This is a genomic window from Flavobacterium sp. K77 (assembly GCF_021608205.1).
GTDB classification, from domain to species: Bacteria; Bacteroidota; Bacteroidia; order Flavobacteriales; family Flavobacteriaceae; genus Flavobacterium; species Flavobacterium turcicum.
The window spans coordinates 115,344-173,014 of record NZ_JAKIHO010000001.1 but is presented as its reverse complement, the minus strand read 5'-3'; the positions used below and the strand labels follow the sequence as shown (position 1 = coordinate 173,014).

51 protein-coding genes and 1 tRNA gene (2 of these 52 cut by a window edge) are annotated in these 57,671 nt (G+C 35.4%); 12 read left to right on the top strand and 40 right to left on the bottom strand.

All coding sequences use genetic code 11. From position 1 onward, the window contains the following. On the bottom strand, positions 1-935 hold the 5' portion of the coding sequence (locus L1S34_RS00795; protein ID WP_236362155.1) for an NADH:flavin oxidoreductase/NADH oxidase. 133 nt of this gene lie to the left of the window's left edge; the window shows 935 of its 1,068 coding nt (coding positions 1-935); it begins with the start codon at positions 933-935; its stop codon lies off the left edge, out of view. 192 nt (positions 936-1,127) lie between these two features. On the opposite strand from L1S34_RS00795, the gene rseP reads away from it, so the two are divergent. Both rseP and L1S34_RS00785 read left to right on the top strand, forming a co-directional pair. Next, positions 1,128-2,471, top strand: coding sequence for an RIP metalloprotease RseP (gene rseP / locus L1S34_RS00790; RefSeq protein WP_236362153.1), 1,344 nt, complete (start codon positions 1,128-1,130; stop codon positions 2,469-2,471). 138 nt (positions 2,472-2,609) lie between these two features. Beyond that, positions 2,610-2,683: transfer RNA gene (locus L1S34_RS00785), tRNA-Asn, on the top strand. Positions 2,684-2,949: 266 nt separating this feature from the next. Here L1S34_RS00785 and L1S34_RS00780 read toward each other — a convergent pair. The 3 genes from L1S34_RS00780 to L1S34_RS00770 are packed head-to-tail and all read right to left on the bottom strand — an operon-like array spanning position 2,950 to position 7,035. Further along, positions 2,950-3,810 (bottom strand): HIT family protein, encoded by an 861-nt coding sequence (locus tag L1S34_RS00780; protein ID WP_236362151.1) that lies wholly within the window; start codon positions 3,808-3,810, stop codon positions 2,950-2,952. Further along, positions 3,803-4,867: an HNH endonuclease domain-containing protein gene (locus L1S34_RS00775; RefSeq protein ID WP_236362149.1), complete on the bottom strand. Its 1,065-nt coding sequence runs from the start codon at positions 4,865-4,867 to the stop codon at positions 3,803-3,805. The genes L1S34_RS00780 and L1S34_RS00775 overlap by 8 nt, the downstream gene beginning before the upstream one ends. Before the next feature lie 29 nt (positions 4,868-4,896). Beyond that, positions 4,897-7,035, bottom strand: coding sequence for an ATP-dependent helicase (locus L1S34_RS00770; RefSeq protein WP_236362147.1), 2,139 nt, complete (start codon positions 7,033-7,035; stop codon positions 4,897-4,899). A 550-nt stretch (positions 7,036-7,585) separates the two neighbouring features. On the opposite strand from L1S34_RS00770, the gene L1S34_RS00765 reads away from it, so the two are divergent. Both L1S34_RS00765 and L1S34_RS00760 read left to right on the top strand, forming a co-directional pair. After that, on the top strand, positions 7,586-7,975 hold the full coding sequence (locus tag L1S34_RS00765; RefSeq protein WP_236362145.1) for a Dabb family protein: 390 nt from the start codon (positions 7,586-7,588) through the stop codon (positions 7,973-7,975). Between the two features lie 262 nt (positions 7,976-8,237). Beyond that, complete coding sequence (locus tag L1S34_RS00760; RefSeq protein ID WP_236362144.1) at positions 8,238-11,459, top strand: WD40/YVTN/BNR-like repeat-containing protein; 3,222 nt, start codon at positions 8,238-8,240, stop codon at positions 11,457-11,459. Positions 11,460-11,565: 106 nt separating this feature from the next. Here L1S34_RS00760 and L1S34_RS00755 read toward each other — a convergent pair whose 3' ends face one another. Continuing rightward, complete coding sequence (locus L1S34_RS00755; protein ID WP_166132679.1) at positions 11,566-11,979, bottom strand: DUF2452 domain-containing protein; 414 nt, start codon at positions 11,977-11,979, stop codon at positions 11,566-11,568. A gap of 208 nt (positions 11,980-12,187) precedes the next feature. Here L1S34_RS00755 and L1S34_RS00750 point away from each other — a divergent pair, with 208 nt between their 5' ends. From L1S34_RS00750 to L1S34_RS00740, 3 genes are all read left to right on the top strand, one after another. Further along, on the top strand, positions 12,188-14,518 hold the full coding sequence (locus tag L1S34_RS00750; RefSeq protein ID WP_236362142.1) for a glycoside hydrolase family 3 protein: 2,331 nt from the start codon (positions 12,188-12,190) through the stop codon (positions 14,516-14,518). A 384-nt stretch (positions 14,519-14,902) separates the two neighbouring features. Beyond that, a complete protein-coding gene (locus L1S34_RS00745; RefSeq protein WP_236362140.1) occupies positions 14,903-16,027 on the top strand; it encodes a PQQ-dependent sugar dehydrogenase in 1,125 nt (374 codons plus the stop codon). A 3-nt stretch (positions 16,028-16,030) separates the two neighbouring features. Beyond that, positions 16,031-16,471 (top strand): c-type cytochrome, encoded by a 441-nt coding sequence (locus tag L1S34_RS00740; protein WP_236362139.1) that lies wholly within the window; start codon positions 16,031-16,033, stop codon positions 16,469-16,471. Positions 16,472-16,491: 20 nt separating this feature from the next. Here the strand turns inward: L1S34_RS00740 and L1S34_RS00735 are convergent, their stop codons facing one another. Then, entirely contained in the window at positions 16,492-18,555 is a 2,064-nt protein-coding gene (locus L1S34_RS00735) for a TonB-dependent receptor family protein (RefSeq protein WP_236362137.1), read from the bottom strand. Positions 18,556-18,744: 189 nt separating this feature from the next. Here L1S34_RS00735 and L1S34_RS00730 point away from each other — a divergent pair, with 189 nt between their 5' ends. Further along, positions 18,745-19,752, top strand: coding sequence for a hypothetical protein (locus tag L1S34_RS00730; protein WP_236362136.1), 1,008 nt, complete (start codon positions 18,745-18,747; stop codon positions 19,750-19,752). 103 nt (positions 19,753-19,855) lie between these two features. Here the strand turns inward: L1S34_RS00730 and L1S34_RS00725 are convergent, their stop codons facing one another. The 24 genes from L1S34_RS00725 to L1S34_RS00610 form a co-directional block, all read right to left on the bottom strand. Then, positions 19,856-21,073: a murein hydrolase activator EnvC family protein gene (locus L1S34_RS00725; RefSeq protein WP_236362133.1), complete on the bottom strand. Its 1,218-nt coding sequence runs from the start codon at positions 21,071-21,073 to the stop codon at positions 19,856-19,858. Between the two features lie 59 nt (positions 21,074-21,132). Beyond that, on the bottom strand, positions 21,133-21,867 hold the full coding sequence (locus L1S34_RS00720; RefSeq protein ID WP_370637555.1) for a DUF4292 domain-containing protein: 735 nt from the start codon (positions 21,865-21,867) through the stop codon (positions 21,133-21,135). A 62-nt stretch (positions 21,868-21,929) separates the two neighbouring features. Next, positions 21,930-23,285 (bottom strand): tetratricopeptide repeat protein, encoded by a 1,356-nt coding sequence (locus tag L1S34_RS00715; protein ID WP_236362129.1) that lies wholly within the window; start codon positions 23,283-23,285, stop codon positions 21,930-21,932. Positions 23,286-23,377: 92 nt separating this feature from the next. Then, entirely contained in the window at positions 23,378-24,388 is a 1,011-nt protein-coding gene (locus L1S34_RS00710) for a sugar phosphate nucleotidyltransferase (RefSeq protein WP_236362120.1), read from the bottom strand. A gap of 273 nt (positions 24,389-24,661) precedes the next feature. Further along, positions 24,662-25,096 (bottom strand): dUTP diphosphatase, encoded by a 435-nt coding sequence (gene dut / locus L1S34_RS00705; RefSeq protein ID WP_236362115.1) that lies wholly within the window; start codon positions 25,094-25,096, stop codon positions 24,662-24,664. Between the two features lie 219 nt (positions 25,097-25,315). Beyond that, positions 25,316-26,782, bottom strand: coding sequence for a lipopolysaccharide biosynthesis protein (locus tag L1S34_RS00700; protein ID WP_236362112.1), 1,467 nt, complete (start codon positions 26,780-26,782; stop codon positions 25,316-25,318). 124 nt (positions 26,783-26,906) lie between these two features. Beyond that, positions 26,907-27,350: a GNAT family N-acetyltransferase gene (locus L1S34_RS00695; RefSeq protein WP_236362110.1), complete on the bottom strand. Its 444-nt coding sequence runs from the start codon at positions 27,348-27,350 to the stop codon at positions 26,907-26,909. Between the two features lie 272 nt (positions 27,351-27,622). After that, positions 27,623-28,483, bottom strand: a complete 861-nt coding sequence (gene atpG, locus L1S34_RS00690) for an ATP synthase F1 subunit gamma (RefSeq protein WP_236362100.1) — start codon at positions 28,481-28,483, stop codon at positions 27,623-27,625. A 70-nt stretch (positions 28,484-28,553) separates the two neighbouring features. Beyond that, complete coding sequence (gene atpA / locus L1S34_RS00685) at positions 28,554-30,131, bottom strand: F0F1 ATP synthase subunit alpha (protein WP_236362098.1); 1,578 nt, start codon at positions 30,129-30,131, stop codon at positions 28,554-28,556. A gap of 37 nt (positions 30,132-30,168) precedes the next feature. Further along, a complete protein-coding gene (gene atpH, locus L1S34_RS00680) occupies positions 30,169-30,702 on the bottom strand; it encodes an ATP synthase F1 subunit delta (RefSeq protein ID WP_210791104.1) in 534 nt (177 codons plus the stop codon). Between the two features lie 2 nt (positions 30,703-30,704). Beyond that, a complete protein-coding gene (locus L1S34_RS00675; RefSeq protein WP_166132663.1) occupies positions 30,705-31,196 on the bottom strand; it encodes a F0F1 ATP synthase subunit B in 492 nt (163 codons plus the stop codon). Between the two features lie 77 nt (positions 31,197-31,273). Further along, positions 31,274-31,474 carry an ATP synthase F0 subunit C gene (atpE, locus tag L1S34_RS00670; RefSeq protein ID WP_026708812.1) on the bottom strand — a complete coding sequence of 67 codons (201 nt, stop codon included), beginning with the start codon at positions 31,472-31,474 and terminating at the stop codon, positions 31,274-31,276. A gap of 41 nt (positions 31,475-31,515) precedes the next feature. After that, positions 31,516-32,667 (bottom strand): F0F1 ATP synthase subunit A, encoded by a 1,152-nt coding sequence (atpB, locus tag L1S34_RS00665; protein ID WP_236362085.1) that lies wholly within the window; start codon positions 32,665-32,667, stop codon positions 31,516-31,518. 130 nt (positions 32,668-32,797) lie between these two features. After that, positions 32,798-33,181, bottom strand: a complete 384-nt coding sequence (locus L1S34_RS00660) for a DUF6168 family protein (RefSeq protein ID WP_236362068.1) — start codon at positions 33,179-33,181, stop codon at positions 32,798-32,800. Then, the gene (locus tag L1S34_RS00655; RefSeq protein ID WP_236362050.1) at positions 33,174-33,404 is read right to left on the bottom strand and encodes an AtpZ/AtpI family protein; all 231 of its coding nucleotides are present in this window, start codon (positions 33,402-33,404) and stop codon (positions 33,174-33,176) included. The genes L1S34_RS00660 and L1S34_RS00655 overlap by 8 nt, the downstream gene beginning before the upstream one ends. Next, positions 33,382-33,777 (bottom strand): bactofilin family protein, encoded by a 396-nt coding sequence (locus L1S34_RS00650; protein ID WP_236362031.1) that lies wholly within the window; start codon positions 33,775-33,777, stop codon positions 33,382-33,384. The genes L1S34_RS00655 and L1S34_RS00650 overlap by 23 nt, the downstream gene beginning before the upstream one ends. Before the next feature lie 2 nt (positions 33,778-33,779). Continuing rightward, positions 33,780-36,407: a type IX secretion system periplasmic lipoprotein PorW/SprE gene (gene porW, locus L1S34_RS00645; protein WP_370637554.1), complete on the bottom strand. Its 2,628-nt coding sequence runs from the start codon at positions 36,405-36,407 to the stop codon at positions 33,780-33,782. 309 nt (positions 36,408-36,716) lie between these two features. Further along, a complete protein-coding gene (locus L1S34_RS00640; RefSeq protein WP_236362028.1) occupies positions 36,717-37,412 on the bottom strand; it encodes an ABC transporter ATP-binding protein in 696 nt (231 codons plus the stop codon). A 95-nt stretch (positions 37,413-37,507) separates the two neighbouring features. Beyond that, on the bottom strand, positions 37,508-38,977 hold the full coding sequence (locus tag L1S34_RS00635; protein WP_236362025.1) for a DUF5687 family protein: 1,470 nt from the start codon (positions 38,975-38,977) through the stop codon (positions 37,508-37,510). 216 nt (positions 38,978-39,193) lie between these two features. Beyond that, complete coding sequence (locus L1S34_RS00630; RefSeq protein WP_236362022.1) at positions 39,194-39,865, bottom strand: hypothetical protein; 672 nt, start codon at positions 39,863-39,865, stop codon at positions 39,194-39,196. A gap of 10 nt (positions 39,866-39,875) precedes the next feature. After that, a complete protein-coding gene (locus L1S34_RS00625; RefSeq protein WP_236361999.1) occupies positions 39,876-40,550 on the bottom strand; it encodes a hypothetical protein in 675 nt (224 codons plus the stop codon). 10 nt (positions 40,551-40,560) lie between these two features. Then, positions 40,561-41,241, bottom strand: coding sequence for a hypothetical protein (locus tag L1S34_RS00620; RefSeq protein ID WP_236361982.1), 681 nt, complete (start codon positions 41,239-41,241; stop codon positions 40,561-40,563). A gap of 111 nt (positions 41,242-41,352) precedes the next feature. Then, positions 41,353-42,006 (bottom strand): hypothetical protein, encoded by a 654-nt coding sequence (locus L1S34_RS00615; RefSeq protein WP_236361980.1) that lies wholly within the window; start codon positions 42,004-42,006, stop codon positions 41,353-41,355. 10 nt (positions 42,007-42,016) lie between these two features. After that, positions 42,017-42,358 carry a PadR family transcriptional regulator gene (locus tag L1S34_RS00610; RefSeq protein WP_086453071.1) on the bottom strand — a complete coding sequence of 114 codons (342 nt, stop codon included), beginning with the start codon at positions 42,356-42,358 and terminating at the stop codon, positions 42,017-42,019. 131 nt (positions 42,359-42,489) lie between these two features. Between L1S34_RS00610 and L1S34_RS00605 the strand changes: the two genes are divergently transcribed. Further along, on the top strand, positions 42,490-43,542 hold the full coding sequence (locus L1S34_RS00605; protein ID WP_236361977.1) for a ferredoxin--NADP reductase: 1,053 nt from the start codon (positions 42,490-42,492) through the stop codon (positions 43,540-43,542). A gap of 88 nt (positions 43,543-43,630) precedes the next feature. On the opposite strand, the gene L1S34_RS00600 is transcribed toward L1S34_RS00605, so the two are convergent. The 4 genes from L1S34_RS00600 to L1S34_RS00585 form a co-directional block, all read right to left on the bottom strand. Continuing rightward, positions 43,631-44,392, bottom strand: a complete 762-nt coding sequence (locus L1S34_RS00600; RefSeq protein WP_236361944.1) for a GLPGLI family protein — start codon at positions 44,390-44,392, stop codon at positions 43,631-43,633. Between the two features lie 46 nt (positions 44,393-44,438). Further along, on the bottom strand, positions 44,439-47,222 hold the full coding sequence (locus tag L1S34_RS00595; RefSeq protein WP_236361941.1) for an outer membrane beta-barrel family protein: 2,784 nt from the start codon (positions 47,220-47,222) through the stop codon (positions 44,439-44,441). A gap of 244 nt (positions 47,223-47,466) precedes the next feature. Beyond that, a complete protein-coding gene (locus L1S34_RS00590) occupies positions 47,467-48,474 on the bottom strand; it encodes a glycosyltransferase family 9 protein (RefSeq protein WP_236363174.1) in 1,008 nt (335 codons plus the stop codon). Positions 48,475-48,674: 200 nt separating this feature from the next. Then, positions 48,675-49,280 (bottom strand): DUF4254 domain-containing protein, encoded by a 606-nt coding sequence (locus L1S34_RS00585; protein ID WP_236361939.1) that lies wholly within the window; start codon positions 49,278-49,280, stop codon positions 48,675-48,677. Positions 49,281-49,366: 86 nt separating this feature from the next. Between L1S34_RS00585 and upp the strand changes: the two genes are divergently transcribed. Beyond that, positions 49,367-50,020: a uracil phosphoribosyltransferase gene (gene upp / locus L1S34_RS00580; RefSeq protein WP_236361893.1), complete on the top strand. Its 654-nt coding sequence runs from the start codon at positions 49,367-49,369 to the stop codon at positions 50,018-50,020. Here upp and L1S34_RS00575 read toward each other — a convergent pair. Then, complete coding sequence (locus L1S34_RS00575; protein ID WP_236361890.1) at positions 50,015-50,944, bottom strand: DUF6427 family protein; 930 nt, start codon at positions 50,942-50,944, stop codon at positions 50,015-50,017. The genes upp and L1S34_RS00575 overlap by 6 nt on opposite strands. A gap of 141 nt (positions 50,945-51,085) precedes the next feature. Here L1S34_RS00575 and L1S34_RS00570 point away from each other — a divergent pair, with 141 nt between their 5' ends. Then, positions 51,086-51,316, top strand: coding sequence for a DUF6341 family protein (locus L1S34_RS00570; protein ID WP_166132648.1), 231 nt, complete (start codon positions 51,086-51,088; stop codon positions 51,314-51,316). 43 nt (positions 51,317-51,359) lie between these two features. Here L1S34_RS00570 and purD read toward each other — a convergent pair whose 3' ends face one another. Beyond that, positions 51,360-52,634: a phosphoribosylamine--glycine ligase gene (gene purD / locus L1S34_RS00565; protein WP_236361873.1), complete on the bottom strand. Its 1,275-nt coding sequence runs from the start codon at positions 52,632-52,634 to the stop codon at positions 51,360-51,362. A 132-nt stretch (positions 52,635-52,766) separates the two neighbouring features. Between purD and L1S34_RS00560 the strand changes: the two genes are divergently transcribed. Further along, positions 52,767-54,077: a phenylacetate--CoA ligase family protein gene (locus L1S34_RS00560; protein WP_236361854.1), complete on the top strand. Its 1,311-nt coding sequence runs from the start codon at positions 52,767-52,769 to the stop codon at positions 54,075-54,077. Here L1S34_RS00560 and L1S34_RS00555 read toward each other — a convergent pair whose 3' ends face one another. The 4 genes from L1S34_RS00555 to L1S34_RS00540 form a co-directional block, all read right to left on the bottom strand. Further along, positions 54,078-54,842, bottom strand: coding sequence for a glycosyltransferase family 2 protein (locus L1S34_RS00555; protein WP_236361839.1), 765 nt, complete (start codon positions 54,840-54,842; stop codon positions 54,078-54,080). 1 nt (position 54,843) lies between these two features. Further along, on the bottom strand, positions 54,844-56,196 hold the full coding sequence (locus L1S34_RS00550; RefSeq protein WP_236361836.1) for an exopolysaccharide biosynthesis polyprenyl glycosylphosphotransferase: 1,353 nt from the start codon (positions 56,194-56,196) through the stop codon (positions 54,844-54,846). A gap of 180 nt (positions 56,197-56,376) precedes the next feature. Then, positions 56,377-57,360: a UDP-glucuronic acid decarboxylase family protein gene (locus tag L1S34_RS00545; protein WP_236361789.1), complete on the bottom strand. Its 984-nt coding sequence runs from the start codon at positions 57,358-57,360 to the stop codon at positions 56,377-56,379. Positions 57,361-57,647: 287 nt separating this feature from the next. Continuing rightward, on the bottom strand, positions 57,648-57,671 hold the 3' portion of the coding sequence (locus tag L1S34_RS00540; RefSeq protein WP_236361786.1) for an NAD-dependent epimerase/dehydratase family protein. Its footprint extends 948 nt past the window's final position; only the last 24 of its 972 coding nucleotides appear in the window; its start codon lies off the right edge, out of view — the gene reads right to left on this strand; its stop codon occupies positions 57,648-57,650.

The following is a 57,671-nucleotide window of genomic DNA, read 5'->3' as shown; positions in this document are numbered from 1 at the left end:
ACAATTTCCTCCGCTTGAGCTGCCTCGGTGATTAAACCAACGGCTCCTGTTAAAATGCCTACTTCCTTTTTTATGCTTTCCGCAAAAGGAACTTGGTAATTCGGACCAACAGGAATTTGCTGTTGCGTTACCGCTCCGCCAGAAGAAGCGTCAATCAAATCGACTCCTTTTTCTTTTAAAATTTTTGATAAAGCAATCGACTCTTGTAAATTCCAACCACCTTCAGCCCAATCAGTAGCTGAAATTCGAACGAACAAAGGTAAATTCTCCGGCCATTCCGCTTGCACTGCTGCTACTATTTCGAGTGTGAATCGGATTCGATTTTCGAAACTACCACCGTAAGCATCTGTTCTCGTATTAGACAAAGGCGATAAAAATTGATGCATCAAATAACCGTGAGCAGCATGAATTTCCATTACCTGAAAACCCGCTTGAACCGCTCTCTTAGTAGCCGACTTGAAATCTGCAATTACTTTTTGAATCCCATCTAAATCAAGTGCTACAGGCTCAGGATCCGTATCGTAGAACGGAATTGCACTTGGCGCCACGGTATTCCAACCACCCTTTTCGATAGCTACTTTTCGACCACCGTTCCATGGCGAAGCAGCACTGGCTTTACGTCCGGCATGAGCTAACTGAATGCCAGGAACTGAATTTTGACTGATAATAAAACGGTTGATTTGCTGCATTTTCTCGATTTGCTCGTCTTTCCAAAGTCCTAAATCTTCTGGCGAAATGCGTCCTTCTGGCGATACCGAAGTAGCTTCTTGAATAATCAAAGCTGCGCCACCACTGGCACGGCTTCCTAAATGTACCAAATGCCAATCGTTTGCAAAGCCATCTACGGCAGAATATTGGCACATCGGTGAAATAGCCAAACGGTTTTTTAAGGTGATACTTTTTATTGTTAATGGAGAAAATAATGCTGATGTCATGCTGAATTAAATTTAAAATGAAAGAAACACTGTAATAAGGTTCCAAAAAAGTAAAGTTAAGGCTCTATTACCAAAGTAAGAATTGAATTTTTGATAATTAACAAACTTTTAAAAAGCGATGGTACAAATATTGTAAAATATACAAACAGAAAACCTTACTTTTGTGAGTTATAAAAGAACTAAAAAATTAAAATGGACATAGTTATCAAGCTTTCTCAATTTTTATTGAGCCTATCATTACTGATTGTACTTCACGAATTAGGACATTTCATTCCTGCCAAATTATTTAAAACCAGAGTCGAAAAATTCTACTTGTTTTTTGATGTAAAATATTCTCTTTTGAAAAAGAAAATTGGCGAAACCGAATACGGAATCGGGTGGTTGCCACTAGGCGGTTATGTGAAAATTTCGGGGATGATTGATGAAAGCATGGACAAAGAACAAATGGCTTTGCCTCCACAACCTTGGGAATTTAGATCGAAACCAGCTTGGCAACGTTTAATCATCATGTTGGGTGGTGTTACGGTCAATTTTATTTTGGCTTTCATTATATATATAGGAATGGCGTATGTGTATGGCGACATTTATATTGCTAACAAAGACTTGAAGGATGGAATGCTGGTAGAAAATACGATCCTACAAAAAATTGGTTTCCGCACCGGAGATCAAATAAAAGCTGTTGATGGAGAAACTATCGAGAAATTTGATAAAGAATTAACCCTAAAAGTACTTACTGCAAAAGAAGTCGTTTTACACCGCAATGGTGCTGATACTACTGTAAAACTTCCTATTGATTTTGTAGATCAACTTGACAAAGTTGAAAAAGGAGTTTTATTAGATATCAGAATGCCATTTGTTGTTGGTGCAATTTCAGAGGGATCAAAAAACACCAATTTACAACCAAAAGATATTGTTCTTGCTATTAACGGTACGCCTACTAAATATTTTGATCAAGCCAAAACCGTTCTTGAAAACAACAAAAATAAAACTGTAACCGCTACAATACTTCGTGAAGAGAAGGAATTAAAATTACCGGTTGTAATATCGGCTGATGGAAAACTTGGTATTGGAATTGGTCGTTTGGGTATGGAATCGCTAGAAAAACTAGGCTACTATAAAGTAAGTAAGCAACAATTTAGTTTTGCCGAATCTATCCCGGTAGGAATCACCAAAGGAAAAGACCAGCTAGTTGGCTATGGTAAACAATTAAAAATGATTTTTAGTCCAAGCACCGGCGCGTACAAGCAAGTAGGCGGATTCAAAGCTATTTTTGATATTTTTCCTAAAACTTGGAGCTGGGAAGTATTCTGGAATATCACCGCTTTATTGTCAATAATGCTCGGAGTAATGAACCTTTTGCCAATTCCGGCACTTGATGGAGGTCATGTGATGTTTTTATTATACGAAATTGTTTCAGGCAAAAAACCTAGCGATAAATTCCTAGAGAATGCACAAATGGTTGGTTTTGTTTTACTTATCACACTCTTACTATTTGCTAACGGAAACGACATTTACAAAGCGATCATCGGCAAGTAAAAAAAATGAAAAAAAGTTTGAAATTTATTTGCAGAAACCAAATGATAGCCTATCTTTGCAACCGCTTAGACAAACAAACAGAGTTGTTCAAAAGCAAATAAAAAAGACGTTCTTTAAAAAAAATAAAAATATACAGTTTCCTCCTTAGCTCAGTTGGTTAGAGCATCTGACTGTTAATCAGAGGGTCCTTGGTTCGAGCCCAAGAGGGGGAGCTTTTTTAAAAAGACTATCAGCAATGATAGTCTTTTTTTTTGGTTTAAACTTTTTCGAACCTTGGTTCGAGTCCGCCACGGCGGAGGAGCTTTTAGAAAATAATAGAATTTCTTTTTAATTTTCAATTAGAAAGTTACTTGGGGATATTGACCTTTTATTTTGAGTTAAAAGGGAGTACTCTGTCTTGAAAAGGTAAGTCTTTTTAAAACCCCGATCAAATGTCGGACTCAAACTAAGAGATGAAGGGAAAAAATAATTTTATAAGCTAATAATCCTTTTTACTTGGAATCACTCCACGAATTCCACCTCTCGGATTTTCAACATCATTTTTATATCGTGGAATAATGTGTATATGACAATGCGATATCGTTTGTCCAGCATCCTCATTTATATTTATACCAATATTAAACCCATCTGGTCGAAATTTTTCTTGAAGTATGTTTTTTAATTTATTCACGACAATCCAACAGGCGGTTTGTTCTTTTAAAGTCAAATCAAAATAATTTGAGACTAATCTTTTAGGGACAATTAAAGCATGGCCTTCTGAAACTGGAAACTTATCATAAAATGAAAAAACTGTTGCTGTTTCAACAATTAATTCTCGTGTATCTGCTCCAATCAAAAAAGGGCTTAAATCTACGTTTCCTTTGTTTAAAACAGTATAATGTTGGTACTCGTATATTTCGCAGTTTTCGTTCTTATAAATAGACAAATAACCTAATCTGATTAAACATTGATAAGTTTCTTTTTTATGGATTTTGTGAATTCTAAAACCTTCGTGTTGAATATCTCTACGAACAGCAAAAAAGGCTTTTCCGTTTGGCTTTAAGAGACTCGACACATTCATTAAAACCTCAGCTTGCTCTTCAGGAAGTAAAACATTTAGAACATAAAAGCACAAGATTGTATCATATTTTTCGGTTGGACTTGTTGGAAAATAAAAGGGATCGTATCCGGTAATATCAAAACCTTCATTTTTCAATAATTCTACATCTTTACCAATACCACAGCCAAAATCTAAAACTTTACCCTTAATCTTTTTTTGATTTAGTAAAATCCTAGCAGGATAAGAAAGTGATGTTCTTTCAATTGCTGTTAAGTGACTATTTGGGTTTTGGCTACTCATTCATAAATAAAAATCCGTTATTACTAGCAATGGTAATCAATGGTTGAATGGTATTTGAAAATTTATCTTTTTCAAAAGCATCAATACTGGGAAAAATTGTCAGAAACTCATCCATATATTTACTACTTAAACTATACTGCTTATTGATTTCAAAAGCTAACTTTTGTAATTCATAAAATTTGTGGAAATGCTTATCAAACAACGGAAGTTTATCGCTTTTTGAAGAATTGAATTTTTTTTCAATTGGCAACAAATTCCAAATTAGATCGTGTGAAACAAAAGCATGAGGAACGAAATGATCTAAAGCATAATTCTTTTCATCGAAATATAATTTAGTATCGGTAAAAATACAATTTATGTGCCCTAACTCTTTGAAAACAGGTTTCCAATATTGATTGGTTTGTTTAGCTAAACTATTTCTAATTGCAGGTTTAATTAATTTATTAGGAATGTCAGGTACATTTGGATTTCTGACTTGAAGAAACAAAGTCAAATTCCAATAACAGAAATCTTTAATGATTTTTGCGTTGCTTCGCAAATAATCAATCCAAATCGGATTAATGCTGATAAAGTTCTTGTGTAAAGCATACAAACTATCATTCAAAAAAGATTGCGAATCCGCATAAATTCGCTTGTAATGAGCAGTATCCGTCTCTCCCGCTAATTTAGGAAACCAAGGCGTCAAAAACCAATGAGGTACGTTTTTATCAAAATGCATTAATTCTTTAATGGTGACTTTGTTTTCAGATGTTTCTAAACGTTGATTTAGGCTTTGTTTTTTCTCATCAATAGTGAGTAATGCTTCTGCCTTTAAAATCCTTTCTACTGCCATTTGAATGTTGTCTTGTTTTCCATACGACACATGAAAGTAATTTATCGTATACCAAGAATTGCTTATCATTCTTGCAAAAATTTTTCTTTTTTCAAGTTTCAAATGACCATCTTCAACTAATTCAATAATGGCAAGCAACCAATAAAATTTATAAGTAGCAGAAGTGCTTCTGAAAACAGAAACCAATTTATTGACTGGTAAATTATTTGAAGTAGGAAGGTTCATCAAGCTTAGATTATTAATAATTTATTCCGTTAAAGTTTTTTTCCACAATTTCGACAAAACTTGTCTGACATATTAATAGTTGCTCTACAATCGCTACAATTAATAATTTGTGAATCTATGTTTTTAATTATAGGCTTATTAACATTGTAGAAATGTTGAGGAATTTCATCGACAAATGACGACTCGTTTCCTAATTCTGTAATCAGAAATAATTCGTCTTTGGCTCTTGTTATTGCAACATAAAACAATCGTCTTTCTTCTTCAAGTAAAACATCATATTTTATATCCTTAACAACTCTAAAAATAGCATCATCTAACCAAATGTCTGGGAATCCTCCGTTTCCTTCAGTTAAACCAATTATAAAAACTGCTTTAGCTTCAAGCCCTTTTGACGCGTGAATGGTTTTAGATGAAACAAAAAGTCTATTTTCTTTCAGTGCAGCCAAATACGGGCTAAACATTTTTGATCTTCTATACAAAACTAGAATATCATCTTTACCCAGACCACCTTGATACAATTGTCTTACTTTATCAACTAAAAATTCTACGCCATCATCTTCTGTACTTTTGGCTCTATATATTTGAATTTTACTCGGCATTTCATTAAATGCTCTAACATCTTTGCTGATTTGGTTTTTATTATGTTTTATAACTTCATTGCTTGCACCAACAATTGTTTGCGTACTTCTATAATTCACATCTAATTTATGTACCTCACAATCTTTATAATGCATTTCAAAATTGACAATGTAATCCACATTTGAACCTCTAAAACCATAAATACTTTGCCAATCATCTCCAACACAAAATAATTGATTGTCAGGTTTTAATAACAAGTCTAAAAATTTTACTTGCAAACCATTCACGTCTTGAAATTCATCAACCATTAAATACTTATATTTACTTCTATAAAGTTCTCTAACATCTTGATTTTCTTTTAGTAATTTAACGGCTAAAATTATCAAATCATCAAAATCTACGTAAGACTTATTGGTGCAATATTTTTTATATTCTTCAATAATTGGAATAGCTAGTTCATAAAAAACTCTAATTCTTTCATGATCACTTTCACCTGATTTTTCTAGCAAATGTGAAGGCTCAATACCTTCGCCTTTCATCATAGATTGTAAACGCATGACGGTTTTTAAAAACTCATCTATTTTATGATGGTAACGATGAAACTCTTCTTCATAACTTATAGAAACATCTTCTGTTATGTTTTCAGTAATTTTACCTTTAATAATTCTCTCCATGGTTAAATTGAAAAGAATTGAATTATTCATTATAGCCTCATAAGTAATAGCACAATTTTTACCACCTTCAATAAATTGCCTTTCTTTATCCTCCATTTTATAGCTCTTGTCGGTAACGTGCTCTAGATAAAGATTAGCTTGAGGAATAAAAAAATCTGGTTTAAAATTAAAGTCTTTGAAGTTGCTTACTTTTTCATAAACATATTTTATATTATGTCTATACAACCAATCAGCAATATCACGCTCCGATTTTGACTTTACAATTTCACCTTTTAAGGTAGTATAAGTTTTTTGCCCTTCATTAGTGTAAACCTTTATTTCTTTATCAATAGAAACCTTTTCAACATAATAATCTAGTATATAACGTTTTAATTTCAAGATATAATCACGATCTCGACACGCTAGAACTAATATTTTACTAATAATATCTTTCGGCTTTTCATTAGCAAGAATATCCTTTGCTTTCAAATCGACTTCATCGGTAGTATTGTCCGTAATTAGTTTGAATTTATTATCAAAAACTGGATTGCCATTATCACGAAGAATTTTATAACATAAGGAGTGAAATGTTCTAATTGTTAAATTCGAAATCCACGGTTGTTCAAGAACTCTTTTTCTTCTTTCAACCTCTTTTTGTTGAACAGTTGTGTATTTATTTTGAATGTAGGATTCGTAAGTATTTGTTTGATCACTTGCAATAATCAATCTATCAATCATTTCATTAGCAGCATTTTTTGTAAATGTAATTGCTAGAATGGACGAAGATTTTACTTCTTTTTCAGTAACTAAATAAAGAAGTTTAGAAATAACTGTTTTTGTTTTACCAGAGCCTGCACCCGCTAGAACTAATACTCTCCTAGCTTCTGAAAGTACCGAAGCTTTTTGTTTTGGATTTAAATTGTCAATTATTTTCATTTATGTGCGCTAATATCATACTGAAATTGTACGATAATATTATTTATTTATTTTAAACAGGTAGTTTTTACTGCCTATAATTCTATTTGGATTAACATGTATTTTCGAGAGACTAACCTCATTCTGCAAAATTAAACTTATATGAAGTAATGTATCAATCCAGTCAAATTTGAACATTAATCAAAGTGATGATTTTAGTTACTTTGTTTTTACTCAATTGTATAAAAAAGCAACTATTTTCATCATCAAAAAATATTGTACGTTATTTTTATTAACTGAAAAACTAATTTTTAAAGATAAGAAAATTATTAAAAAACATACAAATCAGTATTAGATTAATAATCCAAATAGGAAAATCATAAATTTAATAACACAAGTCCGCTACTACGTAAGAACTTTTTAGATAGACTATCAGCAATGAAACGTCTTTTTTCTTAGTGCAGTTTACAGAATTATTTGCCTAAATTTTCATACTATCATTTGAACCAGAACAATTTATATTTATATTCCCAATATTTTTCTTATTTTCCCGTACTAAAATTACAGCAATATGTTACGACGAAAATTTATTGGAGCTACTACAGCAATTGGTTTGGCAAGTTTGATGGGATTAAAAACCAAGACAACATCGCAATCTGTGCTGCACCAAGTTTACTTTTGGTTGAAAAATCCAGATTCTGAAGCTGATAAAAAACAACTTATCACAGGCTTAAAAACACTAGAATCAATACCAACAGTGCGACAAATTTACATAGGCACCTTAGCATCAACGGAAAAACGCGAAGTAGTTGATACCTCTTGGCAAGTATCAGAATTGTTGTTTTTTGAAAATGAATCCGACCAAAAAATATATCAGGACCATCCCATTCACTTAGAATTCGTAAAAAAATACCAACACCTTTGGGAAAAAGTCCGCGTTTTTGATAGCATTACACAGTAGCTTTTTCAGAAATAATCGCAACAATAAGTCGTTAATAATCTTCAATTTACGAACAATAACTAGTTGAAAAAGAACGGAATTCCAAAAGCACCTCATCTGCAAACAGTTCACAACCAAACCATTTGATTATTCACTATATTTGAACAGTAGTCAAAATACAAAACCACTTTGATCATGGCTTTTAATTGTAACAACAGTTGAAAATAAAGTTCTAAATTGTGTTTTGATTTCAAAACTATAAACTAACTAAAAACCAAACCATATGAATCGAACGCATTGTAAAAAAGTCTTTTATGGCCTTATCATTGCAGCAGCATTAGTGAGTAACGCACCAAGCGGATTCGCTCAAAAAAAGAATGTAAAAAACAAAAACACGGCAGCCATTGCTACAGATAGTGTTTTTAACGCGCTCAAATGGCGCAACATCGGGCCGTTTAGAGCCGGTAGATCCTTGGCTGTTGCGGGTCACGGCAGTCAACCGCTCACCTACTACTTTGGGGCTACCGGTGGCGGTGTCTGGAAAACCATTGACGGCGGAAACGAATGGTTTCCTATCTCTGACAGTGTCTTTAAATCGTCTTCGGTTGGTGCTATTACCGTGGCGCCTTCTGATGCTAATGTGATTTATGTAGGAATGGGCGAGGCCGATATGCGCTCTAACATTTCCTTTGGCGATGGCGTTTATAAATCAGTAAACGGCGGCAAAAGCTGGGCAAAAGCAGGACTAGATAAGGCTGATGCTATTGGTAATATTGAGGTACATCCTACTGATGCCAACATCGTTTTTGCAGCAGCAATGGGAAATCCTTTTCAGTCGAACCCGGAGCGTGGTGTGTACCGATCAAAAGATGGCGGAAAAACATGGCAATTAGTCCTTTCTAAAGATGCTAAAACCGGAGCGATGTGCGTTCGCATTGATCCTTCTAATCCACGAATTGTGTATGCTACCTTATGGGAAGCATATCGCAACGGACACTCGATGTCTTCTGGAGGAAAAGGTTCTGGACTTTACAAATCGACCGATGGTGGCGATACTTGGGTTTCTTTAAACGAAAAACCAGGAATGCCTGTTGGTTTGCTTGGGAAAATAGGAGTTGCTGTTTCGCCTGTAAACTCAAACCGTTTGTATGCTTTAATCGAAAACAACAAAGGCGGATTGTACCGCTCTGACGATGCTGGTGAACACTGGCAACTGATTAACGAAGACAAAAATCTATGGCAACGTCCATGGTATTACATGAATTTACAAACCGATCCTAAAAACGAAAATGGATTAATTGTTTTGAATGTTGATGCTTGGAAAACCAGCGATGGCGGCAAAAGTTTCAAAAAAATAAATGTGGGTCATGGTGATACACATGATGTTTGGATCAACCCGAACAATCCTGATAATTTTATCATTGGTGATGATGGTGGCGGAGAAGTTACCTATAACGGAGGCGAAACTTTTACTGCCCTAGATGTACCTACGAGCCAATTTTACCACGTTTCGGTAGACAATGAATTTCCGTATAACATCTACGGTGCACAACAAGACAATTCTTCTGTTCGTATCGCTTCAAGAACCAATGGTTATGGCATAGGTACAGAATCTTGGTATCCGGTTGCGGGTGGCGAAGCGGGTTATATCGAAGCTGATCCAACCAATTCTGACATTACTTTTGGTGGTGAATACGATGGACAATTAAGTACTTTCAACAAAAAAACAGGACAGTCAAAAGATATTTCTCCTTATCCAGAATCGAACATTGGAGCGCCATCTAATGCTAAAAAATACCGTTTTCAATGGACTTACCCGATTGTTTTTTCGCCTCACAATCCTAAGAAAATGTACGTGACCTCACAAGTGGTGCACGTTACCGAAGATCAAGGAAACTCATTTCAGATCATAAGTCCTGACTTGTCGCGTAATGATCCTAAAACTACTGGAGAAACAGGTGGTCCGATTACTTTAGACCAAACCGGTGCCGAAGCCTATGCTACTATTTTCACCTTATCAGAATCGCCTCTTGAAGAAGGAGTTATCTGGACAGGATCTGATGATGGTTTGATTCACATTACGAAAAACAATGGTGCCAAATGGGATAATATTTCATTACCAACAACGCTTTTACCTGATTTTTCATTGATTAGTATGATTCATACTTCTGAGCATCAAAAAGGGAAAGCTTACGTAGCGGCGAACAAATACATGTACGGAGATCGCAATCCGTATTTATTTAAAACGTCTGATTACGGAAAAACATGGACCAAAATAACGAACGGAATCCCGATCGACGAATATTGTCGTGTATTGCGCGAAGACCCAAACAAACCAGGATTGCTTTATGCTGGTACAGAACGCGGTATTTATGTTTCATTCAATGATGGCGATTCATGGCAAAAACTGAACTTAAACCTTCCCTTGACACCAATTCGTGATTTGCGTGTTCACAAAAGAGAGAAAGATTTAGTAGTGGCTACACACGGTCGTGCGTTCTGGGTTTTAGATGACATTACTCCATTGTACGAAATCAAAGACCAAGTAGTAAAAGCGGATAAACACTTATTCAAACCACGCCATGCCTACCGTATGTCAGGTGGTCAAAGCGATGATACTAGCACCGGAACCAATGCGCCAAATGGTGTTATTGTGCGTTACTACTTTAAAAAGAAACCTACGAACGAGATAAAACTGCAATTTACTACTCCAAAAGGAGATACCATTATCACCTACTCGTCTACAAAAAACTTGAAAGGCAAAGAAATGACACCTTCAAAAGAGTTTTATACCGATACTAAAAAAGCACAACCTGGAACAATTTCAGCACAAGCTGGTATGAATTCTTTTGTATGGAACATGAGATATCCTAATGTAACCGAAGTAGAAGGTACCAATGTAATGTGGGCTGGTTCTGGAGCTGGTGCAAAAGTAGTTCCTGGTACTTATACCGTTAAACTCTTAGAAGGAAAAACTGTAATTGGCGAAGCAGCCTTCGAAATTAAATTAGACCCAAGAGTAAATACAAGTGCAGCCGACTTGCAAGAACAATTTGATTTGCATCAAAAGGTGAACAAAAAAGTGGACGAAGCACATAAAGCGATCAATAAATTACGTAAAATTAGATCGCAAATCAATTCTTATATCTCAAGTGTAAAAGATGCTGTGCTGGTAGAAGAAATGAAAAAAATGACAAAAACTACTTTAGAAAGTCTAGATGCTATCGAAGGAACTTTAATGCAACCAAAAGCCAAAGCACCGCAAGATGTATTGGCCTACCCTATTCAATTGAATGATAAAATGGCTGGTTTGGGTTCAAACATTTCTTCATCAGAGTCAAAACCTACACGCAATGCGTATGTAGTTTACCAAGATTTAGCTCAAAAAATAGATGCTCAAATCAGTAAATTACAAGAGCTGATGGACAAAGATGTCAAGGCTTTTAACAGCTATGTGATGCAACAAAAAGTACCCGCTATTATTTTAGATGAGGATAAAAAATAAGTTGCAACGAATATAAAATTGTATAAAACCAAAAAAGGGACCGTTCATTGTGAACGGTCCCTTTCTTCTTTTAAAAATATTTGTTTTTGAAAAGTTAAAGCAATTGTTAAAAGTTGGAATAGCCATCTAAATGCATCCACTTTTTATCACTGTTAAGTTTAAAAGTGCCAATATGTTCTTTATTCCACTCGTGTGGGCCTATCAAGGATAAAAAATGAACCCCTTGCGCATCGCGATACAAATGGTAAATCTCGCCAATAACTGGCTCAAACGAAAATTTGGCACTATACACGAGTTCGTTCCATTCGTATTCTTGCATCAATTTTTCGTATTGCAACTTGAGTTCATTGAACTTATTCCCCAATTCTTTATTCACATTGTCAATTCCTCTGCTTTTCCAAGAAACTACATCATCAACACGAATAACTGGTGCACCAACACCTGTTGCGTAGGGCAAAATATTGGCATTGTATCCCGCCTCGGCAGTATAAACAACATTATCTGGTTTTTTATCTTCCATTTATTTTCAGCTTATGCAAAGAATAATTATTTTGTTTTGTTTAAATTTTATTCGGCAAAGTTAAACAAAAAATAGTTTTCTAGTAGCTAATCCTGATTACTTTGAATTCAAAAATAAAAATAGTTTCATTGTGTCTATACAACACATATTATTTTTTGTTACATTTGAAACACTTCAATTTAAGCTATTGACCTGAAAATAAACCCGTATGAAATCAAAAATTGTAATACTACCCTCTTTGCTGCTACTTGCTGTAGGCTTGCAAGCACAAACCAAATGGACCGAAACCAACAAAAATACCTATAAACTGGTAGCCAACAAAGGAGGTCAAACCTTAGGCTACTCACCACAATCAGGTATCAAAATCATTCAAGTAGATGGATTTGCGTTCAAAGACTTGAATAAAAACGGGAAATTAGATCTCTATGAAGATTGGCGCAAACCCGTAAACGAACGAGCCAAAGACCTAGCCGCACAAATGACCGTAGAACAAATCGCAGGTTTAATGTTGTACAGCAGACACCAAGCCATTCCAGCGCAAGAAGCAGGCATGTTTACAGGAACCTATAACGGAAAACCTTTCTCACAAAGTGGTGCAAAACCTTCCGCTTTATCGGATCAGCAAATTGCCTTTTTAACCAAAGACAACCTGCGACATATATTAATGACCTCGGTAGCGTCGCCAGAAATTGCAGCACAGTGGAACAACAATATTCAAACCTTAGTGGAAGGAATCGAAATGGGAATTCCAGCCAACAACAGTTCCGATCCTAGAAACGGCGCCAATAAAGATGCCGAATACAATGCGGGTTCAGGCGGAGCTATCTCTCAATGGCCAGAAGAATTAGGTCTAGCTGCCACTTTTGATGCTGCAATTACACAGCAATTTGGGAGTATTGCTGCACAAGAATACCGCGCCATGGGAATCGCAACGGCGCTTTCGCCTCAAATTGATTTGGCAACTGAACCAAGATGGAATCGATTTGTAGGTACTTTTGGCGAAGACCCAAAACTAGCCACCGACATGGCAAGAGCCTATGTAGATGGTTTTCAAACTCCACAAAAATCCATTGCAAACTACAACGGTTGGGGACATCAAAGTGTAAATGCCATGGTGAAACATTGGCCGAGTGGTGGTCCTGAAGAAGCCGGACGCGATGGACATTTTGCCTACGGAAAATTTGCAGTTTATCCGGGAAATAATTTCGAAACACACCTAAAACCATTTACCGAAGGCGCTTTTCAACTGAATGGATCTACCAAAAAAGCATCGGCGGTGATGCCTTACTACACCATATCATTTGGTCAAGATAAAAAATATAATGAGAACGTAGGAAACGGGTTTAGCAAATACATCATCACTGATTTGTTGCGAGATAAATACAGCTACGATGGTGTAGTTTGTACCGATTGGCTCATTACTGCTGATGAGGGTCCGAAACCAGATGTGTTTGCTGGAAAATCTTGGGGAGTTGAATCAATGACCGTGGCCGAAAGACATTACAAAGTGCTGATGGCTGGCGTAGATCAGTTTGGAGGAAATAACGATATCAAACCTGTTCTTGAAGCCTATCAAATGGGTGTAAAAGAGCAAGGCGAAACCTTTATGCGCAAGCGTTTTGAGCAATCAGCAGTTAGGTTGCTTTTGAATATTTTTAGAGTAGGATTATTCGAAAATGCCTATTTAGACCCGAACGAAACCAAAGCTATTGTTGGAAAACCCGAGTTTATGAAAGCGGGTTACGATGCCCAATTAAAATCCGTAGTCTTGCTTAAAAATCAAAACAAAACGCTGCCAATAGCCAAAGGAAAAACGGTCTATGTACCAAAACGCACTACACCTGCGGGAATTAACTTTTTTGGACAACCTTCGCCAGAAAAAATAGAATATCCAGTTAATTTAGAATTGATTAAAAGATACTACACTGTAACCGATGATCCAGACAAAGCTGACTTTGCAATGGTTTTTATCAAAAGTCCGATCAGCAACGGCTACAGCCGAACGGATAGAGAAGCTGGCGGAAACGGATATTTACCCATTAGTTTGCAATTGAGTGACTACACCGCCGTTGATGCAAGAGTGCAAAGTATTGCTGACGGTGATCCCGTGATTGATCCTACTATCAACAACCGTTCGTATGTGAATAAAACGAGTAAATCCAATTCGTATCCTGATTTAAATACCATTTTAGATACAAAAAAAGCCATGAAAGACAAACCAGTTTTAGTAGCTGTATCCATTTCAAATCCGATGGTTTTTAGTGATTTCGAAAAAAATGTAGATGCAATACTGGGAGATTTTGGCGTACAAGTAGAAGCTTTGTTAGATATTGTTTCTGGTAAAACAGAACCGTCTGGCTTGTTACCTTTACAAATGCCCGCCAACATGTCTACTGTTGAAAAACAACTCGAAGATGTACCCCACGATATGATTCCGTACCAAGACAACGTTGGAAATGTCTATGATTTTGGTTTCGGATTAAATTGGAAAGGTCCCATCAAAGATGCCCGAACAGCCAAATACAGTGTCAAAAAATAAAACACAATCTCTCAAAACCACCTACTCAAAAGGTGGTTTTTTTATGAAAAAACTTTAAATTTTTCATTTTTCAATTTACATATCTATCCGTTGAGTAAGGGTAGTTTCTAATTATAATTTTTCGTCAGTTCGAGTTTTTTTCGATAGAAAAAAGTATCGAGAACAAGAAAAATTTCATTAGAAACGATTCTCGATACATTTATTGTTCCGTTTTACTGCACAAAAAATACTCGAATTGACGTTTTCAATAATTAATAGAATAAATTACATAATAATTAAACGCAACGACTTGATTGTGTTAATTCGAAGTAAAAATTAAATCCAATCATCAATTTTTATTTGGCATTTAGTACCTTTAAAGACAATTTTGTTAAAACTTCCATCATGAAAAAAATAACCCTTGTTTCCCTTTCTATATTCTCCATGCTCGCACTAAATTGTGAGGCACAAACCAAACCAAATGATGTAGTTATCAAAGACGAAGTTAAAAATTACACCTTAGAAACCGTTGCTTCGGACATTGCCATTCCTTGGGGAATGACTTGGTTGCCAGACGGTGCGCTATTGGTGACAGAAAAAAGCGGCACATTGTTTCACATTAAAAACGGACAAAAAACAGCCGTTAAAAATGTTCCAAAAGTATATACTCGTGGACAAGGTGGTTTGTTGGATATCACTCTACATCCAGACTACGCGAAAAACGGTTGGATTTACATGACTTTTGCTTCCGAAGAAGGTGAAGGCACGGGAGGAAATACCAAATTGATTCGCGCTAAATTAGTTGACGGTGGTTTAACCCAAATTGAATCGTTGTACAAAGCAACTCCAAATACAACCAAGGGACAGCATTTTGGTTCCCGAATTGTTTTTGATAATGATGGTTATTTATTTTTCTCAGTAGGAGAACGTGGCGAACACTTTGTCAATCCACAAGATATTACACGTGATGGTGGAAAAATTTATCGCCTAAATGATGATGGAAGTATTCCAAAAGACAATCCTTTTGTGGGTAAATCAGGAGCTAAAGAAGCTATTTACACTTACGGAAATCGCAACCCACAAGGAATGGCAAAAAATCCAGTTACAGGCGCCATTTGGGAAACCGAACACGGACCTCAAGGTGGCGACGAAATTAATATCATTCAAAAAGGAGTGAATTACGGTTGGCCCGTAGTGACCTACGGTATCGATTATGATGGCACTACAATTAGTACTCAAAACGAAAAACCAGGCATTGAAAAACCAATTTATTACTGGCTGCCTTCTATCGCGCCAAGCGGAATGACATTTGTAACCAGCGATAAATATCCAGATTGGAAAGGACATTTGTTAGTAGGATCATTAAAATTTCAGTACCTTGAATTGGTCCAATTAAAAGGAAATGAAATTATAGGTCGTCAAAAAATTGCCACCGGAGTCGGTCGTGTACGCAATGTAGCGCAAGGTCCCGACGGTTACATTTACATGGGTGTAGAAGGAAAAGGAATTGTGAAAATTATACCTAATTAAATCATGATCAACACAAAACTATTTTTGGGATTGAGTATGGCATTGCTTGGAAGCATCGCTACAAAGAACTCTTTTGAAACAGCTACATACAGCCGCATTGATAAAAACAACAACTTTGTAACTAATCAAAATCCAGGTAAAGAAATCTATGCCGATTTTTGTATGCAATGTCACGGCGCTACAGGCAAAGGCGATGGAACTAATTTTCCGCCTTTGGATGGTTCTGATTGGCTAAAAAACAAACGTACGGCTAGTATAGCTGCGGTTAAATACGGTCAAAGCGGTCCAATTACGGTCAATGGAAAAAAATACAACAGCAGTATGCCTGCAATGGGACTTACCGATCAAGAAGTAGCTGATGTAATGAACTACATTATGACTTCGTGGAGCAACAAACAAACCAAAGCTGTAACTGTAAAAGAGGTCGCCGCTATTAAAAAGTAAAGTTTTTTAGAAATTCATTTTTAAAAGTAATAGGCTACCGAAAAACCTCCATAATAATTTATTGGATTTCCGGGATAAAAATAACGAGGCGCGGCAGTACCAAATCCTACTGCATTTGGCAAAATATTAGCAGCATATTTTTGATTTAAAGCATTGTTCACTCCAACATTTACTTCTGTTTTCAAACAATTAAACAAGGTAAATAAATAAGTCAGTTTACTATCTAACAGCGCATACCGATCACTGTATTTGGTATTACTGTCGTTCATAGGGATTTTACCAACGGTTTGTAAAGCGGTATTCCAACTTACTCCCATTTTTGTTTGCACATCAATTCCGAAATTAAATTGCGATTGCGGTGCGCCCGTGAGTTGATTTCCAGAATAATCAGCATCACCATCTACAAATTCGTTGAACTTAAAATTATTCAAAGTTCCCGAAGTATAGGTTTTAATTTGTACTTGTTCGCTATTTAAAACAGCATAACGCAACACAAACTCAAGACCAAAATGTGAGCTGCTACCCGCATTGATACCTACAAATTGATCTTCTGCAGTGCGGCGTGCGACTAACAAATTTTTGATTTGAGTAGTGTACAAAGCAACTTCGGTATATAACTTTTGACCCAACCAATTTCCTTTAAAACCAACTTCATAATTCCAACCTAATTCTGGCTTCAAATTGTTGTTAATTTGACCTTGAGGCGTTAAGGTTTCTGAAACTGATGGCACTGAAAAACCGTTGCTAATTGCTGTATAAAGATGTTTTCCTTTACTTACTTGATAGGACAATCCTACTCGTGGCGACCACACAGCGCCAAAGGAATACGGATCACCTTGATTTGTTTCGTTTTTTAATGAATATGAAGTTTCATTGAAAGCCAAACCCGTTTCTAATTGCAGTTTTGCATTTAGTTGCAACTCCATTTGAACAAAAAAAGTGCTGTAATTTCTATTTTGATTTACAGTACTGAAAGCATCTCCTTGCACACTTCCTTGACCCGGCTGCGATTGATACAAATTGCGATACAAAGTATTGTTATATTTTTCCTTGAGCAATTCAGTTCCAAAACTCAGTTCCATGGGTACTGAAAAAAGTTGGTCTTTGAAGTTGGCATGCGCTCGCAACCCTAATGTATTGGTGTTGTCTTCTAAAATATCAAAAGGTCGTGGTTCGTAAGCCACTTTGAAACTACCAAAAACACTCGTTTGTAAGGACCATTTATTTGTAAATTGATGTTGATGTGCAATTCCTAAAAGTACCTTATCGTAAGATTCAAATCCTTTTGCGGCAGCCCAAGTAGGAGCGGCTTTCTCGGGATTGTTATTAAAATCATTTTCGTTAATCGAACTCGGGATAAACGCTTTCAATCGTGTAAAGGTTCCCAAAAAAGACAATTTCCCTTTGGTTCCCAATTGCTGCTTGCCGTGCAAGTTGAATGTTTTACGGTTGTAGTCACTGTTCGCTCTAAATCCGTCTTGCTGCACATTGGCAAAACTGCTGTACCAATTGCTTTTTGCATTAGCAAACCCAACAGTATATTGTTGGTGTAGTAAACCAAAACTGCCTAAAGTGGTAGCCGCTTTTGCAAAATTTTCTCCCGCAGGTGTCTCTTTAGAAAACAGTTGAATAACACCGCCCAAACCCGATCCAAAACTCGTGGCATTGGGTCCTTTTGTGATTTCTATTTTTTCAATTGCGCTTAAATTTAAATCGTCAATTGTGGTTTCTCCTTCGCCGGTAGTTAACGGAATCCCGTCAAAATAAGCTTTGATTTTGGTAGTGCCAAATTGTGCGCGTGCACCAATACCACGAATCATAATTCGGTTGGTGTTCAACGCGCCTTGCTGCATGCTCACTCCTGGAATTGTATTCAAAACCGGAGTTAAAATCAAACCATCGCTTTTATTGATTTCAGCAGCAGTAAGTATTGCAACAGCCGCAGCAGTTTTTTGAACGCTTTTTTGAATTGGTCTGCCTTTCAAAAGAACTTCTGGTAGAGAGATAGTATCTTTTTTCGCTTGCGCAAAAGTTAAGCAGGTACATTGAACTAGAAAGAAACAAAGAATTATTTTTTTTAACAAGAGACTACTATTTAGGGGTTTAAATTGGTGCTTAAAGATAATCTTTTCTCGCACTTAGCTCCAAAGGAAAACTAAATTCATTACTTCAAAAACCGTAAATTATGTAACGGTTTCAAACTTTATTTCAACCAATAATGAATACCTTGCTGTTATAATTAATCTAACTTTATTGCTAGTAATTCCTCAATAATGAAACCCGTTTTAAATCTACTTTTTGCTTTAACATTTTCACTACTATTTTTTTCTTGTCAAAATGAAAAGGCTGCAAAAAAACCAGCCACTGCTCCTATTACAAAAAAAATTCAAACCCAAAAACCACAGCTTGACACAATAGATTACAACAAGCGCATGCTCGCTTTAAGCAACCAAGACACCACCGGAAGATGGCCTGCAGAAAGTCCGTATCCGTTGGTGGGTGCTGTTTTGCCATACCATCGCATCATAGCCTTTTATGGTAATTTATACTCTAAAAGAATGGGCGTTTTAGGCGAATATCCAAAAGACGAAATGCTTCAAAAACTACAATCAGAAGTAGCCAAATGGCAAGCCGCTGATTCAACAGTTCAAGCAATACCTGCGCTACATTATATTGCAGTTTCGGCGCAAAGCAAACCCGGAAAAGCCAACAGGTACAACATGCGCATGCCGTTTAAACAAATTGATACCTTACTAGCTTGGGCCAAACCTATTAAGGCATTGGTGTTTTTAGATGTGCAAATTGGCCACAGTACCGTGAAAGAAGAAGTAACGCAACTAGAATCGTATTTGGCCAAACCCAATGTGCATTTAGGTATTGATCCTGAATTTTCGATGAAAGAAGGTCACGAGCCTGGCAAAAAAATTGGTACACTTGACGCCTCAGATATAAACGATGCAATTGCCATTTTGGCTCGAATTGTACACGAGAAAAAGCTTTCGCCAAAGGTTTTAGTAGTACACCGATTTACACAAGGAATGGTTACCAATTACCAAAACATTAAAAAAGTTCCCGAAGTACAAATCGTGATGCATATGGATGGTTTTGGAAGCCAAATTCTAAAAAAATCAACTTACTTACGTTACATTTATAGAGAGCCTGTACAGTTTACGGGTTTCAAATTATTTTACAAAAATGATAATTGGAATAACTGGAGCATGTATACGCCAGAACAATTGGTTCAGCTTACGCCAAAGCCAATTTACATTCAGTACCAATAAATTTGAGTGAATTACTGGTTGAAAAATCACCTTTAAAAACTAAAAAAGCACTATCATTTCTTGTGAAACGATAGTGCTTTTTTATGTTAAGGCAAGTTATACATTACCTACCTGACAACCACCCCTCAGGATTGATTAAAGTTGAGTTTTGAGAAATCATAAACTTTAAAACTGTCTTTCCGGTATCGCCATTAGTTCTTACTTTCCCAATGCTTTGTTTAATGCTTACTTTATCGCCTTTACTTACTGATACTGAACTTAAGTTTTGATACACCGTAAAATAATCACCATGCAAGATGGTAACGGCTTTGTTCACTGGCGAAATTACCATTACACTTGTTACCTCACCGCCAAAAACCGCACGAGCACTTGCTCCTTTTTCGGTAGTAATTTCAACACCACTGTTGTGAATGGTAATCGTATTAAAAAGCGGGTGTGTTTGGTTTCCATACCCTAGAGAGATAAACCCTTTTTCAACAGGGTAAGGCAAACGACCTCTGTTGGCTCTAAAATTATCCGCTATTAATTTGGCCTCTGGCGTCAATTCAATTTTTGATGATGAAACTGCCGCTTTAGATACTGGTGCGCTTGGGTTTGCTTTTGCTTTTTCTAGAGCTGCTTTTCTGTTTGCTTCGGCGATGGCTTCTCTAATTAACCTATTGATTTGCCTGTCAATTGTTCTGTATTCTTGCTGGCGTTTTTTAATTTCTTGCGCAATCTTGTTTTTGTCCTTCTTAATAGAATTCACCAACTTAAGTTGCTCTTGCTTTTCTTTTTCCAGAGACAAACGTTCTTTTTCGTTCTCGGCAATCAATTTTTGTTTGGCCGTTTTTTGAACGTCTAGCTTTTGATTGAAATCGGCTAATTTGTCTGTTTTAGTTTTAATTTCTTCCCCTTGCGTTTTTCTGTAGCTTGTGTATTGCTTCATGTATTGCGCGCGTTTGTAGGCTTGCAAGAAATTTTCAGACGACAGTAAAAACATGGCTCTACTCTCACTAGACCTGCTCTTGTATGATTTCACAATCATTTTAGCATAATCTTCTTTTAAAATCTTTAGTTCTTTTTTCAGTTTATTAATCTGCACTTGATTAATATACATGTCGTTCTTAAGCAATTTGGTTTGCTTTTCGGTAGTGTTAATTAATTTTTCCTTTAGCTTAATTTTATTGCTTTGAATCGCGATAACGTTCACGACCGTTTTTTCTTTTTTCTTAACGGATTGTAAAAGTTTTTCGTTTTCGCGAATTTCTTTTTGAATTTGCTCTTTGCGTTGTTCTAATTTTTCTTGTTGTGACTCTTGACTCCAAAGTAAGGAAGTCATACAAATACAAATTAGGCTTAGGATCAATTTTGGCATGTGAAAAAAATGTTTTGGCAAATTTACTTAATTAAAATTCTTTTGTAGCCATTTGGCACACTATAAGGAAAAGAAAGTTCTTCGTTAAAAGAAATTCCGTTGTACTCCAATTTTATATCAGTAGTTCCTTTTTTTTGTTGCGTTTGAATAGCAATTTGCGTAGGCAACGTTCCTTGTGCATAATCTTGGTGTGCGCCATACTCCACTTTAATGGTACGTTCTTCAGCAGCTTGAGCCACTTCTTGTTTTTGAACTAAGTAACGTAATGCATCTAAAAAGTATGATTTTGAGGTGCTACCACTATCTTGATCTACCAGTTGGTAACTTTGCTCTTCAAGTTTAACTTGATACTTGCCTTTGTTTAAATTATCGATAGCCTTACCCAATAATAAATTTTGCACTTTTTCATAATCTAAATCAGTACCTAACCATTGGCTCAAACTACTAAAATCGCCTTCAAAATAAGTTCCATTTAATTTCTCGTAATAACTTACTGCTTTTGGTGTAATTAAGGCTTTGGCCATCGTAATACCCAGAAAACGAACACTTACCAAAATTTGTTCGTCTTTTTGTATTTTAATTTCAGCCGTTACGTTTTGTGTTAATTTTTCATCTGCGTAGCGTGCGCTCGACTTAATGTACAATGTAGAAAAATCGATTTTATTGTTGTAATGCTGCTCAATAATTTTTTTTGCAGACATTTCAGCGCTAGCAACTGCGGGAACTGCAGGAGCTTCAGGAGTTGTTCCAACCGCCATTGATTTGGACTTGCATGACAACAACGACACTGAAATTATAAAGAATAGGACACATTTTTTCATTATTTTTTTGCTTTAAGTAATTGATTGGCTTTTGCAAAATACAAGTCTTTTTTCTTGAAATCGCCCAAACCGTTATAGGCTTCTCCTAATTGGATGTTGAAATTCACTTCTAAATCCAATTGTTCTACTACATAATCCATGCCCATTTCGAGATAATCCTTTGCTTTCTTGAATTGTTTTAATTGATTGTTGGCCAGACCTGCATAATAATAAAAGGTAGCCTGTGTTGGAAAACTCTCTACCAAAGCAGTTGCTTTTTTGTCTATTTGGTCAAATTGCTGCACTTCAGTAAGTACTTGCAAGAGCAACAAATGCGTTGCGATATCGCTGTCAGCATTGGTTTTCAGCGCTCTTTCGTAAAAAGGAATCGCTTTTTGGTACAGCTTTTTGTTTTGAAAAAACAGACCTATTTCTTTTGCAACGTTGATGTTTGGATCATTATCAAAATAAGAAACCGCTTTTTCTAAATCAGCGCTGTACTGTGGATTTTTATTGACATAAATTAAAAATTCGTTTAAAATACGATGTTTAATTTTGGAGTCGATTTTGCTACTTCCCAAAACAGTATTCATAGCACTGATAGCTTTTACGGCGTCATTATTATCTAAATAATTTTTGAATAAACTCACCTGCGCCCACTCTGAATTTGGTATGGCTTTTTCTAATTTTTGAACAACTTCAAAAGCTTTTTTTTCGTCGTTATTTTTAGAGTATAAAAAAATCAAATTTAAATAATTCGATTCCTCCTTTGGATTCTTTGCAATGAGTTGTTCGAGGTTTACAATTTCCGAATTTTGATATTTCCCTACTGATAGAATTTGACTTTTGTACAATTCTCTTCTATCTGTTTTTCCAACGTTTTCGTTGAGTTCTTGTATCAAAGTTAAGGCTTTGTCATATTGATTGGTAGCCATATACAGCGACGTTAAATCCTCTTTGTACTTGGAATCGATTGGAATTAATTTGTTTAAAACCGTGATTCCCTGTGCATAGTTTTTGGTTTCATAACTCACATCGTACATGCCAATGTAATTCCACTTATTCTTAGGATCGATGGTGCTGGCTTTTTCAAAAAAAGTAAAGGCTTCAGGATAATTTTTTAAGGCTAAATAATTTTTCCCTAACTCATAAAAAACGGTAGCGTTGTTAGGGCTGATTTTATCGGCCTTTTCAAGAGCGACAATGGCTTTATCGTGATTTTCGATTCCTTTTTGCAGCAAGGATTCGTAGAATAGTTCATGAAATTGATCCGTATCAACTTTGATTTCTTCGGGTTCAATTTGTGCGCACAAATTTGTTTGGAATCCAAAAAATCCAATTAGTAGCAGTACAAAAAATTTGTTTTTCCTATTCATAATTAAACGTAATACTAGTACAATTGACACAAAATCAAAACCTTTTTGAAGTAACAACTCACTGATGTGAATCAGTGAGTTATTACCGTATTTTACTCTAAAACAGAATAATCACCTATGCTGATGCTAGTGAAATTACCATCAAAACTAGCATGATTTCCAATCATGGCATTGTCTAAAACTGCATTTTTGATATGCGAATGCGTTTGTACCAAACTGTTTTTTACCGTACTATTTACCACATGACAACCGTCACCAAGGGAAACATTTGGACCAACAGTAGCATTAATCAACACTACGTTTTTACCAATATAACATGGTGGTATAATAGTTGCGTTTTCTAGTTTTACACTTTCATCAACTAAGGATTCACCATCATTATGTAAAAAACCTAACATTCTAGAATTGGTTTCTACAGTCACGTTTTTGTTACCGCAATCCATCCACTCCTCCACTTTGCCAGGGACAAATTTCATGCCTTTGGCCATCATTTGTTTGATTCCATCATTGATTTGGTATTCGCCTCCGTGAATGATGTTATTGTCAAGCACTAACTGCAATTCGTTTTTAAGTACTGCAATATCTTTGAAATAGTAAATCCCAATAACTGCTAAGTCTGAAACAAAAGTGGCTGGTTTTTCAACCAACTCAACGATTTCATTGTTCGCATTTAATTTTACCACACCAAAAGCTTCTGGTTGGTCTACTTGTTTTACCCAAATTACGCTATCTGCCTCTTTGTCTAAGTCAAAATCGGCACGAATTAGGGTATCGGCGTAAGCAATTACCGCTGGTCCGCTCAAGGATTCTTTGGCACACATGATAGCGTGACCGGTTCCTAAGGCTTCGTTTTGGTAATAAATGGTTCCTTTGGCACCTAGTTTTTGGGCTATAGCCAAAAGTTCTTCTTCCACTTTTTGACCAAAACTTTCATGAATGATAAAAGCTACTTCGTCAATTTGTTGATTTAAAACTCCCGCGATGTCTTCAACCAAACGGTGTACAATAGGTTTGCCGGCAATAGGAATTAATGGTTTAGGAATGGTTAATGTATGTGGGCGAAGGCGTGATCCACGACCCGCCATAGGAACGATTATTTTCATGTTTATTTATTGAAAGATTAAACGATTGAAAAATTTAATGATTATCATAAATCTTTAAATTATTCAATCTTTAAATTATTAAATTTATTTTACTTTTTAACCGCAAAGTTCACGAAGGATTTCGCAAAGCTCGCAAAGTTTTTTTTATTCTATTTAGCCACAGATTTAAAAGATTAAACGGATTTTTGAAACTTTATATTTGAAATTTGTCGTTTAATAATTTTCTAAAACTGTTAACTTCTACTGATTACTATGACTGAATACTGCGACTGTTTACTTTACTCCCGTACTACCAAAACCACCTTCACCTCTTGAAGTTTCTGTCAGTTCCTGAACTAGAGTCCACTCGGCGCGTTCGTGTTTGGCGATAACTAATTGCGCTATACGTTCTCCGTTTTGAATGGTAAAATCTTCATTGGATAAATTTACTAAAATAACTCCAATTTCTCCACGATAATCCGCATCTACAGTTCCGGGTGCGTTTAGTACGGTTACGCCATTTTTTGCGGCTAGTCCGCTACGTGGTCTTACTTGTGCTTCGTACCCAATAGGTAGTTCTATAAAAAGACCTGTTTTTACGATAGTTCGTTCTAGTGGTTTTAAAGTAATTGGGTCTGTGATATTGGCTCGTAAATCCATTCCTGCCGAGGCGATGGTTTCATAGCTAGGCAAGTCGTGTTGTGATTTGTTGATGATGTTGATATTCATAATGTATTTGTTTGAGCTAGTTTTCAGGATCAGATTGTCTTTTTTAGGAAGTGCGCTTTTTTAGCCGTGACCAAAGTGGAAAGCCTTTTTTTATAAAATTGTATTTTCTTCGAGGGTGAAAAGAGCGACTGCAAGAAGCTCCTTTTGAGCCGTAGAAAAAAACAATTTTAGGAAAAAGCTTGAAACGAAGGGCGCGATAAGCTCCTACAAAATTTGATACTACTTCGCTTTACGTTTTAGTATTTGGGTTAATAATTCTTTTTCGTTGTGGTATATAATATAAAGGAACACGAGCAATAACGGGATTCCTACGAAATAATTCTCCCGGAATCCGTAAAATGAAATCGCTGAAAAACCAATTGAAATTATGAGATACATAAAAATTTTACGGCTGTCATACGGTATAGGGTAATATTTGTTTCCGAAATAGTAAGAGATGGTCATCATGCTACCATAAGCGGCTATGGTGGCTATGGCCGATCCGTAATAACTCATGGTTGGGATTAGCAGATAATTGAGCGCTAGTGTGATAATGGCTCCTACGATAGAGATATAAGCACCTACATACGTTTTATCGATGAGTTTGTACCATACGGAAAGGTTGGTGTAAATGCCAAGAAAAAAATTAGCCAAAATAATTAAAGGCACTACTTTCATAGCTTCCCAATAGGACTGGTCTCGAATCATGATTACCTTTAAAACATCGGCAAAAACGATAACCGAGAGTAATATGAACGACCCAAAAATGACAAAATATTTGGTTATTGTGGCGTAGGTTTGCGGTGCATCTTTACTATCAGCATGACTAAAAAAGAAAGGTTCAATTCCTAAAGTGTAGGCCGTACGGTACAAGACCATGAACAAACCGAGCTTGTAACAGGCTGAGTAAACGCCGACCTCTGCATCGGCAATATTGGCTGGCAATAGTTCCGCCAATAAAATCTTATCAAACTGTTCGTTGATGGCAAATGCAATTCCGGCTACCATAATAGGCATTCCGTATTGCATCATGCGTTTCCAAAGTTGGAAATCAAAATGCCATTTTAGTTTTAAATAACTTGGTGACAACACTACAAATGTGAGCAAACTGGCTACAATATTGGATACGAAAATATAACCTACCTGAAAATCAGCTATGTACAACGAGCCTAAAAACCCATCAGGAATTGATTTTGTAATTGCGGGTAAATAACTCAAAAAGAATAAGTTTAGGACCAAATTAACTACAACATTTCCTATTTTGATTAAAGCGTATTTTATAGGTTGCTGGTTGACTCTTAATTTTGAAAAAGGAACAATCACCAAGGCATCAAGCACTAAAATCCAAATGGTGTATGTAATATATTGCGCATCAAGACCAGACCAAATGGCCAATTTATTGCGGAAAAGTAAGGCTATGACCAAAAATACAATTGAGGTCCAAAAAAGTGAAACGGACGCTGTTTCAACAACAGATTTTTTATCATTCTCTTTATTGTAAAACCTAAAGAAAGCAGTTTCAAACCCATACGCGAGAAGTACATTAAAGAAAATCATGTAAGCAAAAATGACAGAAACCTTACCGTATTCAGCTTTAGGAAGTAAATCAGTGTATAATGGAACCAGAATAAAACTGAACATTCGCGGGACAACCGTAGCGAGTCCGTAAATGGCTGTTTGTTTAAAAAGATTTTTATATAAACCCAAAATTATTTTATTTTACAGAGGTCAATAGGAACAAAAATAGGCAATTGTGTGGTGACTTTAACCATTGGTGAAGCAGATATCCTAATTGATTTGTGAAAACTGTTTTCTAGAAAAAGTAGCATTCTTAAGATAAACCGTCTTCGTTGATAATTTTTAAGAAATGAAAACCTTTGGGCGCGTATCCTTGGTTATAATAAAAACGATGTGCATTGAAGTTTCCTGTAAAAGCATCTAATACAATCATAGTGCAACCAAGTTCTTTGGCTTTCGCATCTACATAATCAGTCATCATTTTACCAATTCCTTTTTTACGGTGATCGGGGTGAACAATAAAATTATCAATTTCGAGGTACTTGCCTGACCAAAGCTTTGTTCCAGACCACAAACCAGAAAGTCCTACACAAACAGCGCCTTCAAAAACAGCAATTTGCTTGTAGTTGTGCGGAATCATATCCGTAAGATAGGCATCGTATTTTTCGAAAGTAAAGTTGGTGTACAAATGTAGCATGACATCGTATTGCGCCAGCATTTCTTCTTTGGTAGTAAGTTCTATAAGGTGTAAATCCATGTTCGTTTTAAAAATGTAAAATTAGAGAAAAAATCAGAGGAATAGAAAAAGAAAAAACAAGGAAAACGATTATGTTTATGAACTTAACCAGGAAATTAAATTTATCACAAACCAGAGTACAAAAAAAAGAGCCAACCGAAGTTGACTCTTTGTATTATAAAACGATAACATGTTTATCTTTTCAAAGCCTCGGGTTTTGAAAATTTGAAAAAATACGTTTTTCTTATCCTTTCAAGCTTCGCATTTTGAAGATTTGAAAAACTACGTTATTCTTATCCTTTCAAAGCCTCTGCTCCACCAACGATTTCTAAGATTTCGTTTGTAATTGCAGCTTGACGCGCTTTGTTATATGTTAATTTCAATTGATTTCTCAATTCAGTTGCATTATCCGTTGCTTTGTGCATTGCTGTCATACGTGCTCCGTGCTCAGAGGCAAAAGAGTCACGGATACCTTTATACAATTGTGTTTTCAATGATTTAGGAATCAAAGTCAACACGATTTCTTCTTTCGATGGTTCAAAAATATAATCACCAGCAGTTTCAGCTGCATTGGCTTTTAAAGATGCTAACGGTAAAAATTGCTCTGTTTGAACAATTTGCGTAGCAGCATTTTTAAATTGGTTGTAAATCAACTCAATTTTGTCATACTCACCTCCAACGAATTTCTCCATTAAAGCATCCGCTATTTTAGCAACATTATCAAAAGTCAAATCATCAAAAACAGTACTTTGGTTACCAACAACGTTTAAAGTTTTGCTCAATACGTCGTTTCCTTTTTTACCAATGGCAAAAACATCAACTTGTTTTCCTGTGTAATAATCGGCACGGTTTTTTGCTTCTTTGATTGCATTGGTGTTAAACGCACCTGCTAAACCTCTGTTAGAAGTAATAACCACCAACAACACTTTTTTAACTTCGCGTTGTGTAGTGTACTCACCACCGGCATCACCTTCTAAAGTAGCAGAAAGATTTTGCAATAATTCCGTTAATTTTTCGGCATAAGGGCGCATTGCTGTGATCGCATCTTGTGCTTTCTTTAGCTTTGCTGCAGAAACCATTTTCATAGCCGATGTAATTTGCATCGTCGATGAAACGGAAGTAATTCTATTACGGATTTCCTTTAAGTTTGCCATTTTTTGTATAGTGAAATGTGAATCGTAAAAAGTGAACAGTTATACTATTCACTTTTCACTTTTCACTAAATTAGTTAAATTTTGCTGATAATTCTTTAGCTACAGTTTCGATTACATCTGTAATTTCGTCTGTTAATTTTCCTGCTTTCAAAGCATCAAGTGTAGGTCTGTGCTTCGCATTTAGGAATTCTAAGAAATCTTTCTCGAACTCTCTTACTTTGTTCACAGGAACATTTTTCAACAAGTTTTTAGAACCTGCATAAATAATAGCTACTTGATCTTCAACAGTATAAGGATCATTCAAACCTTGTTTCAAGATTTCAACGTTTCTTTTTCCTTTTTCGATCACATTTAAAGTAACAGCATCCAAATCAGAACCAAATTTAGCAAACGCTTCCAATTCACGGAATTGTGCTTGATCTAGTTTTAAAGTACCTGATACTTTTTTCATTGATTTAATTTGAGCGTTACCTCCAACACGTGATACCGAAATACCTACGTTGATCGCTGGACGAACTCCTGAATTAAACAAATCACCATCTAAGAAAATCTGACCATCAGTGATCGAAATTACGTTAGTTGGGATGTATGCAGAAACGTCACCAGCTTGAGTTTCAATGATTGGCAAAGCTGTTAATGAACCACCACCTTTTACAATAGATTTCAATGAATCTGGTAAATCATTCATGTTTTTAGCAATTCCGTCATCAGCAATTACTTTACAAGCACGCTCTAATAAACGGCTGTGTAAGTAAAAAACGTCTCCAGGATAAGCCTCACGTCCCGGTGGTCTTCTTAATAAAAGAGAAACCTCACGGTAAGCAACCGCTTGTTTAGATAAATCATCATAAACAATTAAAGCAGGACGACCTGAATCTCTAAAATATTCACCAATAGCAGCACCTGCGAAAGGAGCATAAACTTGCATTGGAGCTGGATCAGAAGCATTAGCTGCAACAATCACAGTATACGCCATAGCACCTTTTTCTTCTAACATTTTAGCAATTCCTGCTACAGTAGAAGCTTTTTGTCCAATAGCTACGTAGATACAAAATACTGGTTTTCCAGCATCGTAAAATTCTTTTTGATTTAAGATAGTATCGATACAAACAGTTGATTTACCTGTTTGACGGTCACCAATAACTAGCTCACGTTGTCCACGACCTACTGGAATCATTGCATCAACTGCTTTGATACCTGTTTGTAATGGCTCAGTAACTGGCTGACGGAAGATAACTCCAGGAGCTTTTCTTTCCAATGGCATTTCGTATAAGTCTCCACCAATTGGTCCTTTTCCATCAATTGGAAAACCAAGTGTGTTTACTACACGTCCTACCATTTGTTCTCCTACTTTAAGAGAAGCAATACGTTGTGTTCTTTTTGCAGTAGAACCTTCTTTGATACCAGTAGATGGTCCTAAAAGTACCACACCCACGTTATCTTCTTCAAGGTTCAATACAATAGCTTCTAAACCATTGTCAAACTCCACTAACTCTCCATATTGAACATTAGAAAGCCCGTAGATACGAGCAATACCATCTCCAACTTGAAGTACGGTTCCTACTTCTTCTAGTGTAGCACCAGATTCAAAACCTTCTACTTGCTTTCTTAATATTGCTGAAATTTCAGCAGGTTTAATTTCCGCCATCTTACTTTATGATTTAAACACTTAAATGTGCAATAAACTAATTACTTAACTCTCTTTTTAATACTTGTAATCTGTTAGCAACAGAAGCATTGTACTGCTTGTCACCTATTCTTAAAATAAATCCTCCAATAATTGCTGGATCTACTATATTTTGTATGCTTACCTTTTTATCAGATAACAATGCTATTTTAGCCAAAACTTTTTCTTCTAATGCAGCATCCATTGGTACAGCAGTAGTTACTTGCGCTTGCTCCATTCCGTTAGCAAAGTCAAATAATTTCCCGTACTCAACTGCGATAGATTCTAAGATTTCGAATCTCTTGTTTTCAAATAACAATTGAAACAAACCTTTAGTAACCGCATTGCTATCAGCAAAAACTTCTAATAAAGCATTTTGTTTTACTGTAACTTTGATAGTTGGGTTCTGAATAAAAGTACTCAATTCTAGGTTGCCATTGATAGCTGTAGCAATACTATTCATATCACTATTCACTTCAGTAGCCACACCTTTAGCATTAGCTAGGTCTAAAATTGCTTTTGCATAACGACTTGCTGCTCTAGTACTTGCCATAATTAGTTCAATTTAACGTCACCCAACATGTTCTCAATCAATTTAGTTTGAGATTCTTTGTTAGATAGTTCTTCTCTTAATACTTTTTCAGCAATACTCAAAGACAAAGTAGATACTTGTGATTTCAATTCAGCCATAGCAGCATTTTTCTCAGCAGCAATAGCTGTTTTCGCTTGCTCGATCATACGTGCACCTTCTGCTTGCGCATCAGCTTTTGAATCAGCGATCATTTTTTCTCTCATATCACGAGCTTCTTTCAACAAAGCATCACGCTCTAAACGTGCTTCTTGTAAAATACGCTCATTTTCTGCAGTTAAATTTTGCATTTCTAAACGTGCTGTTTCGGCTGCAGCCAAAGCAGAGTTGATAGAATCTTCTCTTCCTTTTACGGCGCTTAAAATTGGTTTCCAAGCAAATTTACCAAGCAAGATAAAGAAAACTATAAAGATGATAGAGGTCCAAAATATTAAACTCTCTGGTGCTGTTAAATTCATATTTTTATATTTAAAAAGTTTGTTTTAGAAATAAAAACTTCTTGATACCAACCGTATCAAGAAGTTTTAAGCTTTAATTATTGTGCAATTAACGCAACAACTACTGCGAAAAGTGCAACACCTTCAATAAGTGCAGCAGCAATAATCATAGCAGTCTGGATTTTTCCAGCAGCCTCAGGTTGACGAGCAATAGCGTCCATTGCAGAACCACCAATTTTTCCAATACCTAGACCTGCACCAATAACAGCTAATCCAGCTCCGATTCCAGCTAATACCATAATACTAAATTTAATATAGTTAATAATTAATAAAACACAAATTAATGGTGGTCGTGCTCTTCAACAGCCTGACCAATAAACAATGCAGTTAACAACGTAAACACATAAGCTTGCAACGCAGCAACCAACATTTCAAGTACACTCATGAACAATACGAAAGCTCCAGAAATTGGTGCAACCGCTACTGTTTTGAATATAAATATTAATGAGACTAAACTCAAGATGATAATATGCCCTGCAGTGATGTTAGCGAATAAACGAATCATCAATGCGAAAGGTTTTGTCAACATACCAATAATTTCTACTGGTATCATAATAGGATACAATGCTTTTGGAACTGGTGGCAACAAAATGTGTTTCCAGTAATCTTTGCTTCCGCTGAAACTAGTTACGATAAAAGTAAACAAAGCCAATACAAATGTAAAGAAGATGTTACCCGTAAGGTTGGCACTAAATGGGAAAAACGGTATTAAACCAATAAGGTTGTTGATCCAGATAAAGAAAAAGATCGTTAACAAATACGGCATGTATTTCGCGTATTTTTTGATTCCGATATTTGGGATAGCAATTTCATCTCTTACAAAAATAACCAACGGCTCTAAGAAACCAGCGATTCCTTTTGGTGCTTTTGGGTTTTTCTTGTACGATCTTGCTACTGCAAAAAATAAGAAGAATAAAACCAAAGCCGACATTAACATAGAGAAAACATTCTTAGTTATAGAAAAATCAAGAGGTCTTGCATCAAATTCAAATGCACCGTTCTTTTTTTGATCTTCAGTTAATGTTTCAAATTTATCTGCGTAAAAAATAACTTCATTATAACGAACCAATTTTTGACCGTTTACATCTACAACATGATGTCCTTCGTTATCGTGGTGAAATTGCTCTGCTGAGAAAATTTCCAAACCAGAGTTTGTCCATAAAATAACAGGTAAGTAAAACGAAATCGGGTGACCCGCCCAATCAGCAATATGGAATTCATGCGAATCACCAATGTGCTCATTGATCAATTCCGTAGCATTGAATTCTTTTTCAGCAGAATGACCCGCTTCAGCATGCGCATCAGCAACAGTTGCCACGCTTTCGGTATGATTTTGAAGACTATCCGCGGCTGGGTTTGCGAAATTTACCAACGGCATACACGCTACAAAAGTAACTAACAGGAATTGAAGTGATTTTTTTGAAATTACCATTATTAATTGTGTATCTGATTTTACGTTTTTAAAATTTTTTGCAAAGGTACATATTTAATTCAAAATTGAAAATTATAATGATGTTTTTAAAAAATCAATTTTGAGCGCTATTGCATTATTTGCAGTCAACCTATCTTTTATTTATCAATCGAACCGCAAAAACGGTTTCAAAAAGTAAAAATAGGAAATATGGAATGAAAAAAGCTCCGATATTGAGATTAGTTGCAACGTTTTCGGCTTTAATTAATGGCCACAAAAAAACCACTGCTGCCATCATCTTTATAAATGTGGTTCCTAAAAATGCAAAGCCAGTAAAATCAGGAAAATTTTGATTCACAAAAAGCAGTAATACATATATAATTATAGTGGTGATTAGTAAAAATCCATAAACGCTCTCTGTGCTGTAAAACAGGTCTTTTTGATAACCAGAAGTTTGTACTGTATAATACTGTACGACAAAAAGTAATAAGGTAAAAGGAATTAAAGCCTTAAGAAAAGGTAAAATTTTATTCATTTTTAGAATTGTTTAAATTTTTTACTTGCCGTATTACATTATACAAGGCAATAAAAACAGAAATTAGTGAAAGTACGATAGTATAAACAGAAGAATCAGCTTGACTGTAGTTATCATCTAGCCAGATACCAAGATAGGTGAAGCCAAAAATAATGGTACCCATTTGAAAAGGTATTGCTAGAAAGACCAACCATTTGGCATTATTTTCTGCTTTCTTTTTCATGTACCTCCAAGTTTTTAGATTGAATTTGCATCGTACAAGCCGCAGAGAAAGTTGCACCTGGCTCTACTGCTAATTTCCCAACAGTTACTTGTCCTTGAATACTCGCCTTTGCTTTTACACTCAAAAGCTCCTGAACTTTGATGTTGCCTTCAAATTTCCCCTCAATATCTGCGTTCTTGCAGATAATATCTCCGGTAACACTTCCGGCGGGGCCAATTACAATTTTACCAGCAGTTTGAAAATTACCCACCAAGTGACCGTCTAATCTAAAATCAGCTTGCGAAATAATATCTCCTTTAATAGTGGTTCCTTCAACAATCCTATTGGTTTTACCCAAAAGATCGGTGTATGATTTTTGTTTTTTATCGAACATAGTTATTTTTTTTCGAGGGCTAGGTAACTCTCTAAATTTTTCTTGATTTGCACAATCCTATAATTCTCTGATGCAATAATTATAGCAGGTGTTAAAAGATTGTATTTTTTATTTTCTGCTAAAACTGTTAAGATATCTGCAGCGTAGTTTTGTGTAGGTATCCCGTGAATTGTCATAAACGCATTGTTATCGGTATATAAGTCATAAGAAAGGTATAGCTTTTGTAAATTCTCACCCTCAAAAAATGCTTTCAAACTCGCCTCCAAAGCTTTTGTCTTTTCATCGTCACGAGCGCCTACTTGGTATAAAATTTTGTAGTTACTAGCTACAGCAGTCTTGAAGTTCAATTGTTCTAATACTGGAATTTGTTCTTTTAAAATCAAGGCTGCACTTTTACCCTCTTCACTATTAGGATAATTGTCTACTACATCTTGCATGGCTTTTTTGTAGGCTAAAAGGCCTTTAACTTTTCCTAGTGTATTAGCCTTTAGCAATTCGAATTTTGAAACAATTTCGTCACCAGAAAACTGTACAATCAAATTATCAATGTTAGATAAAATCGTATTGAAATCTTCCTTTTCGAATAATTTATACCATTTGTTGTACTCCGTTTCGGGAGAATCAGCTATTGCTGTTGTACTTTGCACATTTTGGTTGATAATTTGCGCATAACGAGAATTAGGAAACTCCTGTGAAATTCGAGTTTTCATAGCTTCGGCCTTGGTAGCATTTGTTGTTTGATACAATTTAAACAAATTATACAGCGTTGGTAACACCAGCTTTTCCTCTGGATTGTTTAAAAGTAACTGCTCTAACTTGCTTATTGCTAGTTCGTTTTCTTTGAATTTTTCTTTATAGACAATACCTAAATTATAATAGGCGCTGTTACGCTCTTTGGCAATACTATCTAATTCTTTTGCATCAGTGGGTAATTGCTTGGTATAAAAAAGCGTACTGTATTCTGGCTTTTCAATAGTAGCAACGGCAGCTGTTGAATCTGTTGCTGTAGTTGCATCATCAGCGGCAACAGTAGTGTTGCCTACTTTGGTTCCTGAAAAGCGCCAATTGCCATTACGTGATCTATCGCCCCATAATTTTTTAAATTCGACTTTACCAAATGCTACAGTGGTTGCGTTGTAAAAATAAAAAGAACTACTACCCGGCTGTGGAGCCCCAATAGGATTCATAGACGGAGGCGCCATACCAGGAACAGGGGCTGCATTCAAGGTATCAAAACCACCACTAGGATCAGCAGAACTAATAGACGCATTTCGTTCACGGTTTTCTTGAAGTTCTTTATTTTTAGCCTCGAGCAATTTTTTTTGTTCGTCTTTTTGTTTGAGTTCTGCAATATACTTTTCGTAAAAAGAGTTTTGCTGCTCTGGAGTCATAGCAACAATTTTTAGAATACTGTCGTTGCGCTTCGCAATAGCTTCGTAGGCAATTACTTCGTCCAGATTTTTTCTGATTTTTTCAATTTTAGCAAACTCTCTTGTGTTATTGTTTAGCTTGACCAATGTACTATCGTAGTACTTTGCAGCTGAAGCGTAGGAGGCATTCTTGAAATACATGTCACCCAAATTGCGGTAGTTGGATGCTACCAAATACGAATCTTTTGAATTGGTTTTGAGTGAAGAATTATACAAAGCAATAGCCGCTTTTTGATTGTTTTGCTTGTCTTGAAAAACTGCCATTTGATGAAAAATCAAATCTTTAAAAGGTCTGTTCTCTCTATCTTTAAGTAATTTATTAAATGTTTTTACAAAGAGAGCTGTATCTCCGTTTTGATAATCAAATAATTCTGCTTTTTTGGCATGCGCTTGCAAAACAAATCTGCGCTCAGCCTTTCGGTTCATTGCAATGATTTCTTGAAAGGTTGTTACTGCACTGTCTTTGTAGCCGGCTTTTTGATATAATTGTCCTAAAACAAAACGATATCTGGCTTTTTCTTGATTGACTTTGGTGAAATTAATGGCTTGTTTTAATTTAGCAACTGCGCTGTCTTTTTCTTCTAAATTCAAAAAAGAGGCTGCTAAAAGTGCATTGGCATCAGCGTAAACTTGCTTTTGTACTTTACGGTCATCTAATAATTTACTAATGTTTTTGATTACTTGTGCATCGTTACCCAAACGCATATTGGTTTTTTCGCGCCAAATTTTTGCTTCGTAAATTTTGCTGCTGTTGGGATATTTATAAAGGATGTAATTGAATGCATCGAGTGCAGGTACAAAACGCTGGTCATAGTACCTTGCTTTTCCTAGCATAAGGTAGGCTTCATCTATCTGGAAATTTTTTTCTTTGCCTCCAATATTCATGGAGTGTTTTTGAATGGCTTTGGTTGCCTTAGTTTCGGCTAATTCAAAGTCTGGATTTTTGGCTTTTTCGGGTGTAAATTCATCCGAAACTTGCATTTTTTCAATGGGTAAAATATCCCAAAAATTATCGTCGCTACCCATTTGAAGGGACTTAATACCTTTGTCTAGACCTACTTGGCCGTTGTACAGAATGTTGTATTTTGTGCTCAAGGCATGCGAATTTCTGGCTAAAAAAGTGTCTTTTTTGGTGGAACACGCTACTACTACAGCAAGGAAAAGGAGTGTAAGTAAGGATTTGTATGTATTGATTTTCAATGGAAAACGTTTTTATCAATTAACTATGAAATATACTTTTTAGTATATGCATTGGTAAAAATACATTTCTTTTTGATATCGTGAAAATTATGAGCTTTTATTTGGCTGCAACGGGTTTGCGTAAGGGATTGCAGCGGCATCCTTTATTTTTCGATTTTTGGATCGAAAATAAAGATAGAGCGTAAAGCCCGACCCGAAGTTTTTACGAAGGGTTACGCCATAAAAAAGCTAATTGTTTCAATATTCACACTGAAATAGCGTGAGTACTGCAACAATTAGCGGTTTAAATTAGGGTTTTTTTTACTGAAATTATACGGCAAAAAATGCTTCTAATTCTTTTAATGTTTCTTCTGAGGTTTGAATGTCTTTAACCACTTGGCCTTTTTGCATGGCTACAATACGGTCACTTACCTCAACGGTGTGCTGCAAGTCGTGGCTTGAAACCAATACGGTCACGGCTGGATCATCGGCTAGTTCTTTGATGATTTTTTTAAGTCGAAATTGCGTGGTTGGGTCAAGGTTAGCAAAAGGCTCATCGAGAATAACCACGGACGGATTACCAATTAAAGTAGCAATGATACCTACTTTTTTCTGGTTTCCTTTAGATAAATCGCGCAGGTATTTTTTGTTTTTTAAGATTTCGCCATTAAAAAACTCTTCGTGTTTGGCAAGTAACGCATCAACATCAGCTTTGTTTTGACCGCGTAAATCGCCTATGAAATAAAAATATTCTTCGGGAGTTAGATAGCTTATTAAAAAACTTTCATCAAGAAAAGAGGCGGTGAAAGGTTTCCAAGCCTCGCTTTTACTTACATCTATGCCGTGGTTTACTATGTTCCCTGTTGACGCCTGGATTAAGTCTAGCAAAAGACTGAAAAAAGTGGTTTTTCCAGCGCCGTTGTTACCCACTAAGCCAAAGCTTTCGCCTTGTTTGATTTCTAATGCTTCTATATTTAATACGGTTGTTCCGTTGTATGTTTTGGTAAGGTTGTTTACTTGTATCATTGTTATTAGTTTAATAGGTTGGTTTGTTGTTGTCTCTTTTTTTTAAACCATTAAGAAAATTAAGGATTTGTAAGCTTGCTCAGTGAGAGTCCTAATTATCCTTTTTGTTTGTATGCTGCTATGGTAGCGTATTTTTCTGATTTATATGTTTTTTCGATTAAGGTAAATGCTTTTTCTTTGAATGCAAAACCAATTACGCCAAGAAGTGCTACTAAGGCCAAACCGGTTGTTGCACTGTCAAATCTTGAACCTAACCAATACACGAGCATTGGTAAACCTAATTGTGGTAATGAGATGAGCATGGTTTTTATGTTGAATGCTTTCTTATCACCAAAGGCACCTTTGCCTGAACTTAAATCGATGGGGGTTTTGGTAAATGCACCACCAAGTAACACCAAATGCGAGTTGACTCCGATGTTATAAATAGCACCTACAATTATGGTTAAATAAATTTGCCAACCAAAATACAAATAGGGCGCAGCTATTACTGTGGTTATAATTGTAGCTATTACCATTAACCACCATTTTGAACTCAAATACCCACGGTACGGGATATTTTGTGTCATCATTAATTGGTAATACGAGCTGTCCCAACTTGGTACGAACTGCCCAAAAGTTATTAAGAATCCACCAGAAACAAAGATTCCCGCAAAAATATGCATCGTAGGATTGTTATACATTGGAATACCATTGGTAAAGAACAACAAGCCATAAAATAGAAACATGACACTCAAACCAACTGTAGTTTTGGAACGCTTGTTTCTTTTGATTAATTTGATGTCGTTTTTAAGGAAGGTACCGATGGTTCCAAATTGGTTCAACCAAGTTAAGTCTTCGGTTTTTGCTTCGTCGTGTTTAGTAGATAAGCCTGCATCGAGGTACAAGTTATTTTTGAAATATTTAAATGAAACAATATACAAAGCAATTAGTGCCAAAACCGGAATACTAAACGCCCAATAAGTGTTGTAAAAAGACTGAAAAACTGGTCCCATGAAAGCCGTAATATCAAATATCTCATAATACTGCAAGCCGGCTAAAACTGCTGAAAGTCCCAAGAAAATCATGAATAATCCGTCTTTGTTGCTCAATAAAATATTGATGAAATTATTGCAGTACAACAGTGCGTAAATGGCCAAGTACCAAAACACTACCAATAGCGGATTGTAACCTTCAATAATCAAGACTACACTAAACGGAATCAAGAAAAATGCGTGTAACAAATTAAAAAACGAAAGGATTGTTTTGCCTAACGAAAAATGGACGATGGTTTCTCTTTTAATCGGAAAATTCAATAAAGGACGAATATTGAGCACTGGAATTTTTTGAAGCATCATGCGAACAATTAAATCCATCACCACGTAATAAAATAAAAATTGATTTAAGGCTACAATAGGATCCAATTTCATTTTTTTGAGGATATAGAATGCACCTACTCCTAATCCTAAAAATATTAAAATGAAATAGGCCGCAACAAAACCCATCAGGATTTTTAGCGCCAAGTTAGATGCGAAAGAGGCTGACCTTGTGAAAGCCTTCCATTCGAGATAAAGGAATTTTGAAATCATCTTTTGGTTTTTTGGTTTGCTAGTAAGTAAGTCAAAGTCAGAAAATGTTACAACGAAGTAATTTTTTTTGAAAGAAAAGTGCTCTTTTGACTTTGTGTTTTGGTTTTTTAAGTGTCGGAAATTTACTCTTGTAGGTAGTGTTATTTGTCATACTGAGGAACGAAGCATCTCAGCCATCAAGAGCAAACAAATCATCAAGAAAACCCACGTAAGGATTTATGGTTTTACAAGCGATATTTTCTTTACAAACTCAAAATGTTTGTATGCTAGTTTCAAGTAAATTCCGGTGATTACAATGTAAGCCATGGCTGCGCAAACTGATACGAAAGCAATTTTAACATCTGGATGATTTACTTTAACTGGAAATAAACCAATCCCCATCATAAGTAAAAAGATCATTATGCCAGCGCTTTTTTTCTTTATCAAATAACTATAAGTAGTTTGGTGTTTTGACTTCCAAATTAAAATCCAAGCTAGAGCAACCAACCCAAATTCTAAAAGAACTAATGATCTCAGGGTTCCTTGAATATCTGCAAGAAACAATCCGAGGCTTGAGTTTCTGACAAAAAGCAAGAATACGACCGTAAGCAAAGATGAAATTGCAATTGCAGTTAAAAATTGTCTTTTCACTATTTTGTGGCATTTGACAGTCATTATTCTTGGGTTTGTAAAACCTATAAATCCCGAAAAGGATGGTTTAAATTCTGGCTCCCATTTTTCAATAACTTCCTTAAAAGCAACATCAAAAGCACAATTTGCATTCTGCATTTTCTCTTCTATTTCAGTAGCGATATGATCTAAAACTTCTACTTTCAAATCGTCAAAATTCAGTCCTTTTGCTATTAAAATTTGATTGATAGATTCTATTTGTTGGGTGGTTAATTTCATCTTCTAAAGATTAATTCAGTTGGTATTGTTTTTTAACTTTTGCTATATGTTTTATATCAAGATATATTCCTGTTGCACAAAACAAAAGTCCAATGACCCAAATACAAATAAGCGGTATAATCAAAAGATGATTCTGCTGGATTTCATCTTTAAATCCATTAGACAAGTTAATTCCTATTTGGGGAAATGACAATATGCTGGTTAAACTTAAAGAATAGTAACTTACTGCTAAAAACCGTTTACCTTGAATTTTATAATTCCTAATAAAGTGATACAGTCCCGGAATTGCAGAAACTAATAACAATGCAAACAAAACCTGAAGGTACTTACTAGGTTTCTCAAAGTAAAAAGAACCTTGGTAGGCGAGAATTCCTAACACAATACTTCCAATAATTTTGGGGAATTTTAAAAATTCCGCAATCATTTTTCGTTGACTTCTATTGTATTCCTTTTGTAAAATACCTTTTCGTTCTTCTTGAATCGATTTAAAACTTGAATGCCCTACAAACTTACTTTCAGCACACTGCTTGACTTGAAGAAAAGTAAGTTCAGGATTCTTCTCCCAAATTTCCTCCATACTAGTAACCATGTGATCTGTAAATTCTACTTGCAATTCATACCATTTGATATCTAAGGATTTGATGTAATTGGATACGTATTCTATTTGTTCGGTGGTTAGTTTCATAAAATAAAGATTAAACTAATTTCAATTTTTTAACGATTTTAAAATGTTCACTAGCCAACATTAATTGAAAGAAAGAGTACACAAATGGAATACATAATAATATACAGCCTACTAGATTTTGCAAAAAAGAATTAGTAGCATCAAAATGTTTCAATGGATCTCTATAGATGTTAAACTGTAAGCAAAATAAAAAAACGACCCAACCTCTGAAAAGAAACAATCTTCCGTACATAGTTTTAATTGTAGATCTCCAAATCAAGAACATACTTATACTGGTACATACCATCAAAAGGGTATAAACTCCTTGTAAAGCTAAACTAATGGCTTTAAAGGTTTCTTTTTGAAATGTATTTGAAACTATAAAAGCTAGTAGAGACCCGAAAACAAGAACTGAAAAAAATACATGTAAAGCCTCTCTTTTAGAATAAGCGACTAATTTGTCTACTACAAATTGAGGTGCTTTAAAGAAAGCTCCTAACCAAGCATAACTTGAAGAAATTACTAGTGCACTTTTCCATTTCTCAAAAACTGATTTACAGACACTGTCAAATGAAATTTCTTCCTGACTCATTCTTTCTTCAATTTCTGATGCTATGTGGTCAATTATTTCTAGCTTCACATCTTGATAAACAAGACCGTTTAAAACTAAAGTCTCTTCTATTTGTGCTATTTGTTCGGTGGTTAGTTTCATCTTCTAAAGATTAATTCAGTTGGTGTTTTTTTTTGATTTTGTGTCTAAAATTAAATACAATTTTTAGAGATGCTTCATTCCTCAGCATGACAAACTTGTAGAAAATAAATTCTAATTAAATAAAAATCTTCTTTGGAATTGATAATGCTTAAATCCTAAATAAATAAAAGAAAGTAAGTACATAAAAAGGCATCCCATTGACAGTACAAACAAATTTTGATTGGTTGCATCATGAGGTATATTTTCATTGAAAATAAAAGCTAACCAAACAAAAATCACCGGGAATCTTGAATCAAATGAATGCCTAAAAGTGGACGATGCCTTTGATTTTGAATTGAAAAATTTAAAAATAAACATCAATAATATTGTTCCAATATAGGCGTAAAAAAACACTTTCTTAATCCATAAAATAAACTGTAGCTTTGAATTGGAATCCGATACTAATTGAAAACTAAAAAACAATAGTAGAGAGAGTACGATAGTTGTAACTATTTCTAGTTTTATTTGATTTCTAAAAGCATTTCGCGCCAATTTAGGATAATATGTATTCAGGGAGAAAAAAGCTCTAGTTGGTTGTAATTCAGAATTCCAATTTTCAAAAACCTGATTAAAAACTACTGAAAAGTCATTATTTGAAACTTCCATTTCATTTTCAATTTCAGTAGCAATATGGTCTAAAACCTCTACTTTCAAATCGTCAAACTTCACCCCTTTTGCAATTAAGGTTTGGTTGATACATTCTATTTGTTGGGTGGTTAATTTCATTCTTAAAAAATTAAAATTCTAAACTTGGCTTAGGGTTCACTAAACTCTGCATGTTTCTGATGAAATCTTCGAGTTCTGAGAGTCGGTTTACGGTTTCCTTTTCACCTGCTTCGGTTAGTTTGTAATACTTGCGCATGCGGTTGTCTACTTTTTCAATTTCGACATCCAAAATTCCTTCCGCCTCCAATTTATGTAAGGCAGGATACAAAGCGCCTTCGGTAATATTCAACTCGCCCGCAGTAATCGCTTTTACTTTCTGAGTGATTTCATAGCCGTACATCTTGCCGTTTTCCTCCAGCAATTTCATGATAATCGTATTCAGACTTCCTTTGTACAATTGTGAGTTTTTCATTTTCATTTTCTTTTGGAAATACAAATATACATAAGATTCTTATACATAACACTTCTAGGTATGTAAATTTTCAATTACTTTAATTTAAGTTACCTATTGACTTTAGTATCTTTGTAAAAAAAAATTATCACATGTCGTCTTTTTTAAAACTTATTATAAAAGAAGTAAAACGCGAAACTAAAGATGCAGTTTCTTTACTTTTTAACGTACCACAAGAATTAAAAGCCAATTATGCTTTTATTGCTGGTCAATATTTGAACTTAAAACTAACCCTTGACGGTCAAGAAATTCGCAGAGCCTACTCTATTTGTTCTTCGCCTGATAGTGATGAACTTCGCATTGCTGTTAAAGCCGTTCCTAATGGTTTGTTTTCGCAATTTGCCAACACCAAACTCCAAGCGGGTGACGTTCTTGAAGTAGGTACTCCGGAAGGAAAATTTACTTTTGAACCTCAGGCTGATCGCCAACGCAACTACGCTGCTTTTGCGGCAGGAAGTGGAATTACTCCTGTAATGTCGATTTTAAAATCAGTTTTACATAACGAGCCAAACAGCACTTTTGTTTTGGTTTATGGTAACAAATCACCCGAAGACACAATTTTTCACCAAGAATTGCACGATTTGCAATTGCAATACGTAGGTCGTTTGTTTGTGCATTATGTGTATAGTCAAGCTAAAGTTGAAAATGCTTTATTTGGACGTATCGAAAAATCAAGCGTGAATTTTGTTTTAAACACAAAACACAAAGAACTTGAGTTTTCCAAATTTTACTTGTGTGGACCTGAAGAAATGATCAATACCGTTTCTGGAGTTTTAAAAGAGCACAATGTAAAAGAATCAAATATTAAATTTGAATTGTTTGCTTCGTCAACCAAAGAAAATAAAATCGAAAAATCATTGGGCGGTCATTCAAAAATTACTGTTTTGGTAGATGACGAAGAGACTACATTTGAAATGTCGCAAAAGCAAACCGTTCTAGATGCCGCTTTAAAACAAGGAATTGATGCTCCATACTCTTGCCAAGGCGGAATTTGCAGCAGCTGTTTGGCTCGTGTTACCTCTGGTACTGCTGAGATGTCGAAGAATTCTATTCTTACGGATAAAGAAATTGCCGATGGTTTGATACTTACCTGTCAAGCGCATCCTACATCAGACACGATTTATGTAGATTATGATGATGTTTAGGCCATTAGAATTTTAAAATAAAAAAATCCAAATTTCAAGTTTACTACTGAAATTTGGATTTTTTGTTTTCGCTAAAAATTGCTATTATTTACAAGAAAGCATTCCATAAAAACATGCTTTTCTGGCGCTTATTCTCCTCTTTATCTTCGCCATAGCTGTACCAATCTTTTGTTTTTTCCTCAACCAAAGTTTTAAGACCATTCAAATCATACATTTTTTTGGCCGTTATAGGTTGAATGATACTCGTGTCTTTTATTTTTAAATCTACTTTGGTAGCAATATACGAGGTGTACAAACGTGGTATTGATAAACCTAAAATCATTCCTGGCAATCCATTTATAGTGCACGGACCTCCTGAAATGGTGATATCATCGGTGTAAAAAGCAAAAACATATACTTCGTCAAAAATTTTGCCGACAGCTTTTCTACAATTGTAACCCGCAATTTCACGATGTTCATTTGTAATTTTCCATTCAATTTTTGGAATACTATCTGTTATTACAAAATTGGTTCCTACAATTTGTTTTTGAACGTTCATCTTGCGATTCGCAAAATCAAAAAACCAAATATTCTCTTCGTCTGCCTCTTTTTCGTAATTCGGAATTTTAGTTTTTGGACTCCAACGGTCAAATTTAAATAAGCTTTTATTATTCTCAAACGTATAGTTGTAATACGAAATTTTAAGATCAGATATGCTCTCTTTCATTTGCTCATTCCAACTGTCATTACTCATTGTTTTTTTAAGGTTGGTGCTCACTTCATATTCAATAACCGCCTTATCTACAAACTGCTGAGCAAAACAATTGCCAGTAAATACAAGTAGCATGAGGTATACATAATAGGTTTTCATAGTGTTGTGTTTTTTTATGATTTAAAGAAAATTGCTTTCTCTTATTCTATTTTTTTTCTTCTACGTTTTTATTTTTAAAATTCCATGTAAACCCAATCATGGCATATCTTTTCAATCTGTCGTTACGCTCCTCACCAATCGTATTTTCATAGATAAATCGATTAATTCCCACGTTTTGATTCAAAATATCTCTCACTAAAAAATAAGCAGTAAACTCTTCTTTCTTAAAGGTGCGTTGTAATCTTGCGTTCCAAAGTTGGTTAGAAAGTTGGTCTTGAAATTCAAGTGTTTTTTGACGGGCGTACCAATTGTAATCTGATTCAATTTTCCATTTTTGTGTTAAATAAACGCCCGCTCTAAAACCTAGCTCATTGGTATTAAAAGACCTAACTTGATTGTTTTGCGAAGTACTATTACGACTGTTTGAGAAGGTGTTGCTCAAAGTTAAATCGTATTTTTTTTCTTTCGATTTGTTAATATAAAGACCAAAACTAGAGTTCAAATTATCCGAATTATTAATTTGTTTGTTGATGCTATTTACAGACCTGTTGTAATTAAGAGACGGATTCAAATTAACAAATAGGTTCAATTTTTTTAATTTAAAACCATAACCCATATAAACATTTGCTGAAAAATTTCCATTGGTATTTATAGGAGTCGTTACTGTTTTTGCACTTTCTGGATCGATATCTCTGTTAAAAGAAATCAAGTTTGAAGTTGTTCTAAAAGATACACTCTGAAAAAAATTGGTTTCGGTTAAAATGCTATAGGTGCTGTGTGTAACATTAAAACTGTTAGTAAATGATTGTTTCAAATCTGGATTACCCACAACTTGGTTGAAAAAATCCTGGTTGTTTCGAAGCGGTTGCAACTGATCAATAGTTGGTTGTCTTGTAGCTCCTTGATAGCTAAAACGGAGGTTACTATTGCTTTTGTATTTATATGAAAAATTTGCCGATGGGAAAAAGTTGGTAAAACTACGGTTATACTCTTTGTTTTGAGATAAATCTTGTAAATCAAAAAAAGTAAAACCAAAACCACTACCAAAACTGTAAGTGATCTTTTTTGCATTGTAACTCAACTTAATTAAAGGTTTGTGTGTTGTAATGTTTTGCTCAAATTGATTGGATAACGAATCAACAACTACATCATAACGTCCGCTCAAGTCCGAGAAATCGTAGGTGATAAAATTACTATTGCCGCTGTTATTTGTAATTTGATAAGACAATTGCAAGGCCATCTTTTTACCCAAAGGTTCTGTATAAGTCGTATTTACACTCACATTTTGTGTGTTTTTCTCGCCTACTTTATTTTGATCTACTTCATTACTAAAAGCCAAAGCTCCGCCTTCGTAACTTTCATTAGTTGATTTCAAAAAATTATTAGAGTTGCTGTTTAATGTGTTCCAGCTGCTATTTACAGACAAGGTTCTGCGTGGTTTTGCAAATTTATGTTTGAATAGTACACTTGCAGAAAGCGCTTGCTTATCAGAATTTGTGGTAAACATTCGCTCTTGTCTGTTGCGCAGCAAACCATCGTTCCCTCTAGTATCTCCGTTAGTAAATTCGTCACTTTCGGTAGTATAAAAATTAGTTTTTGCCGTAACCTTTAAGGTATTAATAGAGTCAATTTTAACATCATAAACTATGTTTGCTTTAAAATTATCTCTGTTTACGTTACTTATCGTTGAGCTGTTTTGATTGAGTTGCGTGTCGCCTACTTGTGTTTGCGTATTTCGGCTACTGTTGTTTTGATAACTTTGACGGTTGTATTTAGGAGACAAATTCAAACTGTGTTTGTCGTTCCATTTGTTATTGTATTGCAAACCCGCATTGGTATTTTTAATAAATCCATTTTGAGTATCTACATACGGCTCGTCATCATTTTCACCACCGGTCCACTCATAGCTCACATTACCATCATCATCCATGTTCATACTTACATTACCATCACCACCTCCAAATTTATCACTGTCCTCCCAACTTAAACCATCTTGACCCGTATTACCATTTAATAAAAAAGCTGATAGTTTTCTTTTTCCTTTAAAACTGCTCACCAAAATATTACTGTTGTTACGTGAATCATTATCAGCTGTGGGCTCATTTGCTCCGTCAATTTTACCAAAATAGCCTTTCTTTTTATCTTCTTTCAACTTAAGATTGATCGTTTTTTTAGTCTCGCCGTCGTCAATTCCTGTAAATTCAGCTTGGTCGCTTTTTTTATTGAAAACTTGTACCTCTTTAATAGCATCGGCACGTAAATTTTTTACGGCCATACCGGGATCATCACCAAAAAATTCTTCGCCATCAACCAAAACTTTTTCAACCGTTTCACCCATAGCTTTGATTGTCCCGTTTTTATCCACTTGAATTCCGGGTAATTTTTTTAGAAGTTCCTCTACGTTAGCATTGGCATCCACTTGAAAATCGCTGGCGCGGTAACTAGTTGTATCGCCTTTAATCTTGATAGAACCCGTTTTAATGACCACTTCTCGGAGTAATTCCATTTTACTCATTAAGTTGATGTTGCCTAAGTTTCGGTCTGTTTCGGTTAAAGTAATATCATCTAAATAATCAGCATATTGACTGTGAGAAGTCATCAAGATATAGCTGCCTGGTTTTACATTGTTCAATAAAAATTTTCCGTCTTTATCAGAACGTGTAAATTGATAAAGCACGGAATCAACGGGTGTTAATAATGCGATTACCGAATTGTAAATAGGTGTTTTTTCGCTTCCAGCGGTTAATGTTCCTGATACTTTGCTTTTTTGGGCAAAAGCTGTAAAGGTTACAAAAAATAAAATGGCAAGAGTTACCCTAAAGTTTGACATAAATACTAGTTGGTTTTTAGTTAATGCATTTTGAAACAAATAAAAACTAGTATTGTGGCACTTTACTGCCAAGCCTAAATTTTATTTTCGTTACTTACAACGCAGACAGACCAAAAATAGTATTATTCGTACTACGTAATCTTTACGAATTGTTATAAATGTGTTAAAGTTTTTCTTACGTGAAAAGGCTTTTTATTCGCAATCGGAGGTGATAAAAACAGTTGCAAAAAGCTTCGACAGGAATTTAAAGTGCTTTTTGAATTTTGGTAACTACAGTTTCAGGAGTAATTGTTCGCATGGCATCTTCGTAACCTGGCACATTTTTATTGCCGTAAACCGAAGTTGGTAACATAGGAAATTGTTTTCTGTCAGCGGTTAATGCGTTTTCTAAAGATTGATTGAATGGTAAGAATCCGGCAAATGGATGCGTTGCGCCCCAAAGTGTAATCACTTTAACGCCTAGCATGGCGGCAATATGTGCATTGCCAGAATCCATAGAAAGCATTACATCTAGATTACTAATAAGTTGTAATTCTTGCTGAAATTTGATTTTTCCAGCTATTACCACCACATTTTTATACTGTGACGCTAAGGCATTTAATTGTTGAATTTCATTCACTCCGCCACCAAAAAGTAAAATGGCTTGGGTTGTATCTAATGCTAATTGATCAATTACTTGTTGCATTAAATCGAGTGGATATACTTTTGAAGTGTATTGTGCAAAAGGAGCAATTCCGATTAATTTCTTGTAATTTGTACCAAGTAATGCTGCAATTTCAGGAGTCAAAACTGCTTTGGAAGGATACTCGGGTTGAGATAAATCAACTGTAAAACCGAGTTGTTCAAATACTTTTACATGTCTTTCAAACATGGTAGGTAATTGCTGAAATACTTTATTTTCGGCACGAGTGAGTTCTTTTTTGCCTTGTCGGCCTTTATCAACCGCTGCTACTTTTTTACCGCTTAACACAAAAAGATTTCGAACAATTTTAGAGCGTAATACGTTGTGTAAGTCAGCGAAAGCATCAATATGTAAACCTTTCAAATCTTTGAACAAACGCAACAATCCAAGAAATCCTTTGTGGCGTTCTTTTTCATCAAAAGCAAAAAAAGTAAGGTTTGGGATTCCCTCGAAAAAAGGCTTAAAAAAAGGTCTGGAAATAACCGTAATCTTAAGTTGTGGATGTTGGTTTACTAGTGCTCTTACAACAGGAACCGTCATGGCAACATCTCCCATTGCGGAAAGGCGCATTACAGCGATATGTGTAGCGGTAATTGACAATTCGTGTGTTTTATTGTGCTTACTAGCCCAGATTGAAATGAAAATCCCGGAACTCAAGCGGCAACGTTTTTGGGTTTAAAAAAGCGACCATCGGAAGCTCTTTTTAAACCCATAAAAACGGCACTGCTTGGGTGAGGAATTGTAATGGAAAGCTGGAATAGCTTCGTAAATTATTTTTTATTTTGGTACAAAACAGGATTCAATTCATCATCATTGTACATTTTCATTTGCTTGTACACTTTCATGAATTTGTCGCCATTTTCAATATCTGTCAATAAATCATCAATTGCAGTTGACAAATCAGTGCGCTGCTCAAGCAATACATTCAATTTAGCTTGGCATTTGTCGCGGTGGTCTTGCGATGCTTCTGCACGGGTAGCCTCCTCTTGCATGTGGTAGATTTTTAATGCTAAAATAGACAAGCGGTCAAAAGCCCAAGCAGGACTTTCAGAGTTGATTTTGGCATTTTCTTTTACCACAACATGGCTGTATTTTTGCAAAAAGTAACTATCAGTATACTCAACCATATCGGTACGTTCTTGATTAGAAGCATCAATTCTTCTTTTCAAAGTTAAAGCCGCTACCGGATCAATGTTTGGATCACGAATAATATCCTCAAAATGCCATTGAACGGTGTCAATCCAGTTTTTGTGGTACAACAAATGTTCAAATTTATCCTTTGGATAAGGATTGTTTATAGGCTGATCAACATTATCAAACTGGTGATAATCGATGATACTTTGCTCAAATACGGAGTACGCTAATTTTGAAAACATATCTTTATATATTAAAAAGCAAAGATACTTTTTATACTTTTATCCCATCAAAAAATAATCACAAGTTTAAATACCTTAAAATCGTCATGCAAATTCATTATCTATCAGAAGGAAACAGCGTATTGAATCACTTTTTAGCGCAAATTCGAAATGTTACCGTGCAGAACGATAGTATGCGTTTTCGCAGAAATATTGAACGCATTGGCGAGATTATGGCGTATGAGTTGAGTAAAAATATGACCTACAAAACCTTAGCGATACCAACACCACTTGGTACAAAAACAACGACTGCTATAGCTGATCAATTGGTATTGTGTTCTGTGCTGCGGGCAGGATTGCCTTTGCATTTAGGTTTTTTAAATTATTTTGATGATGCCGAAAATGGTTTCATATCGGCTTATCGAAACCACCCCAATAACGATGAAAATTTTGAAATTTTGGTACAATACCAAGCTATTTCTGATTTAAACGGAAAGAATTTGATTCTAGTAGATCCGATGTTGGCGACGGGGCAATCACTCGTGGCTGTTTTTAATAAACTAATGGAAAATAGTGCGCCTAAAGAAATTCATATTGCAGTTGTAATTGCTGCTCCCGAAGGTATAGCGTACCTAGAGCAACATTTGCCAGACCATTGTCATTTATGGGTTGCGGCCTTAGATGAAAAGTTGAACGAACAAAGTTATATTGTTCCCGGTTTAGGCGATGCTGGCGACTTGGCGTATGGTAAAAAACTATAACTGCGAGAAAAAAGCAAACAAACTACACAAAATTAATACACCAAATACAAGCTCTTGTTTGAGTTTTTCCTGCGGAATTTCGATATGACTGCTGGCCATAATGGCCAAAGGTGCCATGGTGAAAATGAGAATGTCGTTGCTTTTATTAGCCGATAATACATACACCAAAATACCAATAAAAAGCGCAGCAACAATTTTTTTATACGATGTGTGCAACAGCTGCGGTCTGTTGGATAAAGTAGCCAACATGGATACCACAAAAAACAAAACCACCGTAGCGTAAAGCGACAAAGCTCCGTTTTGATAATTATTAGTAAAATAATCTAAGGCAAAGTCAACTTGAACGCTGTTAATAAGATAATTTACAAGGTCAAAATTGAATACCGTTCCAAAAAGTAAAAATAAAATTACCGACACTACAAAAGCGATAAATGGTAAAATCCAGTTTCTGTAATCACGGGCTACGTGAAATAAAATAGAAATAAAAACAAGTACGATGTACAAAATGTTCCAAAAATGAAACAAGGCTGCGATGAAAATCCACAACGAGGCATCAAATATTTTTTCTTTAGATGCTTTAAGCGATTGCAAAGAAATCAATCGGCGTAAAGCCAAAAGCAGAAAAAAGTTAGAGACAATCAGGTTGGTATTGTTTAACACATCTGGAAAAAACAGCAGAAACAAAAAGTAAAAAAATACAGTGTAAGTACTGTCTTTACTCAGCCCGTTGCGCTTAGCTATAAAATCCGTTAAGAAAATAGAACCAATCAAGACTAAAAATAAAGCACCCATTTTTACCCATTCAAGAACCGCTATGGCAGCAGGATGTGCTTGCAAATGGTACAACGAAAAGAAAACCAGCATCAATAGTACCACTAATGCAAAATTTAACGGTGTAGATTTTCTAAAAACACTTGTTATCATACGGATATTTTATACTTTTGTGGTGGTAAATATAAGACTTGTTTAAAAAGTAACTGTACTTGCTAAGAAAGAATCTTTCTTTTGAAGCGTTAGCAGTCTGAATTACTGAATGATTTAGTTTAAAAATTAATTTGACATATTATGAAGGCATTTTTTGAAGGCATACAATATTTATTCGTAGATATTTTATTTGCTCCACTAGATTTTTTACGTTCATTAGAGCTTACTTCTTGGTTTGCAGCTAACACAATCAACTGGATTTTTATGATTATTTGTGCAGCAGCAATCGTTTACTGGATTAAGCAATTACGTATTTTTGACGATGCAGGTACTGAAAATCAAGATACCACAGCACATTCGTTCTTAAAATAAAAAAGCAAAACCTCCTGATGGAGGTTTTATTTTTTTAAGGATATTACTTTAGGTCGTTGCCGATATCTTTTCTAAAATACATTTTATCAAAATGAAGTTGATCTATGTTTTGATAAGATTTTTTTGTGGCCGATTCAAAATCAATTCCATACGATGTAATGGCCAAAACTCGTCCGCCGTTAGTTACTACTTGGTCATGTTCTAGTTTTGTTCCTGCATGAAAAACGATCGAATCAGTTACGTTTTCAAGTCCAGATATTACTTTTCCTTTCTCAAAATCTTCAGGATAACCGCCAGAAACTACCATTACGGTAGCCGCACTACGAGAATCTACTTCAAGTTCTATTTCATTCAAACGTTGATCGGCTACAGCCAAAAACAGCTCGACTAAATCAGTTTTTAATCTTGGAATAACTACTTCGGTTTCAGGATCGCCCATACGCACATTGTATTCAATTACGATAGGTTCGTTGTTTACATTGATAAGTCCAATAAAAACAAATCCTTTGTACGGAATTCCATCTTTTTGAAACCCATCAATTGTAGGTTTTACAATGCGAGTTTCTATTTTTTCCATCAAAACAGCATCAACATAAGGCACAGGAGAAACAGCACCCATACCGCCTGTGTTCAAACCGGTATCGCCTTCACCAATACGTTTGTAATCTTTGGCTGTTGGTAAAATTTTATAGCTTTTTCCGTCAGTCAAAACAAAACAGCTTAGCTCAATACCGTCAAGAAACTCTTCGATAACCACTTTGGCACTTGCTGCACCAAATTTTTGGTGAACAAGCATATTTCGTAATTCTTGTTTGGCTTCGTCCAAATTTTGGATAATCAACACCCCTTTTCCGGCTGCCAAACCATCCGCTTTTAAAACGTACGGAGGTTGTAAAGTTTCTAAAAAAGCACAACCATTCTCTACTGTTTCGGCTGTAAAACTATCATAAGCAGCAGTAGGAATGGCATGTCGCATTAAAAATTCCTTTGCAAATTCTTTACTACCTTCTAATTGCGCTCCTATTTGAGATGGCCCTATTACCGGAATCGAACTCAATTGCGGATCTTTTTGAAAATAATCAAAAATACCTTTTACCAAAGGATCTTCTGGACCAACCACAACCATTTTTACTTGATTTTCAAGCACAAAAAGTTTAAGTGCGTCAAAATCAGTTGGGCTAATAGCTACATTGGTTGCAATGGCAGCGGTACCTGCATTTCCTGGGGCTACAAAAAGTTTTTCGCAAAGCGGACTCTGAAGCATTTTCCATGCAAAAGCATGTTCTCTACCGCCAGAACCCAAAAGTAAAATAGTCATGTGTGTTGTTTTTAGTTGTGGCACAAAAATAATTGCTTTTGTAATCAAAAAATAATTAATTACTAAAAACTTCCTTTTTACAACGCGTAAGTTGCTACTTAATATTATTTTTGAAAAAATTGCTACTGCTCTATGCTACCATTATTTGATTTATCGCTTCAAATCAATGGCTTTCAAATCAAGAAGGCTTGTGCTGAGTTGCGTGCTATCAATGCAATGTCAGCAGAAGAACACCAAAGTTTTCTAGCGCAAAAAAAACAGGAAATAGTTGCTTATCACCTGAAAAACAATCCTTTTTTTGCTGAATTAGTCGGTAAAAATTCATCACCCAATTGGGAAGACTTACCTGTTTTGACTAAGGCTAATTTACAAACGAACTTGCAAGATCGGCTGTCTTTATCTTACAAGTCAAAAGCTTTATATACCAATAAAACCTCGGGATCTAGCGGTACTCCATTTGTATTTGCCAAAGATAAATGGTCACATGCTATGACTTGGGCATCTAATAAATACCGATTTGGTTGGTATGGAATTGATTTCAACTCCTCTCATCAAGCGCGTTTTTATGGTATTCCACTTGATTTTGTTGGCTATAAAAAAGAACGTTTTAAAGATTGGTTGGGTAATCGGTACCGATTCCCGATTTTTGATTTATCAGATGCGGTTTTAGCCAATTATGTACAGCATTTTCGAACTAAAAAATTCGATTACATCAATGGTTACACCAGCGCAATTGTGGTATTTGCTAAATATTTGCAACAGCAAAATATCGTTTTAAGAGATATTTGTCCGAGTTTAAAAGTATGTATTGTCACCTCCGAAATGCTTTTTACTTCAGATAAAATACTCTTAGAAAATCAATTCGGAATTCCGGTTGTGAATGAATACGGTGCCTCAGAACTGGATTTAATTGCGTTCCAGAACCTTGAAAACGAGTGGCAAGTAAATGCCGAAACACTGTTTGTTGAAATTCTGGATGATCAAAACCAAGTAGTTCCCAATGGCACTGCCGGGCGCATTGTAATTACCTCTTTGTTCAATAAAGCACATCCTTTTATTCGTTATGATATTGGCGATATTGGAACGCTTGATGAAAGAAGTACACTCCAAAAACCTATTTTAAAGGAACTTATAGGTCGTACCAATGATGTGGCTGTTTTGCCTAGCGGAAAAAAAGCAGCAGGCTTAACTTTTTATTATGTGACCAAAAGCATTATTGAAGATGATGGCAATGTGAAAGAATTCGTCATCAAACAGACTGCTTTGGATCAGTTTGAGATTGAATATGTGAGCACCACAGCATTACTTTCTGAGCAAATACAAAAAATTGAAGCTGCTATTGCCTTGTATTTAGAACCCAACTTGCATTTTACCTTTGTCCATAAAGAAAAATTAAACCGTAGCCAAAGAGGAAAATTAAAACAATTTAGTTCGTTGTTGTAGTTACTTTTTAAATCTTGGTTTTATCAAAAGTTGCACTACCAAAAAACCTATCAAACAAAAACTTGCCTTTATAAAATTGTAACCATGAAATTGAGTGTAGACTGCAAAATTATGCTTGATCAACTCTAGTTTTGATGCTGATATAGAGTTATTTCTAACACGATAGTAGGCCAAACTTTCAGGAACTACGTGAGCTGTCTTTGTTTTTTGTAAAATGAATAACCAATGCATCCAATCTTGCCGTTTTCGGGCTGCAGGAATAGGTACAGTGCCTAAAATACTTCTATCATAAATACCTGTGAGATTGCCAACAAAGTTGCAAAAAAACAAGTGCTGGTATCGCAATACTAGCGGTGCAGTAATGGTTTTGTTGAGTGGCAATCCAACCTCATCTATACAATCGTAAAAAGAATAAGTAAAGGCCAACTGGTGATTTTTCATGAACGCAATTTGGGTAGCCAACTTGTGTGGTTTCCACAAATCATCAGCATCTAAAAAAGCAATGTATTTTCCTTTGGCTACTTGCAATCCGGTATTTCTAGCTACGCCTGTCCCTTCATTTTTTGGCAATGCAATACAATGAATACGACTATCATTTTGTGCCAAAGCTTTGACAATGGCAACCGTTTCATCGGAAGAAGCATCGTCAACAATGATTAACTCCCAATTGGTATGGGTTTGGGCTTGTGCCGATGCGATTGTTGCCGCTATGAATGGAGCAGAATTAAAAGAAGGAGTTAGTATCGATACCAATTCGTTTTGCATGTTAGTACGCTTTTGTATCGCCTCGTAAGGTGTTGTAAATAGTGTCGAATATGATTTTTATATCCAATAAAATAGACCAATTTTCCATGTAAAAAATGTCGTATTTCACACGGTTAATGATGTCTTCGTCTGTTTCGACTTCGCCACGATAACCTTTGGTTTGCGCCAAGCCGGTAATTCCTGGTTTCACAAAATGACGCACCATAAACTTATCTATTTTTAGCGCATACATTTCGGTATGACTCACCATGTGCGGCCTAGGACCTACAACCGACATGTCTCCTAGCAATACATTAAAAAATTGAGGCAACTCATCAATACTTGTTTTGCGCATGAATCGGCCAATTCTTGTCACTCTAGTATCGTTTTTTCGAACCTGATTGATGTGTGCTTCATCGTTAATTTCCATCGATCTGAACTTGTAGCAATTAAATTCTTTATAATTCAAACCGTTTCTCTTTTGGATAAAAAACAATGGCCCTTTGGATTGCCATTTGATTATAATTGCTAGTATAATACTTAGCCAAGATAAAACACCAATGATTACCAATAATGAAAATACAATATCAAAAATGCGTTTTATAAATTTATTGAGTGTATCATCTAACAAAATATTGCGCAAGGAAATCACCGGAATATAATCGTAATACTCAAAAGTGAAATTACGAGAAACGATTTGTTTTTCGCTAGGAATAAACTTGAGTGTTTTTAAATTATTATCCGCAAAATACACCAAGTCATTAATTTGTTTTTGACTTAATTCGCCCATGGCGCAATAAATTTCATCAATTTTATTTTCGAGTACAAATGCAAAACATTTTTGCAATTGCATTGATTTCTCTTTTTCCAGGTCAAAAACATGTTCTAACTGATAACCATAATCTGGATTTTCGGTAAAAAAATGTTGCAACGGAGACACGCTTTTGGCATTTCCAACCAAAATTACTTTTCGGAAATTCCCTCCGTAAAGTACTCTGAATTTTTTAAGAAAGTAGTAAATACACAATTTTACCGTCATGATTAGGGCAAAAGTTGTACTGGTGTACACAACTATTTTGTGAAAACTCGAGTTATCAGAATGAAAAAAGGCCAAAGCCATGCAAAAAAGACCAAACAAAATAACTTGTTTTAAAGCACAATTAAGAATAGCGATTACTTTGGTATATCGGTACACTTCATAAAAACCCAAACTTGCAGCAATGATAAACCAACTCAAACTAATACTGAGCGGGTACAAAATGAAATGCATAGGAAAATCTATCAGATAAATTGCACCTATATTGAGAATGCTCATATCAACTATAAAAGAAAAAGGACGAATGTAGCCCGAATATCTTCCTGTTTTGGTTTTCACTTTTGGTTCGAATTAAAAATAGTACGCAATTCGCACTTGCCATTTACTAAGTTGGGCTAAAATAACTTTTCTAGAGGAGTATATTGGCTGATTGATTGAAACTTTTGTATAATTTAACCTCTACTTAAACTAGCCTTTTCATAGTACCAATTTACCTCTCGGTTAACTTTTGCAATCAACTTAAAATATATATTTCGAAAAATCTTTGTGTTCCTCTCTAGAAAGTTCCTCTGGTGATAAAGATTTAAAATACTCATAAGTAATTTTCATTCCATCGGCACGGCCAACTTTAGCTTCCCAACCCAATAATTCTTTAGCTTTGGTAATATCTGGCTGGCGCTGCAATGGGTCATTTATTGGTAAGGGATGGTACACCACTTTTTGATTGGTACCTGTGAGTTTAATGATTTCTTCGGCAAAATCTTTAATGGTGATTTCATCTGGGTTTCCAATATTTACGGGCAAAGCATAATCCGAATGTAACAATCTAAAAATACCTTCTACCTGATCGTCAACATAGCAAAAAGAACGGGTTTGCATGCCATCGCCAAAAATAGTTAAGTCCTCGCCGCGAATAGCTTGACCTATAAAAGCAGGAATAACACGACCATCATTGAGGCGCATTCTTGGTCCGTAGGTATTAAAAATTCGAACAATTCTAGTTTCTACACCATGAAAAGTGTGGTACGCCATCGTGATTGATTCTTGAAAACGTTTGGCTTCGTCATACACGCCGCGTGGGCCAATAGTGTTTACGTTGCCATAATATTCTTCAGTTTGTGGGTGTACCAAAGGATCGCCATATACTTCAGAAGTAGATGCAATAAGGATTCTAGCTTTTTTAACTCGAGCAAGACCCAACAAATTATGAGTTCCTAACGATCCAACTTTTAAGGTTTGAATTGGAATTTTTAAATAATCTATTGGACTTGCAGGCGATGCAAAGTGTAAAATATAATCTAAATCGCCAGGAATATGTACAAACTTGGTGATGTCGTGGTGGTAAAATTCAAAATGTTCTAATTGAAACAAATGTTCAATATTTTTTAAATCTCCGGTAATCAGATTGTCCATCCCGATTACAAAGTATCCTTCTTTAATAAAACGGTCACAAAGGTGTGAACCTAAAAATCCTGCAGCGCCGGTGATTAAAATTCTTTTCATGAAATATTTTTGTGTTCGCAAGATATAAAAAATGCTTATTTGAAAGCACAAATATGGCAATTATATTAGTTATTCTGAGTTGATACTAGGCGGTACTAAACTTCAAATACGACCTTGTATAAAAGTTTCAAAAAAGACTATTAGTTAAGAATTTCTGTGTTTTGAAGAAGCTGAAGTATTTGAGGTAGGTTGTTTTCTTATGGTACGAATGTTTTTAAATATACTTTGCTTTACAGTTCTTACTTTAATTATTGCTTTTGTGTTTAAATGCGAGCATTGGTAAAAAGCTATTTAGTTTTAGTATCCTGTTT

Excerpts from the sequence above, each read along its gene's own strand:
- rseP (WP_236362153.1), top strand. The coding sequence starts at position 1,128 with ATGGACATAGTTATCAAGCTTTCTCAATTTTTATTGAGCCTATCATTA.
- L1S34_RS00780 (WP_236362151.1), bottom strand. The coding sequence starts at position 3,810 with ATGAGTAGCCAAAACCCAAATAGTCACTTAACAGCAATTGAAAGAACA.
- L1S34_RS00775 (WP_236362149.1), bottom strand. The coding sequence starts at position 4,867 with ATGAACCTTCCTACTTCAAATAATTTACCAGTCAATAAATTGGTTTCT.
- L1S34_RS00770 (WP_236362147.1), bottom strand. The coding sequence starts at position 7,035 with ATGAAAATAATTGACAATTTAAATCCAAAACAAAAAGCTTCGGTACTT.
- L1S34_RS00765 (WP_236362145.1), top strand. The coding sequence starts at position 7,586 with ATGTTACGACGAAAATTTATTGGAGCTACTACAGCAATTGGTTTGGCA.
- L1S34_RS00760 (WP_236362144.1), top strand. The coding sequence starts at position 8,238 with ATGAATCGAACGCATTGTAAAAAAGTCTTTTATGGCCTTATCATTGCA.
- L1S34_RS00755 (WP_166132679.1), bottom strand. The coding sequence starts at position 11,979 with ATGGAAGATAAAAAACCAGATAATGTTGTTTATACTGCCGAGGCGGGA.
- L1S34_RS00750 (WP_236362142.1), top strand. The coding sequence starts at position 12,188 with ATGAAATCAAAAATTGTAATACTACCCTCTTTGCTGCTACTTGCTGTA.
- L1S34_RS00745 (WP_236362140.1), top strand. The coding sequence starts at position 14,903 with ATGAAAAAAATAACCCTTGTTTCCCTTTCTATATTCTCCATGCTCGCA.
- L1S34_RS00740 (WP_236362139.1), top strand. The coding sequence starts at position 16,031 with ATGATCAACACAAAACTATTTTTGGGATTGAGTATGGCATTGCTTGGA.
- L1S34_RS00730 (WP_236362136.1), top strand. The coding sequence starts at position 18,745 with ATGAAACCCGTTTTAAATCTACTTTTTGCTTTAACATTTTCACTACTA.
- L1S34_RS00725 (WP_236362133.1), bottom strand. The coding sequence starts at position 21,073 with ATGACTTCCTTACTTTGGAGTCAAGAGTCACAACAAGAAAAATTAGAA.
- L1S34_RS00720 (WP_370637555.1), bottom strand. The coding sequence starts at position 21,867 with ATGGCGGTTGGAACAACTCCTGAAGCTCCTGCAGTTCCCGCAGTTGCT.
- L1S34_RS00715 (WP_236362129.1), bottom strand. The coding sequence starts at position 23,285 with ATGAATAGGAAAAACAAATTTTTTGTACTGCTACTAATTGGATTTTTT.
- L1S34_RS00710 (WP_236362120.1), bottom strand. The coding sequence starts at position 24,388 with ATGAAAATAATCGTTCCTATGGCGGGTCGTGGATCACGCCTTCGCCCA.
- dut (WP_236362115.1), bottom strand. The coding sequence starts at position 25,096 with ATGAATATCAACATCATCAACAAATCACAACACGACTTGCCTAGCTAT.
- L1S34_RS00695 (WP_236362110.1), bottom strand. The coding sequence starts at position 27,350 with ATGGATTTACACCTTATAGAACTTACTACCAAAGAAGAAATGCTGGCG.
- atpG (WP_236362100.1), bottom strand. The coding sequence starts at position 28,483 with ATGGCAAACTTAAAGGAAATCCGTAATAGAATTACTTCCGTTTCATCG.
- atpA (WP_236362098.1), bottom strand. The coding sequence starts at position 30,131 with ATGGCGGAAATTAAACCTGCTGAAATTTCAGCAATATTAAGAAAGCAA.
- atpH (WP_210791104.1), bottom strand. The coding sequence starts at position 30,702 with ATGGCAAGTACTAGAGCAGCAAGTCGTTATGCAAAAGCAATTTTAGAC.
- L1S34_RS00675 (WP_166132663.1), bottom strand. The coding sequence starts at position 31,196 with ATGAATTTAACAGCACCAGAGAGTTTAATATTTTGGACCTCTATCATC.
- atpE (WP_026708812.1), bottom strand. The coding sequence starts at position 31,474 with ATGGTATTAGCTGGAATCGGAGCTGGATTAGCTGTTATTGGTGCAGGT.
- atpB (WP_236362085.1), bottom strand. The coding sequence starts at position 32,667 with ATGGTAATTTCAAAAAAATCACTTCAATTCCTGTTAGTTACTTTTGTA.
- L1S34_RS00660 (WP_236362068.1), bottom strand. The coding sequence starts at position 33,181 with ATGAATAAAATTTTACCTTTTCTTAAGGCTTTAATTCCTTTTACCTTA.
- L1S34_RS00655 (WP_236362050.1), bottom strand. The coding sequence starts at position 33,404 with ATGAAAAAGAAAGCAGAAAATAATGCCAAATGGTTGGTCTTTCTAGCA.
- L1S34_RS00650 (WP_236362031.1), bottom strand. The coding sequence starts at position 33,777 with ATGTTCGATAAAAAACAAAAATCATACACCGATCTTTTGGGTAAAACC.
- L1S34_RS00640 (WP_236362028.1), bottom strand. The coding sequence starts at position 37,412 with ATGATACAAGTAAACAACCTTACCAAAACATACAACGGAACAACCGTA.
- L1S34_RS00635 (WP_236362025.1), bottom strand. The coding sequence starts at position 38,977 with ATGATTTCAAAATTCCTTTATCTCGAATGGAAGGCTTTCACAAGGTCA.
- L1S34_RS00630 (WP_236362022.1), bottom strand. The coding sequence starts at position 39,865 with ATGAAATTAACCACCCAACAAATAGAATCTATCAATCAAATTTTAATA.
- L1S34_RS00625 (WP_236361999.1), bottom strand. The coding sequence starts at position 40,550 with ATGAAACTAACCACCGAACAAATAGAATACGTATCCAATTACATCAAA.
- L1S34_RS00620 (WP_236361982.1), bottom strand. The coding sequence starts at position 41,241 with ATGAAACTAACCACCGAACAAATAGCACAAATAGAAGAGACTTTAGTT.
- L1S34_RS00615 (WP_236361980.1), bottom strand. The coding sequence starts at position 42,006 with ATGAAATTAACCACCCAACAAATAGAATGTATCAACCAAACCTTAATT.
- L1S34_RS00610 (WP_086453071.1), bottom strand. The coding sequence starts at position 42,358 with ATGAAAAACTCACAATTGTACAAAGGAAGTCTGAATACGATTATCATG.
- L1S34_RS00605 (WP_236361977.1), top strand. The coding sequence starts at position 42,490 with ATGTCGTCTTTTTTAAAACTTATTATAAAAGAAGTAAAACGCGAAACT.
- L1S34_RS00600 (WP_236361944.1), bottom strand. The coding sequence starts at position 44,392 with ATGAAAACCTATTATGTATACCTCATGCTACTTGTATTTACTGGCAAT.
- L1S34_RS00595 (WP_236361941.1), bottom strand. The coding sequence starts at position 47,222 with ATGTCAAACTTTAGGGTAACTCTTGCCATTTTATTTTTTGTAACCTTT.
- L1S34_RS00590 (WP_236363174.1), bottom strand. The coding sequence starts at position 48,474 with ATGCGCCTTTCCGCAATGGGAGATGTTGCCATGACGGTTCCTGTTGTA.
- L1S34_RS00585 (WP_236361939.1), bottom strand. The coding sequence starts at position 49,280 with ATGTTTTCAAAATTAGCGTACTCCGTATTTGAGCAAAGTATCATCGAT.
- upp (WP_236361893.1), top strand. The coding sequence starts at position 49,367 with ATGCAAATTCATTATCTATCAGAAGGAAACAGCGTATTGAATCACTTT.
- L1S34_RS00575 (WP_236361890.1), bottom strand. The coding sequence starts at position 50,944 with ATGATAACAAGTGTTTTTAGAAAATCTACACCGTTAAATTTTGCATTA.
- L1S34_RS00570 (WP_166132648.1), top strand. The coding sequence starts at position 51,086 with ATGAAGGCATTTTTTGAAGGCATACAATATTTATTCGTAGATATTTTA.
- purD (WP_236361873.1), bottom strand. The coding sequence starts at position 52,634 with ATGACTATTTTACTTTTGGGTTCTGGCGGTAGAGAACATGCTTTTGCA.
- L1S34_RS00560 (WP_236361854.1), top strand. The coding sequence starts at position 52,767 with ATGCTACCATTATTTGATTTATCGCTTCAAATCAATGGCTTTCAAATC.
- L1S34_RS00555 (WP_236361839.1), bottom strand. The coding sequence starts at position 54,842 with ATGCAAAACGAATTGGTATCGATACTAACTCCTTCTTTTAATTCTGCT.
- L1S34_RS00545 (WP_236361789.1), bottom strand. The coding sequence starts at position 57,360 with ATGAAAAGAATTTTAATCACCGGCGCTGCAGGATTTTTAGGTTCACAC.